Below are 57,442 nucleotides of genomic sequence, written 5' to 3' on the forward strand. Positions count from 1 at the left end.
TACGGTTTGAACTGATTCTTTAACGGCTTGATTGTCTTGTTCTAAGCCTCTTTTAGTAGCAAGGATGTTTTCGTTGATAATTTTACCCATTTTGCCTAATTCATCATTAGCTTTAATTTCAATTGTCTGAATTTCTATTTTTTCATGATTTAAAAAGCGAAAGAAATTTTCCAAAGACTTAAGTATAAGAGGAATTCTAGAGCCTATGATTTTTCTTATAAAAAAGTACACAACAGTCAAAATAGCAATTAGTGCTATTATAGCAACACTAATAATAGTATATTGTAGTTTATATAAAGGGGCTAAAACTGATTTTTTAGGAGCTGTTACAATTACACTCCAATGACTAGAATTACCTAAAGTGCTAAATGAAGAGATACTAGCATAACTAAGATCTCCTGTTGAGGCAATATAATTATCTAAGATTTCATCTTTATGGTTTTTAACCGCCTCAACAATTAATTGAGCAGATTGATCTTTGTTAATATCAAATAAAGTTTTTAAAATTCCATTTTTATTTTTATGAACAGCAATAATACCCTGATCGTTCATTAAGATTCTTAGATCCCCTTCAAAAAAGTCGAATTTTGGATCCAATATAATCTCGGAAATTTCTAGTAAATCTAGAGTATATCCTATAACTCCAATAAATTTACCCTTATTGTTAAAAATAGGCATACCGAAATTTATACCTAAAAATTCATTATTATCATAATTAAGTTTTCTAGGAGAACCTACAAAAACAGAGTCTTTATCTCCATATTTTGCATTTTGTTCGATATTTTGTATTAGATTTAATTGAGAGAAATTGTTTGGAGTTGAAATAGTAGTTATTCCACCAGATTTTTCTGCTATTTGATCAAAAAATATCATAGAAAAAGTTTTTCCATCTGGGCTAATATATTTTTTATCTACATTCTGCATATCACTTAATACAGTAGTATCTTTTAAATAGAGAAATGTATATGCTGCATAGTGACTACTATCAAAAGTATTTTTTATAAGACTTTCAATTAAATCGATATCTACATGATCATTATTTTGAAACATTTCATTTAACGATGTAGCAACTCCTTTGGTTAGTGTGACTTCTTCATTTAAGATACCTTGTATATAATTCACATATCTTTTTGAAGATAATAAAATAGTATTTCTGGCTTCTTTTTCTGAATATGAAGCAACTTGAAAAGAAACAATAGCAATTATAAGAGCTATAGCTACAATAATACTAATAGCAACTGATAATAAGAGTTTTGAACTAACGCTCGATAGTCTAAACATGAAAAACCTCACATAAATTTTTTACTAAAAATAAATTTCGTTAGCATATCAAAAAAAATAAAATTAATATAAAATTATTTTTTATAGATGTTTTAAAACTATTTAACAATATCAAATACATTTTAAGGTGTGATAAAATTCAGGATTATTAAAAGTTGGAGGAAAAGGAACGCTAGCTCTAAATTCTTTATAGGTATTACCCGGGAGTGTGTCTATGATTTCTATAGTATAAGAAACACTTGTATTTTGCATTTTAGCGTTACGGATATTTTTATCATTGAAAATTTCACCTCCTACTTGTTGTTGGTTTAATATGCTAAGTATCAAATAGCATTTTTTGATTTCAAATTTAGTAAGATTTTGAACTTTTCCATTTACTATAACGCTTTCATGTCTTAGATCTCTTGTATAGGTTAGTTTGCTAAGATCGGCTTGAGTGGTGAATTGATTGATTGTCAGAAAAATAGAATATATCAAAAGTGCGGTAAAAATAGTAGCTATGGTATAAGAAATCAAAGCCATTTCTTTCTGTTTGACTTTTAGAAAGATTAAAATACAAATCAAGGCAAAGCAAATAAGTAAAATGATAAAAACTATAATATGAAAAATTGTAAAATGCATTAAAAACACTCCGAAACTAAGCGTATGGTATAGTTATTTTCATAGTTAAAATTTTCAAAAGCAATTCTTTGAAATTGGGTTGCGTTTTTCTTTAGATCTTTAATTTCTCTACTTTTTTGTCTAAAAGGGATAAATTTCTTTTTATATTCTTCTATGATATTATCATTAGGTATTTTATCTGCAAAAATTTTAGCTGTAATTTTACATTCTTTAAAATTATTTTTTGAATTATTTGTAATGTTAAAATCAACAATTAAATCATTTGAGCTTTGTATCATTTTTTGATCTGTAATAGCGGTTTTTCGAGTTCTTACTTCATTGTCTATTAGTTTATACCCATAGATATAAACTAAAAAACAAATAATAATATCAAATGCAATAATAAAAAGTGCTGCTATAGGTCTATGGCGTAAAAATACGCAAAGAAGTAAAACACAAGTGAAGAGAAAAAAAACTAGTAAAATCAGCATATAATCTACTAAATATAAATGAGTAGTGTAAAAAAGCACAATTTCTCTTAGTTTCTCCACTTGTATATCCTTTAGTTCATGTTGGCAGCACTTTGCTTTTTAGTATCTTTAGTATCAACCCAAATGTTTGGCACTGCTCCACCTGGAGTTAAGAAAATTTTAGCATCTTGATTGACTTTTAAAGCTTCATTAAATTCTTTTTGAGTTTCAATTTGTTTTAAATTTAGCAAAGGAGTGTTTAGGCTGTTTGCGATTTCTTTATTAGAATAAGCTTGTGCATCTGCTTCTATCTTAACAGCCATAGCTTTACCTTTGGCACTGATTATAGTTGCATTTGCTTCCCCTTCAGCTAAGGCAGCTTTTTTTAAGGCTTCTTGATTAGCTCTTTCTACTTCATACTTGGTTCTTTCAGCTTCTTGTTTTGCAATTTGTACGCGTTCGATTTGTTCTTTTACTTTTGAAGGTAAAATAATTTCTCTAAGTTGTACAGCGCGAAGTTCTACAGGTTCGTTTGGTTGGGCTTCTATGGTTTTTCTTATACCTTCTTCTATTTGAGTAGCTATTGTATTACGATTAGTAGGAAGTTCTTCGGCTGTGTATTTTCCTACAACACTTCGCACTACATCACGAACAACTGGATCGATAATTTTATTTTCCCAATTTAAGCTCCAAGTAGCTATGGTTTGAGGAACTTGCAAAGGATTTAAGCGGTATTGTACTGTAACATCAATAGATACAGGCAATCCACGAGAGTCAAGTACAGAAATGCTATTTTTATTAATAACACCTGAACCTGAAGATAAATTTTCATTACTTCCCTCTATAGAAGCATAGTTGATTTGTCTTACTCTAGTATCGATTATGGTTATTTTTTGTATAAAAGGTAAGAAAAAGTGAAGTCCTGGTTCTAATGGATTTGGGTCATATTTACCTGTTGTTGATTTAATCCCCATTTCCCCAGAATTTATCACCATAAAAGGTTTTGCAACGATTAAAAATAAGATAATAATAATCACCCCATAAATAAATGGAGAGAATTTCCCAAAACCTTTAAAATTAAATTCTGGTGCTTTGAAATTGAAATTTTGACGGTTGTTGTTTCCGTTATTGTTAGAATTTCCATTTTTTTTATTGAAATAATCATTCAAATCAGCTGGCATTTATTTCCTTTTTTAAATATAAGTTAGCATAGATGCATATTTTTCATTGCGTCCATAAACTACATCAAAATAAGCATCTTGAAGTTTTTTAGTTACAGATCCTCTTAAACCATTTCCTATTATTCTTGCATCAATGTTGTTAATAGGTGTGATTTCAGCGGCTGTTCCGGTAAAAAATGCTTCATCAGCAGTATAAACTTCATCTCTTGAAATTCTTTGGCGAAGCACAGTGATACCAAGATCGTGAGCGATTTTAAGCACTGTATCTTGAGTAATGCTTTTTAAAGAAAAATCATTTGGAGGTGTGATTAAAACCCCATCTTTTACAATAAAGAAACATTCTCCTGTTCCTTCTGCGATAAAACCTTCTTCATCAAGCATTAAAGCTTCTTCATAGCCTGCTTCAATAGCTTCAAATTTTGCAATTTGAGAGTTAAGGTAATTCGCGCTTGCTTTAGCTTTTCCCATGCATGATTTAACACTATTTCTTGCAAAAGACGAAATTTTTACTTTTATGCCTTTTTCTAAACCTTCTTCTCCAAGGTAAGCACCCCATTCCCAAGCCGCAATTCCAACTCTTATAGGAGCTTTTATATGATAAAGTCCCATAACTCCATCGCCTAAGAAAATCAAAGGGCGGATATAGACATTGCTTTTAAAGTTGTTTGCTTTTAAGAGTTCAATTTGTGCATTTTCAAGCTCTTTTTGGGAAAAAGGACAATTTAAAAGAGTAATTTTTGCAGACTCTAAAAGTCTTTTGGTGTGATCTTCAAGTCTGAAAATTGCCAAGCCTTTATCTGTTTTATAGGCTCTAGTTCCTTCAAAAACAGCATTGCCATAATGCAAAGAATGGGTTAAAAAGTGCAAAGTTGCATCTTTAAAATCAACTAATTTTCCATCCATCCAAATTTTATCTGCTGAGATCATTTTTTTACCTTTTATAGTTGTTTATTTCTTAAAAAATATTATTTTAAGAATAAATCGGGATTTTATCAAAAATATACTAACAATAAGCTTTTATTAAATTAAGGTTTTTTGTTAAAAAAAATATTAGGTATTTTTTGAAATAATTATGAAAAATTATCGTTAAAAAAGGAGAAATTATGCCATTAGTAAATATTAAATTAGCAAAGCCGTCTTTAAGCAAGGAGCAAAAAGCAGAACTTATAGCTGATATTACCAAACTTTTAAGCACGAAATATAATAAAAGTAAAGAAAGAGTTGTGGTGGTTTTAGAAGATGTAGAAAATTATGACATAGGCTTTGGCGGAGAAAGCGTTGAAGCTATTAAAGCAAAGGCAAGTAAATGAGTTTAAACATAGGAGATAAAGCGCCTCAGTTTGAGCTTTTAAATCAAGATGGGGTAAAAATAGCATTAAAAGATTTTATTGGCAAAAAGGTGATTTTGTATTTTTATCCAAAAGATAATACCCCAGGTTGCACTACAGAAGCTTGTGATTTTAGTGCAAATTATGATAAATTTGGTGGTAAAAATGCGGTGATTATTGGTATCAGTCCTGATAGCGTGGCAAGTCATGAAAAATTTATCTCTAAATTTGATTTAAAACATATTTTACTTAGCGATAGTGAAAAAGAAGTTGCTAAAGCTTATGGAGCTTGGGGGCTTAAGAAAAATTACGGAAAAGAATACGAAGGTCTTATTCGTTCTACTTTTGTTATCGATGAAACAGGTAAGATTGCTCAAATTTATAGTAATGTTCGTGTAAAAGATCATGCTTTAAAAGTGCTTGAAAGTCTTTAATGCTAGTACATATTTGTTGTAGCGTAGATAGTCATTATTTTATTGAAGAGCTTAGAAAAACTTATCCTAATGAAAAAATCATAGGATATTTTTATGATCCAAATATCCATCCTTTAAGCGAATACGAACTAAGATTTTTAGATGTAAAAAGATCTTGTGATAAACTTGGTATTAAGCTTTATAAAGGTGAGTATGAGTATGAAAAATGGCTTAATGCTGTGCGTGGTTATGAAGATGAGCCTGAAAAGGGTGCAAGGTGTGAAATTTGCTTTGATGTAAGAATGGGATCTAGTGTTAAATTTGCTGCTAAAATAGGAGAAAAAAAGCTTACTACTACGCTTTTAACCAGCCCTAAAAAAGATTTAGAACAGTTAAAAAATGCTTTACAAAAAGAATGTGAGCCTTATGGAGTAGAGTTTTTAGCTCCTGATTTTCGTAAAAATGGCGGCACTCAAAGACAGTTTGCTTTAGCAAAAAAGGAAATGCTTTATCATCAAAACTATTGCGGCTGCATTTATGGGCTTAAAAAACAAAAACAAGATAAGAATTTTATTGATGAATTAATGTCTCCTGTAAATAAGCAAATTTTACCTGCAAGTATAGAAGCAAGAATAGCTCTTTATAAAAAAGTAGTTTTATGGGAAAAAAAAGGTATAAAATTTGAAATTTTAAGAGAGAAATTTTTAAATTATCGTCTTTTAAGTGCTTTGATAAAATTAGATAAAAAGCCCGTTAAATCTCATATTTTATTTTATTCGCATTTTAAAAACGCTTATACAAGATTTTCTTTGGATGAGGAAAATTTAAAACAAAATTTAAAAGAAGGCTTTTATAGAAGTACTAAAGATGAAATAGTTTTAGTGGAATTTTGGCGTTTTAATGCATTTTTTAAAAACAAATGGAAAAATTTTGAAGATTTTTTAAAAAGACCTTTAAGTGTTCAAGCAGAAATTAAATGGCGTAATAAATTGTTTGGAACTTATAATCTTAGTCCTATTATCATCCTCGAAAATATTTTACCTTCAAGATATGAAGTGATAGCAAAAAGTGAAATTTATCATGATAATCAAGAGGTGCTTGTAAAAATTTAAGAAATTTATTAAGAAAAACTTTTTTTGTTAATATAATTTTTAATGATTTTTTTATATAATAAAATTTTTAATTGTTTTCAAGGTTAATTTAATAATGATAGATGTAATGCAAATTCAAGAAATCTTACCACACCGTTATCCTTTTTTACTGGTAGATAAAATTACAGAATTAAAAGTTAAAGAAGTGGTGCTAGGATATAAAAACATCAGTATAAGTGATCATGTTTTTATGGGACATTTTCCAGGGCATCCTATTTATCCTGGAGTTTTGATTTTAGAAGGTATGGCTCAAACAGGTGGAGTTTTAGCTTTTGAAAGTATGGAAGATAAAGTGGATCCAAAAAGTAAAGTAGTTTATTTCACAGGCATAGATGGAGCAAAATTTAGAAATCCTGTGCGTCCTGGAGATAGGCTTGATTATGAAATGAGCGTGGTTAAAAATCGTGGTAATATGTGGATTTTTAAAGGGCAAGCTTTTGTAGATGGAAATTTAGTTGCAGAGGCCGAGCTTAAAGCTATGATAGTGGATAAATAATGAAAAAAATTCATCCAAGTGCGGTGATTGAAGAGGGTGCACAACTTGGTGACGATGTTGTAGTAGAAGCTTATGCTTATGTAAGCAAAGATGCTAAAATAGGTAATAATGTTGTCATCAAACAAGGTGCTCGAATTCTTTCAGATACAACTATAGGTGATCATTCTCGTGTATTTTCTTATGCTATAGTAGGCGATATTCCTCAGGACATATCTTATAAAGAAGAGCAAAAAAGCGGTGTTGTTATAGGGAAAAATGCAACTATTAGAGAATTTGCAACGATAAATTCAGGTACAGCTAAAGGAGATGGTTTTACTCGTATAGGCGATAATGCTTTTATTATGGCTTATTGTCATATTGCTCATGATTGTCTTTTAGGTAATAATATTATTTTAGCTAATAATGCAACTTTGGCAGGACATGTAGAGCTTGGAGATTTTACGGTTGTAGGCGGGCTTACACCTATTCATCAATTTGTCAAAGTAGGTGAGGGTTGTATGATAGCAGGAGCAAGTGCACTTTCTCAGGATATAGTACCGTTTTGTTTAGCAGAAGGAAATCGTGCAAGTATTAGAAGTTTAAATTTAGTAGGTACTCGTCGTCGTTTTGATAAAGATGAAGTAGATAGACTTAGTAGAGCTTTTAAAACTTTATTTAGACAAGGAGATTTAAAAGAAAATGCTAAAAATTTGCTTGAAAATCAAGAAAGTGAAAATGTTAAAAAAATGTGCCATTTTATATTAGAAACAAAGCGTGGAATTCCTGTCTATAGGGGTAAAAATAATGCCTAGAAAATGTAGTTTTTGCAATGAAGTGGAGAATCCACAAAGAAGAATTTTAGCAAATGAAAATGATGATGCTTTTATTTGTGAATATTGCGTTGAAGGTGCTTATAGTATTATTTATGGAGAAGAAAAAGAATTTAAAGAACCTAAACAAAGTCATAATACAGAATTTAAAGATATCACTCCAAAAGAATTAAAAGCTTATTTAGATCGTTATGTCATAGGACAAGATAGAGCTAAAAAAGTTTTTAGTGTTGGAGTATACAATCATTATAAAAGACTTTTTAAAGCTGAACTTCAAGATGATGATACAGAGCTTTTTAAGTCAAATATTTTACTTGTTGGGCCAACAGGAAGTGGAAAAACTTTATTGGCGCAAACTTTAGCTAAATTTTTAGATGTACCTATAGCAATTTGTGATGCAACTTCTTTAACTGAAGCAGGATATGTAGGTGAGGATGTAGAAAATATTTTAACACGTCTTTTACAAGCTGCAGATGGAGATGTGCAAAGAGCTCAAAAAGGTATAGTTTTTATTGATGAGATTGATAAAATTGCCAGAATGAGTGAAAATCGTTCTATTACTCGTGATGTAAGTGGAGAGGGTGTGCAACAAGCTTTACTTAAGATTATCGAAGGAAGTTTGGTAAATATTCCACCAAAGGGGGGGAGAAAACATCCAAATCAAGAGTTTATACAAATTGACACTTCAAATATTTTATTTGTTTGTGGTGGAGCTTTTGATGGTTTGGAAACTATCTTAAAAAGAAAACTTGGAGATAAAGTTGTAGGTTTTTTTGATGATGCAAAAGAAGAAAATAAAGCTTTACTTGAGAAAATTGAACCTGATGATTTGGTGCATTTTGGTTTGATTCCTGAGCTTATAGGTCGTTTGCATGTGATTGCATCTTTAAATGAGCTTAATGAAGAAGATATGGTAAGAATTTTAACTGAACCTAAAAATGCCATTATTAAGCAATATCAAAAGCTTTTTGCTATTGATGGGGTAAATTTAAAATTTGAAGAAGATGCTCTAAGAGCTATCGCACAGCTTGCATTGGAGAGAAAAACAGGGGCTAGGGGGCTTAGAAGTATTATAGAAGAAATGATGGTAGATTTAATGTTTGAGTTACCAGAGTATAAAAACTATGATATTGTAATAACCAAAGAAGTTATTAAAGACAATGCAAAGGCATTATTAATAAAAAGAAAAATAAGTTAAAAAGGATAGAAATGATATTAGATCAACTTATAGGATTTTTTTCTAGTGATATGGGGATTGATTTAGGAACAGCTAATACGCTAGTTTTGGTAAAAGATAAGGGTATAGTGATAAACGAGCCTTCTGTTGTGGCAGTTGAAAGAGAAAGGTATGGTTCCAAAGCAAAAATTTTAGCCGTAGGTAAAGAAGCTAAAGATATGGTGGGAAAAACCCCAGGTAACATCGAAGCTATTCGTCCTATGAAAGATGGCGTGATTGCAGATTTTGATATGACTGAAAAAATGATCCGCTATTTTATAGAAAAAACACATCGTAGAAAAAGTTTTTTACGCCCTAGAATTATTATTTCTGTTCCTTATGGTTTAACTCAAGTAGAAAGAAAAGCGGTAAGAGAAAGTGCTTTAAGTGCAGGTGCAAGAGAGGTATTTTTGATCGAAGAGCCTATGGCAGCAGCTATTGGTGCAAGTTTACCTATACAAGAACCTAAAGGAAATTTGGTAGTAGATATAGGGGGTGGAACTACTGAGATCGGAGTGATTTCTTTGGGTGGACTTGTGATTTCAAAGTCTATTCGTACAGCTGGAGATAAGCTTGATATGAGTATAGTTAATTATGTAAAAGAAAAATACAATCTTATCATAGGTGAAAGAACAGGCGAAGAGATCAAAATCACCATAGGTTCAGCAATACAACTTCCAAAAGAACTTTCTATGGTGGTAAAAGGACGCGATCAAGTAAGTGGACTTTTAAGTCGTATTGAACTTACAAGTGAAGATGTAAGAGAAGCAATGCGTGAGTATTTAAAAGAAATTGCTGATGCTTTAAAAATGGTTCTTGAAATGATGCCGCCTGATTTAGCAAGTGATATAGTAGAAAATGGTGTAGTTTTAACAGGTGGTGGAGCATTGATTCGTGGTTTTGATAAATACTTAAGTGAAATTGTACGTTTGCCAGTTTATATCGCAGATGAACCGCTTTTAGCTGTAGCAAAAGGAACGGGTAAAGCTTTAGAGGAAATTTCATTATTGCAACAATTAACCAATGAAGAATAAGATTTTTTATGTTCTTGTCTTAGCCTTTTTGGTTTTTATATCTTTTTATTATGGAGGACTTATCAAGCAAAATGTTCTCCGTGTTAATGATTTTGTTATAGGTAATTTTTATAATATTAAAGATTATTTGGGAAAAAAAATTTCAGAACACTTTAATCAAGCAAATCAAATTCAGCAACTAAAAGCTAGAAATAAAGAATTAGAAGATATTGCTGTAAAGGTAACTAGTTTTGCAAATCAATTAAATCGTATTTTAGAGGATCAAAATTCTACAAAATATTTACCTCAAGTTTCTTTAACTAGAGTTATTTCTTATGTTCAATTGAATGATTATAAAAAATTATGGTTAGATTGGAGCAAAATTCCCGTTGGTAAAAACCGTGGTTTGATATATCAAGGATATACTGCAGGTATAGCTATTAATAAAAATGGTAGAGCAATGGCTCTCTTACAAGGTGATGATCAGTGTGTTTTTTCTGTTTATATAGGAAAATCCAAAGCTCCAGGTTTAATCCAGGGTGAAGATGGCAGGATTGTGGTTAAATTTATTCCAAAATGGGCAAAAATTAATACCGGAGATGAAATTTTAACAAGTGGACTTGATAATATTTTCTTTTCAGATATACCTGTTGGTATTGTGAATAGAGTTAATGATGAAGATATGTATCAAAGTGTAGAAGTAAAGCCTTATGTTAAGATTAGTATTCCTGCTTATTTATATGTAGTAGATAATTTATAAGTCAAGGATTAGACTTTTTAAAAATTTTCTATATTTTTGCTAATTATTATAACTTTGTTTAATGCTAAAAATTTTGTTAAATTATCAAATAAATGTTTATAATTGAATGAGAATTTTATAAAAAATCTTAAATTTCTTTATGTATTATTTCCTAGATTAAAAGCAGAGTGTTTATTTTTTAAAATTATATCGATAATTTCAAAGTTTATAAAACTAATTTTTGTTATAATCAGCCCAAATTTATGCTCTTAGGAAAATTTATGCCAAAACGAACAGATATTAAAAGCATTTTACTTATAGGAAGTGGTCCTATTGTGATAGGACAAGCTTGTGAATTTGATTATTCTGGAACTCAAGCCGCAAAGACTTTAAAAGAATTAGGATATCGTGTAGTATTAATCAACTCAAATCCTGCAACCATCATGACAGATCCCGAATTTGCAGATGCGACTTATATAGAACCCATAACAAAAGAAAGTATTTTAAGTATTATTAAAAAAGAAAAAATTGATGCAATTTTGCCAACTATGGGTGGACAAGTAGCGTTAAATGTTGCTATGGAAGTTTATGAAAGCGGACTTTTAGGAGATGTGAAATTTTTAGGCGCAAATCCTGAGGCGATTAAAAAAGGCGAAGATCGTCAGGTTTTTAAAGAATGTATGAAAAAAATTGGCATGGATTTGCCAAAATCGATGTATGCGTATAATTATGACGAAGCTTTAAAAGCCGTAGATGAAATCGGCTTTCCTTTGATGATCCGTGCTTCTTATACTTTAGGGGGTGCTGGAAGTGGTGTGGTTTACAATATGGACGAATTTAAAGAACTTACCAATACTGCTTTAGCTTTATCACCTATTCATGAAATTTTGATTGAAGAAAGTTTGTTAGGTTGGAAAGAATATGAAATGGAAGTTATACGCGATAGAGCGGATAATTGTATCATAGTTTGTAGCATAGAAAATATCGATCCTATGGGAGTTCATACAGGAGATAGTATTACAATAGCTCCAGCATTAACTTTGACAGATAAAGAATATCAAGTTATGCGTAATGCTTCTTTTGCTATTTTGCGTGAAATTGGTGTAGATACAGGCGGAAGTAATGTGCAATTTGCTATCAACCCAAAAAATGGAAGAATGATAGTTATAGAAATGAATCCAAGAGTTTCAAGATCAAGTGCTTTAGCTTCTAAGGCAACGGGTTATCCTATAGCAAAGGTTGCGACACTTTTGGCAGTAGGTTTTAGCTTAGATGAGATTAAAAATGATATTACAGGAACTCCTGCATCTTTCGAGCCTGTGATTGATTATATTGTAACAAAAATTCCTTGCTTTACCTTTGAAAAATTTCCAGGAGCAAATACAACTTTAGGTACAGCTATGAAAAGTGTGGGTGAGGTAATGGCTATAGGACGCACTTTTAAAGAAAGTATACAAAAAGCACTTTGTTCGCTTGAGCGTTCTTTAAGTGGTTTTGATAGGGTAAAATTTGAAGATAGAAATGATCTTGTTTTTAAAATTCGCAATGCCAATGAAAAGCGTTTACTTTATGTTGCTCAAGCTTTTAGGGAAGGTTTTAGCGTAGAAGAACTTTATGAGCTTTGTAAAATAGATCCTTGGTTTTTAACACAGATTAAAGAAATTGTAGATTTTGAAGAACAAATTGATATGGATATTTTAAACAATAAGGCTCTTTTGAGAAAAGCAAAAACTATGGGCTTTTCAGATAAAATGATAGCCTTGCTTGTAAATTTGAAAGATAATTTAGAATTAAGCCAAAATGATATTTATTATGCAAGAATGAAGCAAAAAATCATCGCAGAATTTAGTGAAGTGGATACTTGTGCGGGTGAATTTGAAGCCTTAACTCCTTATCTTTATTCAAGTATCAATGTAAGCGAACTCACTCAAAGTAAAAACGATGCTAAGGATAAAAAAGAAAAAAAAGTGATGATTATAGGTGGGGGGCCAAACCGTATAGGACAAGGTATAGAATTTGACTATGCTTGCGTACATGCTTCTTTTGCGCTTAAAGATATGGGTATTAAAACTATTATGTATAATTGTAATCCTGAAACCGTTTCGACTGACTATGATACAAGTGATATTTTGTATTTCGAGCCTATTGATTTCGAACATTTAAGAGCGGTGATTGAGCGTGAAAAACCTGATGGAGTGATTGTGCATTTTGGTGGACAAACTCCTTTGAAATTTGCTAAGCGTTTAAGTGCTTTTGGAGCTAAGATTATAGGTACTAGCGCAAGAGTAATTGATATGGCAGAAGATAGAAAGAAATTTGCCGAATTTATTACAAAGCTAGGTATCAATCAGCCAAAAAATTCTACTGCAACAAGCGTAGAAGAAGCGGTTCTTAAGGCTAGTGATATAGGGTATCCTGTGCTTGTAAGACCAAGTTATGTTTTAGGTGGGCGTGCGATGCGCGTGGTAAATGATGAGGCTGAACTTAGACTCTATATGCAAGAAGCTGTGGATGTAAGCGATAAAAGCCCTGTTTTGATCGATCAGTTTTTAGACAATGCTACAGAAATTGATGTTGATGCGATTTGTGATGGCAAAGATGTTTATGTTGCAGGAATTATGGAGCACATAGAAGAAGCAGGAATTCATTCGGGTGACAGTGCTTGTTCTTTGCCGCCTTGCAATATCGATGAAAAAATGCAAGAATTTATTGCACAAAAAACCGCAGATATTGCTTTAAATTTGGGAGTTGTAGGACTTTTAAATATACAATTTGCTTTACATAATAATGAGCTTTATATGATAGAGGTAAATCCTAGAGCTAGTCGTACCATACCTTTTGTTAGTAAAGCTACGGGTATTCCTTTAGCAAAAGTGGCAACGCGTGTGATGTGGCAAGGAAATTTAAAAGAAGCTTTAAAATTTTATGATACTTTTAAAGTGGTTAATTTTGATACTAAAATTTTACGCCCTAAAACTCCAAAATATATGAGCGTGAAAGAAGCAGTATTTCCATTTGCAAAACTTAGTGGAAGTGATTTAGAATTAGGTCCTGAAATGCGTTCAACGGGTGAAGTTATGGGTATAAGCAAGGATTTTGCAAATTCTTATGCGAAAAGTCAAATTGCATCGTTTAATCATCTTCCAGAGCAAGGCGTGGTATTTATCTCCTTAAAAGATAAGGATAAAAAATATACCAAAAAAATCGCTGCAGAATATGTAAAGCTTGGCTTTAAGCTTATGGCAACAGGGGGAACTTGCAAGGAAATTTTAGAAAGTGGTTTTGAGTGCGAACTTGTACATAAAATTTCAGAAGGACGCCCCAATGTTGAAGATAAATTGAAAAATGGAGAAATTCACTTAGTTATCAATACAAGCGATAGTCACAGTTTTAAAGGCGATACGAAAAAAATTCGTGAAAATATTATTCGTTTTAAAATACCTTATTTTACAAATTTACGATCAGCTTTAGCAGGTGCAAAATCGATTAAAGCTATACAGAGTAAATCTTGCCTAGATGTAAAGAGTTTGCAAGAGTGGCTTAAATCTTGATTTATTTAGCTCAAACAGATACTACGGTAGGATTTTTAAGTAAAAATTTAGAAGAGATTAATGCTTTAAAAGGTAGAGATAAAAATCAGCCTTGCTTAATCACTTCTGCGAAATTTTGCGAGTTAAAAAGTTTAGCAAGAATTCCAAAATCTTTTAAAAATTTAGTACGTCGTTCTAAAAAAACAACTTTTATTTATCCCAATAATCAGGCCATTCGTATTGTGAAAGAGTGTAAACATGCGAATTTTTTAAGTAAAAATGGCTATTTTTATTCATCTTCGGCAAACAAGCATGGAAAAGAATTTGATGAAGAATGGGCTAGAAGTGTTGCCGATATAATACTTGATGAGAAATTTTTCGAAAATATCCCATCAAAAATATTAAAACTTTCAAAGAATAAAATGATAAAAATACGTTAATTAAAGAGCTTTTAAAATATCTTCAAAAGCAATACAAAATTGCTCTAGGCCATCACTTAATAAGTCATTGCAAGCTTTTTCTCGTTCATTTTGAGAAATGATTTGATTAAGTTCTGTATAAATTTCAAAATTCATTAAAGGTTTTTTAAAATGCATTTTTCTTTTAAATGCCTCTATTGCATCAAGAGGAGCAGTATTAACAGAATTCTCAAAAAGAAGTTCTTTGATATAATAGTCTTTTGGCAGATCATCTCCTTTAACTCCGGTGCTTGCAAACAAGGCGCGAATATTAGGTTCATTTTTTGAGTAGATATTGTTATAAGCTAAATTTGCATTTAAAATTCCAATACGATTTTGCTCCTTAGCCTTAGGATTTAAAAGTCTATCAAAACGACTTACAAAAATACTTATAACAGCTTGTGGTGTTCTAGTGTTTTGTTCTTTTAAGGCTATATTGTTTTTTCTAAATTCGACTAAACCTGCATTTAAAGCTTCAAAACATTTTTGACTTTGTTCAAGAGAAAAAATTAAGGTAGCATTGACGCTAATACCATTTTTCATAAGTTCATACATTACTTCATAAGAAGCTTTTGTAGCTGGTATTTTAATCATTACATTTTCTTTGCCAATAGTACTGTAAAGTCTTTTAGCTTCGCCTAAACTAAGAGTCGTGTTATCATGAAGTCTTGGATCTATTTCAATACTTATAAATCCATCATTTTTTTGATAAAAAAGAGGAGCTAATTTATCAGCTGCTTTTTGAATATCAGAAATTGCTAATTCTTCATAAATATCTTTTGTTTTTTTTTCTTTTAATTTAAGAATTTTATCTTTATAAATTGGAGAATTTAAAATAGCATTTTTAAAAATAGCAGGATTTGAAGTAGCGCCATTAATTCCATGTGATAATAAATTTAAAAATTCATTATCTAAAAAACTATTTTCTATAAAATCACACCAAAGAGAAAAATTTTTCATTATATTACCTTTATTATTTCTTTTAAGTCTTTTATATCTATGCAAATATCAGCTTGAGAACGTAAAATTTCTTTAGCACAAAATGCAATCTTTAATCCACTTTCGTTAAACATTGCCAAATCATTTGCCCCATCGCCAACACACATCACTTCATCTGTTTTCAAATTTAAAAAGCTTTTTAATCGTTGTAGCATTAAGCCTTTTGAATTTGAAAACATCATTTCCCCACCAACTAGCCCTGTTAAAATGTCATTTTTATGATGCAGATAATTTGCAAAACCGAGGTTAATTCCAAGTTTTTGCATAGCAGGATTTATGCCTTCATGAAAACCACCGCTAAAAATAACAATTTGTATATTTTTAGATTTTAAATATTGGATAAGTTCATGTGCTCCACGCATTAGTGGAAGTGTGCTACTTAATTCTAAAACTTTTTTATAAGACATACCTTTTAAAAAGCTTACTCGTTTTTGAAGACTTTCGAAAAAATCAAGTTCTCCAGTCATAGCATGGCGGGTAATTTCGCTTGTTTGATTACCCTTGCCATGCGCTGTAGCTAAAATATCAATGGTTTCACCATCCATTAAAGTAGCATCAAAGTCAAAAACACAAAGTTTAATCATTAAAATTCGCGCTTAAGCAAAGCTTCTACTTTGAGTATAGTTAAGATATTTTCATCTCTTTTTCCTATACCATAAATCATACCTTTGTCTTTAACTAAAGTTTCAGGTGGTGGATCGATTCTGTTTCTGTGAATTTTAATTGCTTCAGTTAATCTATCTATAACAAAACCAGCATTTCCTCCAACTCCAGTTCCATTTGTCTCACCTCTTAAAACAATATATCTTGTTTGAGGTGTCATTTTAGAACTTCCTAAATGAAAGCGTTGAGCTAGATCAATGAGCGGCATAACATTACCACGCATATTAAAAACCCCTAGAACATAATCAGGTACACTAGGAACTCTAGTATATTCTATAGGTTTGATGATTTCTTGTATATTAAGAATTGGAATCGCATATTCCTCATCTCCAACTACAAAGCCAACAAGTTGGATGATATCATCTTCTCTTTGATCGACATCAGGACCAGCCATCTGAGTTTGCTGTTTTTGCAAAATTTGCTCTAATTTTTCATTACTCATATTCTTATCCTAGTTTCAAATTTTTTCTAACCACATTTTCCAAGTATTCTGGAGAATAAGGTTTAGTGATATATTCAGTCATACCCACTTCAACACCTCTTAAACGGTCAGTTTTACTTGTTCTTGAAGTAACTGCTATCAATGGTAAGTTGCGATATTTAGAATACTTTCTAATTTCACCAGCTAAGGTGTATCCATCCATTCTTGGCATTTCGATATCTATAAGCATTGCATCAATATCATGTTCGCCAGATTTTATAATATTCAATGCTTCAACACCATTTGTTGCTTCGATTAAACTAACTCCTAGCGGTTCTAAAGCTTTTTGCATTAAAGTTCTATCCATTTTAGAATCATCTACAATTAAGACTTTATAATCACTTGGTTGTTCTTTAGGTTTTTTCGCACTTGATTCTAATTGCGCTTTAATATCAACTTTAATTTCTTTGGCCATATCCATCATAGCGCCTACATCAATGATTAATGTCACCCTACCATCACCACGGATTGTAGCTCCTGCTATACCTTGGATATTTTGTAAATAATCACCCATGGATTTAATAACTATTTCTTCTTGTCCTACAAGAGTATCTACTATAATACCAAGCTTGCTTTCTGCTACCCCTATAACAACGACATAAGTTTGATCACCGCTTTCAAGGACTTGTTTAACTCCAAATACATCTGAAAGTCTCACAAGAGAAAGCACTTCATCTCTTAAGCGTAATACATTTTTACCTTCGATAGTATAGATATCATCGATTGGCACTCTAACTGTTTCAAGAACGCTTGCAAGTGGAATTGCATAGAATTCCTCTTGAGTTCCTACAAGTAAAGATTGAATGATTGCCAAGGTAAGAGGAATTTTAAGTTTAAATGAACTTCCTTTACCCAACTCACTATCAATTTCAATTACCCCATTAAGTTTTTCGATGTTGGTTTTAACAACATCCATTCCTACGCCACGACCTGAAACATTTGTTACTTTAGCCGCAGTTGAAAAACCAGGCTTGAAAATCAAAGCAAAAGCTTCTTTGTCTGTCATTTGATCTGCTTCTCTTTCGGTAATCAAATTTTTCTCTATAGCTTTTGCTTTTAAGCCATTTGGATCAAGTCCTTTACCGTCATCTGTAATTTCTACAACGATGTGATTGCCCTCATTATAAGCTTTAAGTTGGACTATACCTTTTTCAGGTTTTCCATTCGCTGCACGAGTTGCTGGATCCTCAACACCATGATCACATGAATTTCTAATCATATGCATGATAGGATCGCCAATTTCCTCTACGATAGATTTATCAAGTTCAGTTTCTTCACCTGTAATTTCAAGTTCTATTTGCTTTCCTAATTCACGACTTAAATCACGAACAACTCTTGGGAATTTATTGAAAACTTTTGCTATAGGTTGCATTCTTGTTTTCATCACAGCAAGCTGAACATCAGTTGTAATAATACTTAATTGACTTACAACCTGATTAAGTTCTTCAAGGAATTTTTCTCCTTCATAACGCTCTTCAACATCATCGTAAATTTTAAGCAAACGGTTTTTGCCTAAAACAAGCTCCCCAATTAGATTCATTAAGTGATCTAATCTTTTTACCTCCACGCGTATGGTTTGATCCATACTGCTAGCATTACTACCTGAAGCAGGAACTTTTTTCTCTCCACTTTCCGTAGGTTTATTTGCTGCATTGTTAGTCGGTTTAGGTGCCGCATTTGTTGTTTGTTTCTTTTGTGCGCGACGAGCTTGATCTTCAGCTTTTCTAACTTTTAAAAGTCTTTCTATTTCAGCTTCAACTTCAGAATCACTTAATTGATTAACATCTACTTCAGGTTCTGGAGTAGCTATTTCTTGTTTTGGTGCTTCTAGTTCTGCTTGTGGAGTAGATTTTTCATTTGAATCTGTTGCCACAACAGGAGACTCTCCCTCTGAAATAGCTGTTAATCTTGCGCAAATTGGTTCTATATCCATACCAATAGCAGTATCGTTGCCATTATCACGAATGGAATTAAGTAAAGTTTTCATTCTATCAATAGACTCTAAAACCACATCCATGATATCTGGAGTTATTTTTAACTCGCCATGTCTTGCTTTGTTTAAAACATCCTCCATGTGGTGAGTTAACTTTGTTAAAACATCAAAATTTAAGAAGCTTGATGATCCTTTAACCGTATGTGCAACACGGAAAATTCTATTTAATAATTCTAAATCTTCTGGATTTGATTCAAGCTCTACTAAATCATGGTCGATTTGCTCAACAAGCTCAAAAGCTTCAACCAAAAAGTCTTCAAGTATTTCTTGCATATCTTCCATATTTTACCCCTGTTCTTGAGATTGATGTTTTTTAATAACCTTTGCAATTTCATTGAAGAAATCGCTAGCGTTAAATTTGACAAGATAGCCTTCTCCACCAGCTTCTTGAACACCTTTCTCATTCATAAATTCATTTGATAAAGATGAGTTAAAGACTATAGGAATATCTTTAAATCTTGGATCTTCTTTAATGCGTGCAGCAAAGTGGAAACCATCCATTTGTGGCATTTCGACATCGCTTACTATAATTTTTAAAGTATCGTTTAAACTTTCACCATAAATTTGGCTTAATTCTTCTAATTTGTTTATGCCCTCTACGCCGTCCTTAGCTTCAACAACTTGAAAGCCCATCTGTTGCATCATTTCTTTGACGCGTTTTCTAGCAGTCATGCTGTCATCAAGTATAAGTGCTGTTCCAGTAAATTTTTCTATTTTTCCAAAATCTATATCTGTTTTTGGAGCGTAAATTCCTAAATCTTCAACAACACTTTCAAGATCTAAAATTAGCAACACTTCATCATTTTCAATGCGTGTTACACCTGTAATTTTACCTTTATCTAAAGCACCTGATCCTGTAGAAAAAGTTGCTGGTTCTATATCTTTCCAGTTTATTCTACGAATTCTTTTTGCTTCGTGAACTATAAAACCAATAAGAATATTGCTAAATTCAGTAATAATAACTCTAGGTTTTAGCATAGTGCTTTCTGGCTCAGTGATTTGCATCCATTTGGCAAGATTGACTACAGGTATAACCACTCCACGAAGATCAAAGATACCTTCGATGTAATCAGGTACACCTGGAAGTTCTGTAAGGCTTGGGATTTTTATAATCTCCCTTACCTTAGAAACATTTACACCATAAATTCCTTCATAGACTTTATCGTGCCCTTGCTTAAAGATACGGAAATCGACAAGCTCCATTTCATTTGAACCCGTTTTCACGATATTTTCATCAAACATTTTGACCCCTCAATTTCTGTTCTCGAAATTTGATTTCTTGCTGATATTCTACTACAAAAAAACTTCTCTTATATGCAAAACTAGCTAAGTTAAGATATTTAATGTTTTCTTTGTTGATTTGATGATTTTGATGATAGTGTCCTTCACATACCCAAAATCCTAAATTTTCATATTTTTCATATCTTTTTTTCGCTAAATTTTCAAAATCTTTTATTTGATAAAAAAGGTTTTTTTTGTTTTGATTTTGAAGAATTTTATTTGAAATAAAATTACGAGTAATAATATTTAAAAAATTCAAAAATACAAGCAAATAATGATTTCTTAATGTTTTCAGAGTAAATTGTAAAAGAGGTGGTAAAAAAATATCTCCGTGAGCTAATTTTATAAAAGCATTATTTAAAACAAGATTATTACCTTTACTTGTATGCAAATTAAGCTTTATGGGCTGCTCTTGTAAGTTAAAAATTTTTACCCTTTTAAAAAAACAAGAAAGATTAAAATCATGATTGCCTTCTAAGTAGATAATTTCAATTTTTAAGGCCAATTCTTCTAAAAGTTCTATGTAAGGTTTAGCAAATTCATGTGTAGCAGAGATTTCGCCTATAAGCAAATCGAAAATATCACCCATAAGTATGAGTTGAGGGGTGGAAATTTTACCTTTTTTTAAGGCTTGTAAAAATTCCCAAAATCCCTTTCTTTGTTCATTTTCATGAGCATCTGCGATTAAAATCGCTCCATTTTGTAGTAAAATTTTTTATCCTTAAAATTTCAAAGGCTCATAATTTATAGAAAGGATTTCAAATTCACTTTCACCTTTTGGCAAACGCACTTTAAAATCATCTCCTTCTTTTTTTCCAAGCATAGCTTTTGCTATTGGAGATGCGATGGAAATATAACCCTTATCTAAATTTCCTTCGCAAATTCCTACTAGAGTATATTTGCTTTCTTTTTCTGTATCCAAATCCATGATCACAACACTTGAACCAAATTTCACACTATCGTGCTCATAGCTTGAAGGATCGATCACTTGAGCTCTTGCTAGCAAGTCACTAAGCTCTGCAATACGACTTTCTATCAAAGCTTGCTTTTCTCTTGCAGCATGGTATTCAGCATTTTCTTTCAAATCCCCATGACTTCTTGCTGTATCGATTTCTATTACAACGGCAGGGCGTTGATTGTCTTTTAAATCTTTTAATTCTGCGGCTAACTTATCATAGCCAAATTGACTCATTGGTTCTTTTTGCATGATTTATCCTTTTATATTTCGTTTAGGATTTTTGCTAAATTTTTAGCACTTCCAAATTGTAAATATTCTTTTAAAAAATCAACTTTAGCAAAAAATGCCTTATAATCATATTTATTGTAAGCTTCATATAAATTTAAAACATTGACTTTATCTTGTAAAAATTCAGGATTTAAAGCTTCTTTTCCAGCGAAATCACAAAAAATATTTGCAAGTCCTATATGTTTTAATTTTACAAAAAGTTTTGCGATAAAAATATCGATAGCCTTTGCCTTATAAGCAAGAACAAAAGGAGTTCCCACTAAAGCTGCTTCTAAAGTAGCTGTTCCACTACAAATAAAGGCAAAATCAGCTTTTTTAAGCACTTTTGGAGTGTTACTTTCTATCTTAAATTCGCTAATATCACCATAAATTTCTAATTTTTCAAGATTAAACGAGGGAACGCAAAGAATTTTTTCACCCTTAAATTTTTGAGAAAGTTCTTTAAAAATAGGCATTAAACGCTTAATTTCACTACGCCTTGAACCTGGTAAAAAGGCTATAGTTTTTTCATCATCTTTTTTTGAAAATGTATGATTAATGTCTTCTTGATTTTTAAATTCTTTTATTTCATCTAAAAGCGGATGGCCTATATAGGTGCTTTTGTTAAAAAACTGATTATCAAAGGGCAAAATAGAAGCTAAAATATCAAAATGACTTTCTATGATAGGTATGCGACCTTTTTTCCACGCCCAAACTTGAGGCAAGATATAATAAATGCGTGGAATTTTACTGCCTGCTTTTTTTAAAGCCTTAGCAAAAGGTATGTTAAAAGCGGGCGAATCTATACATAAAATCCCATTTATTTTTTGAGTAAAACTTAAATTTACAAGTTTTTTTATAGCTTCTTTTGCTTTAAAAATCAAAGGTAAAACTTCTATAAAACCCATAGCACTAAACTCATGTGAGCTATAAAGTGGTTTAGAATTTAAATCAAATTCTTTACATAAACTCTCATCATAAATTCCTACTAAATCAAATTCTTTATATTCATTTTTATAAGCTTTTAAAATTTCTTTTAAATGCAAATTTGCTGAAGGCTCTAAAGCACAAACTAAAAAGGTTTTCATTTTTACTCTTTCTTATTTCTTAAGGAAATATCACAACCGATTTTTTAATATTTTAATAGTTTTAATTTCATATTATCTTAACTTCATTATTTGATAAATTTATACTTGCTTAGTTTATATAATTAAAAAGGCAAGGCAAAATCATCGTTTTTTGATATAAAAGGAATTTGAGATATTTTTTCTTCAAGATTATCTAAAACAAGTTTTTGCATTTTGCCATTTAACGCTTTAAACCACTTATAAAATTTATCCAACTCTTCACATTTGATAGAACTAGGATATTGCTGTGTATGAAAATTATTTTTAATGATTATGTTTATAAGTTTAGAATTGTTTTCAATATACTCATTAAAAGAATTTCTTTGAATAACCTTATCAATTTCTCCTAGAATTTCATTTATATTAGCATTTAATACAGGCTCTCCTATAAAACAATCAATATAACCAATAATATAATTTGAAAAAATATTATAAATCGCTTTATCTTCTTGGCTAATTTTTAAATTAACAAAATTTTCTTTGTTTAACTCTCTCTTTATATCTGCAAAACTTTGGTAACGAAATTTTTTTTCTTTTTTAATCATTTTATTTAAAATATTAAAATATTCAAAATTATGTTTATTTTCTGCTAAGTTATTAATAAGTCTATAAACCAAATCACCTAAATAATAAATATCAGTTTGAATTGTATATTCCTTTTGAAAATACTCTTCTGGTAAAGTATCAACATCATTTCTATTTATAATTGAATTTAGGGTATCTTCGTTTTTACTTATATCAAAAACCTTTCCCAAACCAAAATCAATAACTTTAACTACCCCGTCAGCATCTATAAGAATATTCTTTTCTCTTATATCCCTATGTATAATGCCTTTTTCTTCTATATAGGCAAAGACCTCAATTAGTTGTATAAAAATAGAATTTAAATTCTCCAAGTTATTTTCATCATCAAAATACTCTTTAATATTTTTCCCTTGTATATACTCCATTATAATATAAGCTGTATAAATATTTTCATAAGGATAATAATTAAAAATTCTAACAATATTTTTATGATTTAACTTGTATAAAATTTTTATCTCATCTAAAAAATTTTTATAAAATCTTTTCTTATTATTTTCATCTAGTATATCATCTGGATCATATTTTTTTACAACAAAAAGCTCATCAATAAAAACATCTCTAATCAATAAAACCTTACCAAATGATCCTTCATCTAAGAAAGTAATTTTTTCATAATCTTTTTGCTTAATAAATTTAATAATTTCTTGGCCCATCTTAATACACCATTTTCAAGCGTTCTTTTAAAAAGCTTTCAAGATTTAAATAATCTTCTAAATTTATATCATCATATCCATTAATATACACATTTTCATTTTGTGTTTTTCTTAAAAAATCTAAAACTTCATCATCGCAATTTACTATATAAAAACAATCTTCGCACTCATAAAGTTTATCTTTTAAAATCATTTTTAAGTCTTTGTCTAAAGTCTTACCATTTAGCAAGGCTAAATTTAAAGCTTTCTCATAAGGGCTTAAATTTTCATGATATTTTAAATTTAAAGTGTTTAATTCATCTTTTGTTAGTTCTGGTTTTTCTACAAGAGAAAATACTTTAAAGCCTAAATCTAAATTTTTATCCCTATTTTCTTTTAAAATTTTCTCACCCGCTCTTTTAACTCTTTCAATGGTTATATCGCTAATAACTGGGTTTTCGCTTCCTAGTTCATTTTTACAAAAATCATAAGCCACTTTGCTTTTATTCTCATCGATTTTTTCATCAAGTTGCACTAGAATAAATTTACGATTTCCATTATCTTCTGCGTTGAGTTCCATTACCGCTTGTGCTGTCGTGCCACTACCTGCAAAGAAGTCTAGGATAATATCATTTTGATTTGTATTTGCAAAAAATATTTCCTTTATTAATGTGGTTGGTTTTGGATTTTCAAAAACCAATTTGCCATTAAATATGCTTTCTATTTCTTCATTTCCATCTGAAGTCCAATGCCCACTAAATATGGAATACATTTTTGATAAATTATCATCTTGATAAGAGCAAATGAGATGAAATTTTGTATCTTTATATTGTTGTAAAAAATACTCGCCGCTGTCAATTTTTGATTTTATATCATTATATTTTTTCTCACTAATCATATTTTCTTTTAAAAAAATATCTAATTCTTCAAACATTAAATTTCTGTGATCGACAGTGTCTTTTGGATATAAATTTAAAATTTTTTTAATGGATTCATTATTGGTATATTTACCGTGGACTTTTCTTATCAAATCATTGTTAATTTCTGGTTTTTCTTTAAATTTAAAAAGTCCATTTAAATTTGTTTTATCTTTTGTATATATAAGCATATACTCATGTCCTTCGTAAAAATATTTTGCCTGTCCTCCACCTGATTTTTTTTGCCAAATAAAACATGAAATAAAATTCTCTTTCCCAAAAATCTCATCACAAAGAATCTTTAAATTTGCTTGTTCATTATCATCAATGCTTATAAATATCACTCCATCTTCTCTTAGTAAATCTCTAGCAAGTTTAAGGCGTGGTAGCATAAAGCCAAGCCATGTACTATGACTTCTGTCGCCTTTAGCATTGATAAAGAAATTTAAAATTTCACTTCCGATTTCTTCACCTTCTTCTGTGATTTCTAAAAGTCCAACTTCTATTAAAAGTTTTTTATGCTCTTTTACAAAATCATCATTATAAATAAATTTATCATTTTTAGTATTGTAAGGCGGATCGATATAAATCATTTTTATTTTTTCATAGTAAGCGGATTTTAAAAGTTTTAAGGCATGAAGATTATCCCCTTTTATGATAGCATTTTTAGTAGTTTCAAAGTTTTTGCTTAAACTCTTATGAAATTTTAATTCTTTAGTATTTGGAGTATCGTAAAGAGCATTTGCTAAAGCTTTGCCTGTGAAACTTAACTCATAACCTCTAATTTCTTTATTATTTAAGCCTAAAAGCATAGCAATAGCCTTTAAATCGACTTGTCCATCTTTTATGGTTTGTGGGAAATTTAGCTTTAAATACTCTAAAAGTTCATTTTTATTTTCTTTTGTATTGATTAAATTTTCTTTTTTGATTTTATTTATATCAAGCATTATTTTCCTTTAAAACTTCATTGATACAATGAATTAATTTTTGTTTATTTATCCTTGTGTTAAAAATAATTTTTATATTTTCATTTTTTAAATTCTCATCTAATTTTTGAAAAAACACTCTAGCATAATCTATCTTTTTTCTTTCATTTAATGCGATATCACTTTCTTTATCATAGCCTTTACTTTCGCATACAAAAAAGATTTTTTTACCCTTTTGATCTTCTAAAAAATAAGCAAAATCAGGTTCATAGTTTTTATAAGGTGTAGGGATGCTAAGTTTTGGTAATTTGGCAAAAACTTTTATCGTTTTAGTTTCGATAATTTCATGATTTTCTTTGATGATTTCTTTTTCTATATTTGAATCATAAATCACACTTTCATAAAGATAATTTTTAGCCGGTTCTTCATCATCTTTGTAACGCCCTAATTTTTGCATAGCGATACTTTCTTTAAATTCACCATTTTCTATCAAATTTTCATAAGAATTTGAAAAAGTATGAAGAGAAAATTTATAATTTATAGAGTGTAATAAACTATGATGAATTTTATCTTTGATGATGTTTTTTAGGCTATTAAAAGCTTTTTTTGGAGAGTTTTCAAATTTAGTTTTATCAAGTTTTTCATAAATTTTTAGCAAAAATACTAAAGGAAATTTTTCATCTTTACTGAAATTTAAAAGCAAATTTTGTATTTCTTGGTAAAGGCTTTTTTTATAATCAATTTCTTCCAAGGTTTTAATTTCTTCAGTGATGATAGAATTTTGCTTAGCGTCAAAAAGTTTTCTTTCATAATACACGCGTTCTTTTTCTATATTTAAAGCATTAAAAGCTAGTATAACTTCATCTATAATATTTTGTTCGTTTATGTTTTGATAAATTATTTGTGCTTTTTTATTAATTTTTTCCCAAAGCTCTTTAAAATCTTTGGCTAAATGCGTTCTTATTTTGACCTTATTATCTTGATTTTTAGCATTGATGATTTGCTCATGAGTGTTGTTTGAATTTTCTTTAAATATATTTAAGAATTTATCAAATTTATCGCCTAAAAGTTCTTTAAACTCTTCATTATCCTTTATACTTTCATATATAGGAGATAAGATTTTATAATTACTTTGTTCTTTATTGTAAGAAATTAATTTTGATTTTTTTAAAAGATAAATTAAATCATTAGCTAAATCTACATTTAATAAATTCTCAAGAAAGTTTTTTTCTAGTGTTTGGCTATCAAATCTAAAGCTAGAATCTAAAACTTCTTTTTGTAAATTTTCTATATAATGAACTTCTCTTGCACTCACTAAAATATCAAGATAATTAATATCATAAAATTGATTGTCATCAAAATCTAAATAATTATGCGTAATTCTCTTGCCTTTATTATTAACACAAAGTCTTAAACCACGCCCCACTTGTTGATGAATGCTAATTTGAGAAGAAGAATTTGAAAGTTTGGTTAAAGTAAAAATATTTGGATTATCCCAGCCTTCTTGCAAAGCCCAAACGCTGAAAATAAAACGCAAAGAAGTATCAAAAGAAAGTAATTTTTCTTTTTCTTCTAAAATAAGCTTTACTCCATTAGCTTCTTTTTCATCAGGACTTCCTTTATCACCACTAAAATAGCCTTGATGAACTCTTAAATTTCCCGCTTCATCAAAGTCTTTTTCTAAATATTCTTTGTATCGAACATCTAAATTTAGCTTTAAAATTTCCTTGCGTTTTTCTTTGTAAAGTTCTTCAAAAGTATTTTTAATAAAAGGACTTTCGCCCCTAAAATCTGTGATGTTCGGGATAAAAAACAAACTTAAAGCTTTGATACCTTTTTTAAAAAGTTTTTCTTCCTTTTCAAAATGCAAGTCAATCGCTTTTTTTAAAAGTTCTTTAATTTCATCATTGTTTAAAACATAACTTTCTTTTTTCTCGATAATAGTTTCATCATTAAAATAAGCTTTATTATCCTTTACTTGCGTTAAAATGGCATTATTTAAAAGAGAAAAACTATCTTGTAACTTTATTGTTTCTTCTCTTTCTATGCCATTTAAAGTATAGGTAAAAATTGCTTTTTTATTTTTATACTCTTTAAGAAAAATATTGTTTGTATTTACTCCTAAAGTATGTACTTTGACTTGTTTTACAAGATATTCTTTAAAAGCAGATATGGAGTCAAGACAATAAATCATATTACTAAGCTCATAATCTTTTTCTTTTGGAAAAGTTGCTCCAAAGCGAAAATAAAGTGAATTTATTTTTGAAAAATATTCATTAAAAGCCTTTCCTTTAAGCAAATGGGGCTCATCAATAATACTAATAGGTTTTAAATCTATGATATTTTCAAAAACGCTTTTGAATTCAGATAAACTTTTAAATAAACTTTCATTTTGTTGATTAAGCAAATTGGTTTTTTTATCAATAGCACTATTGGTTAAAACCAATACCGAAAGCTCATCTTTATTGTTAATGTAGTGATTAATAATAGCACTCTGACTCTTACCATCTGAGTAGTAATAGACTTTTAAATATTTTTGATATTCTGAATAAAAATAAATTTTTGTGAGTTCTATATTTTGTTTTACGCTTTCTAAAATTGCTTTTCTTGGAACAAAAATAATGAATTTATTTTGCTTAAATTGCCTATGAAGTTCAAATATCAAATTTAAATAAGTAAAAGTCTTACCTGTGCCCGTTTCCATTAAAATATCTAAATTTAATTTATCACTTATATTTTGCACTGGTAAAAAGGTGTTGTTATAAAATTCTTTCAAACATTCTTTTAAATTATCCTGTCTTTTAAAATCAAAATCTTTTAAAAGCGTGATAATATTATCTATGCACTTAACTTGATACTCTTGTTTTTCAAAAATCATTCACATTTTCCGATAAAATATTTTAAATATTTTATCTTATTTTGGCTTAATTAAAAGAAGTTATGCAAGAATACACGCTAAAAAGCGTGTATGAAGGTTTATTCTCTCCAGCCGTATTTTTTAAAAATTTCTTTAGCTTCCTTAGAACTTAAATAAGCAATAAAATCTTGTGTTTCTTTGCTCGCACCTTCTTTAGCTACCACATTAAAAGTTCTATAAACAACCAAATCTTTTTCTATAGCTACGGCAGTTCCTATGTCAGGATTGCTTTTTGACCAGTCAATCCAAGTGATCCAAGCATCGGCTTGATCTTGTGCGAAAAGCTTTCTTGCACTTCCACTATTTGGAACAAAGGCCACGATATTGTTTCTAAAATTTTGTATGGTTTTTATATCTTGAGTTCTACCTATCATATCTTCCCAAACTCCAGTTCCAGAAGTATTGCTCTTTCCAGCACCTTCAGGCACAACGATTCTTACTTTTTTATTAGCCAAATCTTTTAAACCTTTGATTTTTAAAGGATTATCTTTTTGAGTAAGTATGATGGCTTCTCTAAAATATAAAGGCTTGATTTTACTCACATTAAAATCTTTTCCAAAATCACTCGCTATAGCTAAAGCCGATTGATCTGAAGCGCCAAATAAAATATCTGCATCTTTTTTAGCCTTTTCAAACCAAGTCGCTTGAGGGCCAAAATTTACATTTACTTTAACGCCTGTTTTTTCGCTATATTTGTTTGCTATATCTTTTAAGGCCGTGTGTGGGCCACCTGGTCCGTAAAGGTCTACATCTGCATTTGCCATACTAAAAGCTAAGGCACATGCACCAAATAAAGTAATAATTTTTTTCATAGTATTTCCTTTTATGATAAATTTTTATTGATTGAAGGTAAGATTTTAGAAATTATATGTTAATAAATAGTTATAATGTAACAAAAATATTATTAAAATCTAACTTTTGCTTGGTATTTTTGCAAGCAAAAGTTAAAATTGTTATTGATGCTTCTTTTTAGCGCTAAAATAACATAAAGTAGAACAAAGTATACAAAGAATACAAGCACTAAGGAGCATGATAAGACCAGCATTCCAACTACCATAGTAATCCACAGCCCAACCTATGCTTTTGTTCCAAGTGAAGCGCCAACTACATAACTCATAAAGCCACGAAGTCCTACACAAGATCCTACTGCAAAAGCAGGAACGACTTCCATAGTTTGCACACTTGCTAAAAATTGTGGTATATAGACTAAACACCCCGCCATAGCTGCAAAGAAAATAACCATATAAAGATTATTTGAAGTAAAATATTCAATAATCATAAAGAAAATAATCACCATGGCGCCTATAGCAGGAGGCATTCTATAGCCTTTAAAAATTTTATCTGAAATATATCCTGCAAGTAAAGTAGAAGGTATAGCAGCCCATTCAAAAAGCCAAAAGGCAATACCCATTTGTTCTTTATTAAAGCCTTTTGTTTCTAGCAAGTAAATAGGAAGCCAAGAAATAAGCCCAAAACGCACCATATAAACAAAAGTATCCATCCAAGCCACATACTAAGCATTTTTGTTTTTAAGTACATAATGATAAAAAATTTCAAAACTGTTTAAATTTGGAGTTTCTATAGCTTTGATTTCTTCTGTTTTAATCCCTCGCATTTCATTGATTTCAGTAATATCAACCAAACCTTCATTTTTAGGACTTCCTTTAACTGCATAAAGCACATAAAGACTAATGATAACTGCACAAGCAGCAGGAACATAAACATGATTCATGTGCCAATATGTTTCGTTAAAATTTGCCATACTCACACCCAATAATGCTGCCAAAGCAAAACCTGAAAGCGAAACTATAGGAGCAACTATCCCGCCTCCTATATTATGTGAGATATTCCAAACGGCCGTGTAAATTCCCCGCTCTTTTTTAGGATACCAGTTTGCAAGAGTGATAAAAGAAGGACCTACCCCCATACCTTGAAAAACCCCAAGCGCGATAACAAAACCTACATAAGCGTAAAAGAATTTGAAAAACCAAGTAAAACATTTACAAGAGCACATAAAATAAGACCTAAAGCCATGTATTTTTTAGGATCAGCTTTATCGCTTATAACGCTCATTGCACCCTTGCTAATCCCGTAAGCTATAAGCATTGAGCCTGTGATTGTTCCGATGTCTGATTTACTGAGATTAAGTTGATTTTGTATAAATGGAGTTGAAAGAGTGATATTATTTCGCACAAGATAATATCCCATATATCCTATAAAAACCCCACTTAAACTCCAAGTTCTCATTTTGTAATATCTAGGTAAAATTTCCTAAAGAGGAAATTTAATAGCTTTTGCCTTAGGTTTGAAAAAATCAAACATATTTAAACCATCCTTACTAACTTTATATTTTTATAGTTTAAATAATGTTAATCGATATAAAATAAAAAAATAATTAAAAATAATACGAAATTTATATAATTTAAAAATTAAAATTTTATACTATGAAGCTTTAAAAAAATATGTTAAAATCCAGATTTTTATCTTTTGCAAGGAAGACAATGAAAGAAATTCTTATCACTAATGATGATGGTTATGAAAGCGAAGGACTTAAAAAACTCATTAAGATGTTAACAAAAGAATTTAAAGCCAAGATCACCATAGTAGCTCCTGCTAGTGAAAAATCAGCTTGTTCGCACTCTATAACCCTAACCAAACCTTTGCGTTTTGTTAAAGTGGGAAAAAGATTTTACAAACTTGATGATGGCACTCCAGCAGATTGTGTTTATCTTGCTTTGCATGCTTTATACAAAAAGCGTTTGCCTGATCTTGTAATAAGTGGGATTAATAAAGGTGCTAATGTAGGCGAGGATATTACCTACTCAGGAACTTGCGCAGGAGCTATGGAGGCGGTTTTACAAGGAATTCCTGCTATCGCTCTTTCTCAATTTTATAAGAAAAGTGAAAAAGAGCTTGATTTTAAAAATGCTTTAAAAGTTACTAAAAAAATCGTTCAAAATATCTTTGATAAAGGCTTTCCTTTAGGAAAAAAAGAATTTTTAAATATCAATTTTCCTGCAAAATCAAAAATCAAAGGCATTAAAATTTGTAAAGCAGGCAAAAGGGTTTATAATTTTGAAGCCCATTCAAATGTCAATCCGAGAGGAGTAGAGTACTATTGGCTTGCAGCGGCGAATTTAGACTTTGAAGATGAGAAAAATAGCGATATTGCCTTACTTAAAAAAGGCTACGCTACAATAACACCTATAATGCTGGATCTTACAGCTTATGAAAGAATGAAAAAAGTTAAAAAATGGTTAAAGGCAAATGATGAATGATAGATTTACACGTATAAAATGGCTAGTTGGAGAAGAAAAATTTCAAAAAATTTCACAAACAAAAGTTTTGGTTTGCGGACTTGGTGGAGTGGGTGGAATTTGCGTTGATGCGCTTTATCGTAGCGGTTTTCAAAATCTTACTTTAATCGATGCGGATAAATTTGAAATCACCAATCAAAACCGCCAAATTCATAGTGAAAATTTAGGCGAAGAAAAAGCTAAGGTTTTTGCTAGAATTTACAATGTTAAGGGTATAGTAAGTAAAATAGACAATGAATTTTTAGCAAATTTTGATTTAAGTGAATTTGATTTAATCATCGATGCAATTGATGATATCCCTGCAAAAGTAGCACTTGCCAATTTGATCGATTTTAAGCGTCAAATTTTTATCTCTTCTACAGGTGGGGCTAGAAAGCTTGATCCTACGCGTATAAAAACTACAAGTATATTTAAAACCCACGGAGATGCTTTAGCAAAAAAATTTCGTTACGAGCTTAGAAAATCAGGTTTTAAAGGAAATTTTGATGTGGTTTTTTCAGATGAGGAAGCGCATTGTAAAGATCTTGGATCTTTCATGGGTGTGACTGCATCTTTTGGTTTAGCTTTAGCAAGTTTAGCATTAAGAAAAGTTCTTGCTAGATAAGATTGAAATTTAAATATTTATCTTAGATAAATTCATTTATCTAAGATAGAAAAAATTACAAAAATAGTTAGATATTAGAAAATAGCTCCGTGTTTTTCATAATTTGTTATTTTTGTAGCAGTGTTATTTTCATCTACAAAGACAACTTTTGGTTTAAATGTTTTTGCTTCTTCTTCGTTAAAATCAGCATAAGACATAATGATCACTTTATCTCCTACTTCAGCAAGACGAGCCGCAGCGCCATTTAAGCATACAACCCCTTCTTCTTGTGTAGCGATGGTGTAGGTTTCAAATCTAGCGCCATTATTGACATTGACTACTTGGACTTTTTCGTATTCTAAAATTCCACTCGCTTGCAATAATTTTTCATCTATACTTATACTTCCTACATAATCAAGCCTAGCTTCTGTTACGTTTGCACGGTGTATTTTTGATTTGAGTAAAGTAATGTTCATTTTAATCCTTGTACTAAAAAATTATCAATGAGTCTTGTTTTTCCAACAAAAGCAGCCACTGCTCCTAAAACATTATCGGCGATATTTTTAATATTTTCCATAGTGTTAAAATCAACTAATTCTATATAATCGATTTTGATTAATTTTTCTTTTTCTAAAATATCTTTCATAGCTTGGATAATTTTGGAAGTATCTTTTTCTCCTTCTTGGACTAATTTTTCAGCTAAAAAAATGCTTTGAGATATAGCTAGTGACGCTTTTCTTTCTTCTTCGCTAAGATATACATTTCTAGAGCTTTTAGCTAAGCCATCTTCTTCTCTAATGATAGGACAAATTTGAATTTTTAAATCAAAATTTAAATCATCAACCATATGTCTAACGACTACGCATTGCTGCGCGTCTTTTTGCCCCATATAGACTATATCAGGGTTTAGGATATTAAAAAATTTAGCCAAAACTGTGCAAACGCCTCTAAAATGCCCCAGTCTTTTAGCTCCACAAAGCTTATCCGTGATCGTGTTCATATCCACATAGGTGCTAAAATTCTTAAGATACATTTGAGCTGCATCGGGGATAAAAACCATATCAACGCCATTATCTTGACACATTTTAATGTCGCGTTCTAAATCTCTTGGATAACTAGAAAAATCTTCATTAGGGCCAAATTGCATAGGATTTACAAAGATACTTACTATGACTTTATCTTGTGTTTTGGCATTTTTGACTAAACTTAAATGCCCATCGTGTAAAAAGCCCATGGTTGGAACATAGCCTATGCTAAGGTTATGTGATTTCCAATTTTTTACAATTTGTTTTGCTTCTTTGATAGAAGTAATGACTTCCATATTTGTATCCTTAGTATAATTTATCTAATAATTCATCATCTAAATAATCAAAGCTGTGCTCTTCGGAAGGAAAAATACCGCTTTTAACTTCATCTCTATATTTTTCAACTCCTACTTGAGGGTCAATTTTATCAAAATGCTTTACAAATTTTGCTTTAAAATCTTTATTTAAACCTAAAAGATCATGATAAACTAAAACTTGTCCATCGCAGTATTTACCTGAACCTATGCCGATTGTTGGAATTTCTAAAATAGAGCTTATTTTTTGTGCTAATTTTACAGGTACGCATTCTAAAACCAACATACAAGCACCCGCATCTTGCACAGCTTTTGCATCATCTATGATTTTTTGAGCCGATTGTAAATCTTTACCTTGAACTCTATATCCACCTAGCATATTTACAGCTTGTGGGGTTAGTCCTAGGTGAGCAACGACGGGTATTCCTGATTGGGAAATTAATTTAATCTTGCTTGCGATTTCTATACCCCCTTCCACTTTTACCCCATTTGCATGGCTTTCTTTGATAAATCTTGAGGCATTTAAGATAGCGTCACGATCCGAGCTTTGATAAGACATGAAAGGCATATCCGCAAGTACGAAAGACTTTTTAGCTCCGCGAGAAACAGCTTTGGTAAAGATCAACATTTCATCCATGGTCACACTTAAAGTATCTTGCATGCCAAGCACTGTCATAGCTAATGAATCTCCAACCAATATGATATCTATATCGCAATTATCTAGAATTTTTGCACTATGGTAGTCATAGGCACTTACCATGGTTATTTTTTCATTTTTACCTTTTTTTTCCAAAAAACTAAGAATACTTTTTCTCATTTAAAATACCTCGTTTAGCTATAAAATAGTAAGCAAAAAACTAGCATATAAATTTTCATAAATAGTAAATAAACGATAAAACAAAATATATTTAATTAATGGATTGTTTTAATGGTTACAATTTTGGAAAATTTCTATAGAAAAATTAAATTTTTACTTTTGTTTATCAAGTTTTCCTACGATGATAGGGTTAAAGGCTTTTATGGATAGTAAAAGCGTATCGCCGATTTTTACATTTTTATAAGTTCTTAAAAATTCTTCTTCGCTAAGTGTGATTTTAACGATATCTTGATTTAAAAGTAGGGTAAAAATCATCAAAATATCACTTTTTTTAATCTCAAGCAAAGTTGCACTTAAACGCAGTTTCGCACTTAAATTTGATGAGGTAAAAAATTCATTTGTTCTTGCATCTTTGATGATTTTTCCATCACTAAGCTCTAAAATTCTATGACTTAATTTGTAAATTTCAGCCAAATCGTGACTTACCAATAAAGTAGTGATTTTAAAATGTTGTAAAATTTTCACAAGCTCATCTTGCAAAAAAGATCGCATTTTAAAGTCTAATGCACTCAAAGGCTCATCTAAAAGTAAAATTTGCGGTTCTCTCGCTAAAGCCCTTGCTAAAGCCACTCTTTGTGCTTGTCCACCGCTTAAATTTTTGGGATAAATTTTGGCTAAATTTTCTAAATTCATTAAGCTTAAAAGCTCTTCTACTTTTTGTTTTGAAGTCGCAGCGTAAGAAATGTTTTCTTTTACGCTCATATTTGGAAAAAGAGCATAATCTTGAAAAACAAAGCCGATTTTTCTTTTTTGTATGGCTAAATTGATATTTTTTTGGGTATCAAGCCAAAGCTCATCTCCTACTTCTATGCGCCCAAATTCAGGTTTTATAAGTCCTGCAATGATTTTAAGTAGAGTCGTTTTTCCCACACCGCTTTCTCCAAAAATAGCAGTGATTTCATTTGCTTTTAGGCAAGTGTTTAATTCTAGTTGCTTCTTGCCTTTTGCTGTGTTAATGGGAAGTTTTATATCGATTTTTATCATAAAATTGGCCTATAGAGCGATTTTTTTGTTCACAAAATAAAGACTTAAGAGTATGGCAAAAGAAATCGCAAATAAAGTAAAAGCGTATTGATGTGCTAAGGTATAGTTTAAAACTTCAAGCTCATCATAAATAGCAATACTTGCGACCAAAGTTTCACCTTTTTTGTGTCCACCTATCATCATCACCACTCCAAATTCACCAATGGTGTGTGCAAAACTCATCGCGCAAGCACTAAAAATCCCTACTTTAGAATTGGGTAAAATCACTCTAAAAAGTGTATAAATTTTACCCTTTCCTAGAGCATAAGAAGCATCAAGTAGGTTTTGATTGATTGATGAAAAAGCACTTTGTAAAGGATTTACCATAAAGGGCAGAGAAAAAATCAAAGAAGCAAATACTAAACCTTCAAAGCTAAAAACCAAAGAAAGGTTAAAATATTCTTTTAAAAATTGTCCTAAAAAGCTGTTTTGTGAAAAGCTTATGAGTAAATAAAATCCCAAAACACTTGGAGGCAAAACCAAGGGCAAAGCTACAAAGGTTTGCACCAAGCTTTTAAAAGGAAATTTCACAAAGCTTAAAAGATAGGCTAAAAATACTCCGATGAAAAAGAGTATAAAGGTAGTGATAAATGCAAGTTTAAAGGTAAGATAAAGGGTTTGTAAAAAATCATTATCCATAAATAGCCTTTAAAATGATATCGTTTTCCTTGACAAAGCAAAGCCATTCTTGTCCTTCTTCGAGCTTAAGCTCTAAGGCTTTTTCTTTAGCGATAATGCTAGAAATTTCATCACCCTCAAAATCAAAAAAGATATGATATAGAATTTTGCCCTTTTTAATACTTTTAATCCTTGCTAGAAATGAATTTTCCACACTTAAAATAGAATGAGGCAAGGCAAAGCCAAGTTCGTGTTCTTTAAAAAGCACTTGAATTTTTGTACCTATTTTAAGATCTTGCAAAGAATGAAGATCAAGCATTAAAACTTTAAAAATATGCTCTTTAATACTGATCTTAACGATGACAATCTCACCCTCATTTAAAAGCTCTATAATCTTGCCATTTAAGATATTCAAGGTGTGTCAAATCCGTATTTTTTAAAGATTTCTTTTGCTTTTTGTGAGCTGATAAAATCGCTAAATTCAAAGGCTAATTTTTTATCTTTAGCGTATCTTGTGATGACATAGCTTTGTTTTAAAGGGGTGAAGTATTTTTGATCGATTAAAATAGCTTTGCCCTTAGGATGATTGATAGAAGATACTAAAGAATAAGCCACAATACCCAAATCCGCATTATTGCTATCGACATGTAAAACGGGCACGGAGATATTTTCACCTAAAACAATTTTATCTTCAAAGAGTTTGTCTAATTTTAAATTTTCAAGTACTTCTTTAGCAACTACTCCATAAGGAGCAACTTTTGGATTTGCAAGGCTTAGGTGATGAATTTTATTTGCTTTATCTTTTAGCTTTTCTATCCCACCTTCAAGTAAGCTTTCATCTAAGCTATATAAGGCTAAGATACCTAAAACATAAACTTTTGGTTTATCTAAAGCGTTTTGATCCTCATAAATTGCTTGCGCGTATTTTGTATCGGCTGAAAAAAATAGATCAAATTCTCTCCCTTGTTTCAAAAGTTGATAATACTTTCCCGAAGCACCAAAAACAAGATCTATATTGTCATTAGGGTGTGATTTTAAAAATTCATTTTTGACTTCTTCCATAGCTTTTGAAGCTGAAGAAGCTACGAAAACACTTAAATTTTGTGCATTTAAATTTAAGGATAAAAACAACACTATAAAAATTAACACAAGCTTTTTCACTGCACTTTCCTTTGTAGATAATCTTGATTTTTTGTATTATAACATAAGAAATTTTATTTTGTATCTTTTTTGCATAAAATAAAAATAGGATGATAAGTGAGTTTATTTTGGAATTTTTCTTCAAATTCTTTTAAGAATTGCTTGTTTAAGCGATAAAATCCCAAAGAATTTACCCCGCTTAATTTCAAATGCTTAAAAACCTCTAAAGCGTTTTGAAATTCCAAATTTACAATTTCTTCAGTGATTTTAATATCAGAAAAATAGGGTTTAAAAATTTGTTCAAGTTCTTTTGTGCTAAAATATTTTAAACCCAAGCCTGTGCTTTGTTTGATCTCTTTTAAATTCATTTTTCCAAAAGTAGAAAGAAGTAAAATTCCTTTTTCATTTAACATATTTGCTAGTGTGGGCAAAACCTGCTTTAAATCAAGCCATTGCAAACTCGCATTAGAAGTGATAAGATCAAATTTTTGCTTGCTTAAAATCTGTGTAGCTAGGGTATTCATATCAAAAATTTCCACATTAAGATTGTCAGGATAATCCAAAATATCATTTTTTAGATATTCATCAAAAGTGATAATTTTTGAAAGTTTGTCGCTAAATTCGCCCCTACCACAACCAAATTCAAACACTTTTTTAAAATGCGAAATTTCTAAATTTTTTAAAATTTCACAAAGTTTTAAACCCATTAAATCTTGCACTTTTGCGTGTTTTTGATAATCTTTTGCTTTTAAAAAATTCAAATTTCATCCCAAGTTTTAAAATGAAAAAAAGCAAAATGTGGCTCATTTAGGAAAATAAGCTTTGAAAAAGTGTTTTTTAAAGCATTTTGAGGAAAAATTTCATCATTATTGCTTGAGTAAATTTTGTCCCAAATAAAGTTTTCATTACACTCTTTTGAGGCAAATTCGAAAAGTTTTTCAAGCTCGGTTTTTAAATCTTTTTCATCTTTAAAAATAAAGTTTTTTGCTTCATTTTTGCGCTCTTTAAATAAAGATTTTTTAAAAGCCGTGAGATCAAATTTTTTAATTTGCTTAGCAAAAATTGCAGGATGAATTCCTTTTAATTTATCTATGCCAAAAGGAGTGCCATTGATAGCTATTTTTTGCGAAAACTCTATATCTTTTAAAACTCTACTTGCTACGCAAACTCCCATAGAAAAAGCTATGAGAGTGATTTTAGAAAAAGACTTTAAATCAAATTTAAAGTCTAAATTTTCATAATCATAAACCAAAACTACATTTTTATCGCTTTTTAAATGTGCAAAATGGCTAGGATGTGAAGCTAAACCGCCAAATACTAAGATAAGTTCTTGTGAGTTTTCATTTTGAATTAAATTGCTTATTTTCATAAAAGTTCTATCACTTTCTTTAAATCTTCTTTACTAAGTCCTGCATGCAAAGAAAAACGAATTCTAGCTGTATTTTTAGGCACCGTAGGTTCTTTTATAGCGGGTGCAAAAATGCCATTTGTTTCAAGTTTTTTTGCTAATTCTATAGTCTTTTGATTTTCTCCCAAAACCAAGGAGATGATGTAAGCATCGCCTAAAATTTGATGATTTTTTTCTATGAGTTGATTTTTAAAAAAGTTGCCTATGATTTGTAATTTTTCTCTTTTTTCTTTTAGCTCGCTCATTTTTTCAAAAATAAATTTTGTCCAAGCTATATTGATAGGAGGCAGCGCTGTAGAATAAATAAAAGCTCTAGCTTTGTTGATAAAAAAGCTTTTATAAAGATTATTACAAATCATGCAAGCACCCATAGAAGCAAGAGCCTTGCCAAAGGTAAAAACTATAAAATCAACCTTTTCTTCCAAATTTAAAGCTTTAACAAGTCCCAAGCCCTCCTCATCAAAGCAACCCACGCTGTGCGCTTCATCGATATAAAGTTTGATTTTAGGGTATTTTTCTTTAAAGGCGATGAGTGTATTAAAATCAGAAAAATCACCATCCATGCTAAATAATGCTTCGCTTAAAATGATGATATTTTCATAATGATCATAATGTTTTTGAATTAAATTTTCTAAATGATTCATATCGTTATGATGAAAGCGAAAAAATTTTGCTCCGCCAAGTTTTAGTCCATCAATCATACTTGCATGGATGAATTTATCTACTAAAAAAAGTGTATTTGGAATGCTCACAAGTGCAGCTATACAAGAGATATTAAGATGATAACCGCTGTTAAAATGTAAGATTTCTTTTTCTTTAAATTTGGATTTTAAAAAGCTTTCTAATTCCTCATAAATTGTAAAATTTCCACTCAAGCTCCTTGAACTTGAGCTTGAAAAAAATAAGTCTTGTTCTTTGACATTATCTAAAAATTCATCTTTTAAAGATTTGCAAGAGCTTAAATTTAAATAATCATTCCCCGCTAAATTTAAAAGCTTTTTACCCTCTTTAAAAACAAAATTTCCTTCATGTTTGAGGCTTGTAAGTTTTCTAAGATTGTGATTTTTTTCAAGGGCTTCTAAGATATTTTCAAGGCTCATTTTTTTCCTAAAATTCAGAAATTTAAAGTATTATTTTGCCAAAATATATTTAAAAAAGAAGTTATAATGCAAAATGAAATTTTAAAAAAACTCGATTTAGAGCATATTTGGCACCCTTGTACGCAAATGAAAGATCATGAAAATTTGCCACTCATTCCTATAAAAAGAGCTAAAGGAGTGTGGCTTTATGATTTTGATGATAAGGCTTATATGGACTGTGTGAGCTCGTGGTGGGTAAATCTTTTTGGGCATTGTAATGAAAAAATCGCAAATGCCATTAAAAAACAAGTTGATGAGCTAGAGCATGTGATTTTAGCAGGTTTTACACATGAGCCCATCATCAAGCTTTCTGCAAGACTTTGCGAAAAAGTAGGCAGGAATTTTAACAAATGTTTTTACGCAGATAATGGTTCAAGCGCTATTGAAGTCACACTTAAGATGAGCTTTCATTATCATTTAAATAAGGGAGTGAAAAAAAGTAAATTTTTATCTTTAAGTAATTCTTATCATGGTGAAACCTTAGGAGCCTTAAGTGTAGGAGATGTAGCACTTTATAAAGATACTTATAAGCCTTTACTTTTAGAGTGTTTAAGCACGCCTGTGCCACAAGGCAAAGACTACACTCAAGAGCTTGAAATTTTAAAAGATATTTTAGAAAAAAATGCAAGTGAAATTTGCGCTTTTATACTTGAACCTTTGGTGCAATGTGCGGGAAATATGCATATGTATGAAGCAGGGTTCATTGATGAGGCCATAAAGCTTTGCCATAAATTTGGAGTGCAAGTGATTTTTGATGAAATTGCAGTGGGCTTTGGACGCACAGGAACTTTGTTTGCCTTACATCAATGCAAACAAAGCCCCGATTTTATCTGCCTTTCAAAAGGGATAACGGGTGGATTTATGCCACTTTCTGTAGTGCTTACAAGAGATGAAATTTATAATGCTTTTTATGATACTTATGAAAGCCAAAAGGCTTTTTTACATTCTCATAGCTATACGGGAAATACCTTAGCTTGCGCGGCAGCAAATGCGGTTTTAGATATCTTTGAGGATGAAAATATTTTAGTAAAAAATCAAATTTTAAGCGAGTTTATCAAAAAAGAATTTTCAAGACTTGAAAAATTTGACTTTTTGGGTAATTTTAGAACTTGCGGGATGATCAGTGCTTTTGATATTTTAAGCACCAAGTATAAACGCGTAGGACTTTTTGTATTTCAAAAAGCCTTAGAAAAAGGTTTGCTTTTAAGACCTTTAGCAAATACGATTTATTTTATGCCTCCTTACATCATCACAAAAGAACAAATCGTTTATGTACTAGAGAGTTTAGAGCAGATTTTTAAGGAATTTTAAGTTGTAAAATTTCTTGCATTTGCTCTTTAAAATCTTTATTTAAAATGCTATTTTCATCAAAAAAATCAAGATTGATTATAGGAATTTTTGCATAATTTTTTATAAAATCATCTTGTAAGATATCTTTTTTACCCATCATTACAAGGGCTAAAAGATTGATATTTCTTTGCTTTAAAGCTTCAATGCTAAGCAAGATATGATTAATGCTTCCAAGATAGTATTTTGCTACCAAAATCGTAGGGTGTTTGAAAATATTCACAAAATCAATCATAGTGTAATTTTCATCCATAGGAGAAAAAAGCCCACCCGCAAGCTCAATAAGTAGGTTTTTGCTTTTTGGTAAAATGATATCTAAGGCTTTATAATCAAGCTTTTCTTTGATTTTTCCAAGATGAGGAGAAGCTGGAGTTTGCAAAAAAATACCTTCTTTAAAAATCTTTGTTTTTGGGCTAAATTTTGCAATAAACTCGCTATCTGTTGGAGTTCCTGCTTGAATGAGTTTAAAATAATCATAGTTAAAATTCGCACAAAAAGCTGCGCTAAAATGTGTTTTTCCTACATCAGTATGTATTCCACTTACATAAATTTGCACAAAAAATCCTCAAGAAAGAAATTTTAAACCCGCTGTACAAGTAATAATCACAGCGATTAAAAAAAGTTTCAAAAAACTTTTACTTTCTTTATAAAAAAGCACTCCTATCATTACCCCACCAGCGGTTCCAGCTCCTGTCCATATAGCATAAGCAACGCTCATAGCGATATTTTGCATACTTAAGCTTAAAAAAGTAAAAGAAAATCCAAAACACACTATCAAAGCTAAAAGGTAAAGCTTGTTTTTAGTGCTTATAAGTTCTTTCATGATCACCACGCCAAAAATTTCACAGGCAGTAGCTAAAAACAAATAAAACCATTCCATAGTTTAAGCTTCCTTGCTTACCCATTTAAGGGCTATAATACTTAAAAGTAAAATTGCTATAAGCACAAGTTTAATTATAGAAACAGCTTCGTTAAAAATAAACATTTCATTTAAAACCACCCCAATAGTGCCAATGCCTACAAAAACACTATAAGTAATACTTACTTCAAGTCTTTCACAAGCTTTTAAAAAGCAAGTAAAAGAAATACAAACCCCAATGGCTGTTAAAATATACTGCCAAATTTCTGTAGAATATTTAAGTCCACTTACCCAAAAGCATTCTATAATTCCACCTAAGATTATTAAAAACCAAGCTATATTAATATTGAATTTTTCATTCACATGAAGCCTTAAATTAACATAATATTTGTAAAACAAATTATATCTTAAAGAAATTAAAAGAAGCTATAAATTTACTTTTCCATAAGCCAAAATTAGATATAATCAAAGCTCATTTTTTAAGAAAGGACAAAAGATGTTAGAAGGCATCGTTAGAGAGAGTATCGGTAGAAAAGCTGCTAAAGCTTTAAAAAGAGATGGTTATCTAATCGCAAACATCTATGGAAAAGGATTAGAAAACATCAATGCCGCTTTTAAAGTAAATGAGTTTATTAAGGAAGTTCGTAAAAAAACTACTTTAATTTTTGATGTAAAAGTAGGTTCTCAAACTTTAAGCGTTGTAGTTGTGGATTATCAAAAAGATCCTGTAACTGCAGAACTTAAACATGTGGATTTAAAAGTTGCACAAAAAGGTGTGATTTCTAAATACATGGTTCCAGTTAAAATCACAGGAACAGCTATAGGTCTTAAAAATAAAGGTGTTTTAATCCAATCAAAAAGAAGATTAAAAGTAAAATGTGCAGCTGAAAATTTACCAAATTTTTTCGAACTTGATGTAAGTAAACTTGATGTGGGTGATGCTTTACTTGTTCGTGATATTGTAGTTCCTGCGGGAGTAACTATGATTGATGCTGATAGAGTAGCGGTTGTAGGTGTAGAAAAAGCTAGATGATTTTAGTCGTAGGGCTTGGCAATATAGGCGTAGAGTATGAAAATACCCGTCATAATGTCGGTTTTATGCTAATTGACTTGCTTTTAAAAGAAAGCAATTTTACAAATCTTACAAACTCTAAATTTAAAGGAGAACTTTTTAAAATAGGTTCTTCTTTACTTCTTCTTAAACCTAGTACTTATATGAATAATTCAGGACTTAGTGTAAAAGCAGTGAATGATTTTTATAAATGCGAAAGAATGATAGTTATCCATGATGATATAGATATAAATTTAGGAGCCTTGCGTTTTAAAAAAGGCGGTTCAAGTGGTGGACATAATGGGCTTAAAAGCATAGATACTTTATGTGGAAATGATTATGAAAGAGTGCGTATAGGAGTGGGAAAGGGTGAAAATGTGATTTCCCATGTTTTAGGTAAATTTAAACCCGAAGAAGAAATAACCTTAAGCAAAGTTTTAGAGCATACAAAAAAAGCTTTGCTTGAGCTTATTGAAAATGATGATTTGTCTGCTATATCATCTAAATACAGCCTAAAGGCTTAAGATGTGGATATTTTTTCGTTTTATTTCAGGGATTTATTTAAAAAATTTTTTTATTATATTTTTTTCTTTGCTTGGTTTTTATTGCGGTATTGATTTACTCTTAAATTTTAAAGATCTACCAAAAGCCGCAAATCTTGATTTGCTTTATGTTATGTTTTTATCTTTCTCGGCAGTGCCTTATGTATTACCCATTTCTTTGATTTTTGCTTTGGTAGTTTCTTTGATTTCTATGATCAGAGCAAATGAATTTGTAAGTCTTTATGCATTAGGACTGAGCAGAAATTATGTTATTTTATTTCCTTTTTTATGGGCTTTATTTTTTTGTTGTATTTATATAGGATTGAATTTTACTTCTTTTGCTTATGCAAATGATTATAAGAGAAATATTTTAAAAAATGGTACTATTATGAATCAAAGTGGAGAAGTGTTTTTGAAATTTAACAATAATTTTGTTTATATTTCAAAGATAAACAATGGACAAAATAGTGCTCAAAATATAAAAATTTTTAATATCAATGATTTAAATTTAAGCTCTTTTGTAAGTGCTAAAAACGCCTATTTTGAAGGTGAAAGTTGGATTTTGCGAGATGGTAATATTACATTATTACCTAAAAATTATGAACTTGCTAATGATGGTTTAAAGATACAAGATTTCTCCGAGCTTAAATCACTTGAGGGTTTTAAACCAAAGATTATAGAAGGGGTTGCTAGTAATAGTGATTATTCAATATCTGACGCACTTGAAAGTTTTGAGCTTTTTAAGGCGCAAAATGTCAATACAGATGCTCTTAAAATCAATCTTTATAAATTTGTTTTTACTCCTTTTTTTGCACCATTTTTAATACTTATTATGTATTATTTTTTTCCTGTAATAGCAAGATTTTTTAATCTTGCTATTGTAACTTTTGTAGCTTTTGTAGTGACTTTGATGATTTGGGGAGTCTTGTTTTTGCTTACTAGATTAAGCGAAAATAGTGTGATTGCAAGTGAAATTGGCATTGTAGTGCCTATTATAATTTTGGGTTGTTTAAGTGCTTATATGTATTATAAGCATCGATAAATTAAGCTTTGTGTAGTAAAATTATAAAAATTAAAGGTTAAATATGGATTATAAACAATTAAAACAAGAATTTAATACCCCTTTTTATATTTACAATTTTGATTTCATAAAAGAGCGTTTTTTAAATCTCAAAGAGGCTTTTAAGGCTAGAAAATCTCAAATTTTTTACGCTGTAAAAGCCAATTCAAATTTAAGTTTGTTGCAAATGCTTGCAAATTTAGATAGTGGATTTGATTGTGTGAGTATAGGCGAGGTAAAGCGTGCCTTAAAAGCAGGAGCAAAAGCTTATAAGATTATTTTTAGTGGAGTAGGAAAAACCAAAGAAGAGTTAAGACAAGCTTTAGAATATGATATTTTATATATTAACCTTGAAAGCGAAGCTGAAATGATGCTTTTAGAAAGTGTGGCTAAAGAACTTAATCTAAAGGCAAGAATCAGTATTCGTGTTAATCCAAATGTTGATGCAAAAACTCATCCTTATATTTCTACAGGATTAAATGAAAATAAATTTGGTGTCGAAATTGATATAGCAAGAAAAATGTATCTTTATGCAAAAAATTCATCTTTTTTAGAGCCTGTTGGAGTGCATTTTCATATAGGTTCGCAACTTTTAGATATTTCTCCCATTCATGAAGCAGCAGGCATCGTTGCAAAACTTGTAAGAGAGTTAAAAGCCTTGCAAATCGATCTTAAATTTTTTGATATAGGCGGTGGTTTGGGTGTGGCTTATGAAAAAGATGAGTGTGAATCTGATCTTTATGATTATGCACAAGGTATATTAGCACAACTTCATGGGCTTGATTTAACTATAGGAATGGAGCCTGGAAGGTATCTAGTTGCTAAAAGTGGAGAATTTGTTTGTTCAGTGCTTTATGAAAAACAAAATAAAACCAAGCGTTTTGTTGTAGTAGATGGAGCGATGAATGATCTTATACGCCCAAGTTTATACGAGGCTTATCATGAAATAATCTTACCTTATAATCAAGGCGAAGAGAGTTTATGTGATGTTGTAGGTGGAATTTGTGAGAGTGGGGACTTTTTTGCTAAAGCAAGGTCTTTGCCTAGCACTCAAAGTGATGATATAATGGTTATTAAAAATACTGGAGCTTATGGTTTTAGCATGAGTAGTAATTACAATACTCGTAATAAAGTTTGCGAATTAGCCCTTGAAGAAGGACAGGTAAGATTGATCCGTCAAAGAGAAAATTTTGAAGATCAAATCGCTTTAGAAGAGAAATTTTTAAAGGCTTAAAATGTTTTTTTTAGATGTTCAAGGGACTTTAATTTCTGATCATGATAAATCTTTAATCCATGGTGCTAAAGAACTGATCGATTTTTTAAATGCAAAAAATCTTCCTTATCTTATCATCACTAACAATACAAAAAAACTTGATTTTTTAGAAAAATTACAGCAAAAAGGATTGGCTATAAAAGAAAATGCTTATATTGATCCTTTCAGCGTTTTAAAACACCTTTTAAGACCTTGTAAAGTTGCGGCTTTTGGTGCAGATGAGTTTGTAAAAAGTCTTGAAAATCTTGGTTTTGAGCTCGATTTTGTAAATCCTAGTACTGTGCTTGTGGCTAGTTATGATGATTTTAAATTTAAAGATTTTGCCACTATGATAGAATTGGCTAGAAGAGAAGTTAGATTTATAGCTATGCACGAAACTAGTATTTATAAAAAAGATGGTAGGCCTTATCCTGGTGTAGGTAGCATTATGGCTATGCTTAAAAATGCTATTGATTTTGAATACGAGGTTGTGGGTAAGCCTAGCATTGCTTTTTATAAAGAAGCTTTAAATTTAATAAGAAGACAAAATTCAAAAATCGATTTTGAAGATATTAAAATCATTAGTGATGATTTTAGGGGTGACTTGCTTAAGGCAAAAGAACTTGGCATGAAAACCTTGCTAGTTTTAAGCGGCAAGATAAGCGACACAAAAGGGCTTGATACGGATTTGCTTGATGGAGTTTATCCTAGTGTTTTTGAGTTTTTAAAGGATCTAAAATGCCAAATTTAGAAGAATTTAGAAATAAAATCGATGCGGTTGATGATAAAATTTTAGATCTTTTAAATGAAAGAATGACTTATGTTAAAAGTATAGGTGAGCTTAAGCAAAGTAGTGGGGGAAGTATTTATCGTCCTGAGCGTGAAAGAGCCATTATCAATCGTTTAAAAAATGCAAATTTAGGACTTTTAGATCAAAATGCCATAGAGGCAATTTATCAAGAAATTTTTGCAGTTTCAAGAAATTTAGAAATGCCTCAAACTATAGCTTATTTAGGGCCTGAAGGAACTTATACACATCAAGCAGCAAGAAGTCGTTTTGGTGCGATGAGTCGTTATATAGCCTTGGCCAATATCGAAGATGTTTTTAAAGAGTTAAGCAACAAAGAAGCAAAATACGGTGTTGTACCTATAGAAAATAATACCGAAGGTGCAGTGGGCATTACTTTAGATTGTCTAGGTAAGTATAATGAGCTTAAAATTTTTGGCGAAATTTATATGGATATTCATCATTCTTTTGTAGGAATTAATGAAAATTTAAAAGAAATCAAACGCATTTATTCGCATCCGCAAGGTTATAATCAATGTCGTAAATTTTTAGAAAGTCATGAACTTAGTGCTATAGAATTTGTTCCTTCAAAATCTACAGCTAATGCAGCTTACCTAGCTTCGCAAGATAAATATGCGGCAGCAATTTGTTCTAGAATAGCGGCTAAGCTTTATAATGTGCCTGTACTTTTTGATAAAATAGAAGATAATGCAGCCAATAAAACAAGATTTTTAATTTTAAGCGATATTAAAAATCCTAAAATGCCAAATTGTAAAACTTCTATTTTAGCACACACAGCACATAAACCTGGGGGACTTAGCTTTTTATTAGAGCAGTTTAAAAAAGAAAATATCAATCTTACTAAGCTTGAATCTCGCCCTGTAAAATCAAAAGAATTTTTACACAGTTTTTATATAGATTTTGAAGGGCATATTGATGATGAAAATGTAAAAAAAGCCTTAAAAGATATACAAGAGATTGTTTGGCTTGGATCTTATTTATCAGGAGAAAAAGATGAAATTTAATGAATTTTTAAATAATTTAAGCAATTATGAACCCGGCAAAGATATAGAAGTTATTGCTAAAGAATATGGCGTTAAAGAAGTGATAAAATTAGCAAGCAATGAAAATCCTTTTGGCGCGCCACCAAAAGCTATAGAATGTTTAAGACAAAATGCAAACAAAGCCCATCTTTACCCTGATGATAGTATGATAGAACTTAAAACCACATTGGCTCAAAAATACAAAGTTCAAAATGAAAATATTATCATCGGTGCAGGCAGTGATCAAGTGATTGAATTTGCTATACATGCTAAGTTAAATTCTAAAAATGCTTTTTTGCAAGCTGGAGTTACCTTTGCTATGTATGAAATTTATGCCAAACAATGTGGTGCAAAGTGTTATAAAACTCAAAGTATTACTCATAATTTAGATGAGTTTAAAAAACTTTATGAAACGCACAAAGATGAAATTAAACTTATTTTTTTATGCTTACCAAACAATCCTTTAGGCGAGTGTTTGGATGCAAGTGAGGCGACCGAGTTTATTAAAGGTGTAAATGAGGATTGTTTAGTTGTGATTGATGCAGCTTATAATGAATTTGCAAGTTTTAAAGATAGCAAAAAACATTTAAAACCTTGCGAATTGATTAAAGAATTTGACAATGTACTTTATTTAGGAACTTTTTCTAAGCTTTATGGATTAGGAGGTTTACGCATTGGTTATGGTATAGCTAATGCTAATATTATTAGTGCATTTTACAAGCTTCGTGCGCCTTTTAATGTGAGTAATCTTGCTTTAAAAGCAGCAGTTGCAGCAATAAATGATGATGAATTTGCTAAAAAAACTTTAGAGAATAATTTTTCTCAAATGGAGCTTTATAAAGAATTTGCTAAAAAACATAATATCAAAATTATCGATAGTTATACAAATTTCATCACTTATTTTTTTGATGAAAAAAATAGTACAGATTTGTCTGAAAAATTGCTTAAAAAGGGTATAATAATAAGAAATTTAAAAAGCTATGGTTTAAATGCTATACGCATTACTATAGGAACATCTTATGAAAATGAAAAATTTTTTACAGAATTTGATAAGATTTTAAGATAGATAAATCAAATAAAAATATGTAAAATTCGCTAAACTAAGGGATGAGAATTAATGGATTTTAAAAATATGCTTCATCAAATTGGGCAACTTTATCAAAATTTAACTCGTAAGCAGCGTATAGTGATTGCTGCATCTATTATAGTTGTGGTTGGGTTTTTGGTTTTTTTAGCTTTATTTCGTGGAAGTGGTAGTAATGCAAATAATGGATATGCAGTTTTAGTTGAAAATGTAAGCCCAAGTTCTTCTGCTGCAATTGTAGCTAAACTTGAACAAAATAATATTCCCTATAAATTAGAAAGTGAAAATAAAATTTTAGTTCCACAAGATCAGGTTTATCGTCAAAGAATGTTTATTGCAAGCGAAGGTCTTATAAAAGATAGTCGCGTGGGTTTTGAAGCTTTTGATACTCAAGCTTTTGGAGCTACAAATGAAGAGCAAAAGGTAAAATACCAAAGAGCCATAGAAGGCGAACTTGCAAGAACTATTGAGACTTTAGAACCTATTCGTAGCGCTGTTGTACACATAGCATTTCCTAAAGATAGTGTTTTTACCGAAAGGCAAATTCCGCCTACAGCTTCAGTTGTTGTTAATGTTCGCGAAGGCTTAAAGCTTACTAGAAAACAAATTGATGGTATAAAAAATATTGTTTCAGCGGCAGTTCCAAAACTTACTAAAGAAAATGTTAAGATTAGTGATCAAAGTGGTGTGCCTTTAGATGAGCAAGAAGCATATGAAGATGACTTGGTTCGTGCGCAAATTAAATTTAAAAGTGATCAAGAAAAAGCTTTAGAAGATAAGATTATAGAAAATTTAGCTCCTTTTGCAGGTGGCATGGATAAAGTAAAAGTGAGTGTAAATATAGATTTTGATTTTTCCAAGCAAGAATCTCAAAGTGAAATTTATGATCCAAATCCTATAGTGCGTAGTGAGCAAACTTTAAACGAGGAAAGAACAGGTAGAAAAGATCCAGAAATTCAGGGTGTTCCAGGTGCTGTTTCTAATATAGGTCCTGTTGAAGGACTTGACAATAAGGGTCAAATTGACACTTATAAAAAAAATCAAGTTACTACAAATAATGAACTTTCTAAAACTATCACAAATACCAAAAAACAATTTGCAACAGTTTTACGCACTTCAGCAGCTGTTACTATAGATGGAAAATATCAAGATGTGGTTGATGAAAATGGGGATGTAAAAAGCGAATATGTCCCATTGACTAAAGAAGAGCTTGCAAGTGTTGAGAGTATAGTTAAAAATACTATTAATTTTAGCGCTACTAGAGGTGATAGCGTTGTGGTGCAAAATTTACCATTTCATCGTGAGTCGATTAGAGTTGAGAGTAAAGTTAAAACTTTTTACAATCGTTTTGTTGAGCCATTTATTCCGCCGGTTAAATACTTTATTGCAGCGATTTTACTTTTTATTTTTTACAAAAAAGTTATTGCTCCATTTACTCAAAAAATGCTTGAAGATGTCGCAGCACAAGAGGAAATGCAGCAAGGTCCAAATGCTGTTTTAGATGATGCTGAAGATGCTTTAGAGAAATTTAATGCAGCAAGGAAAAAAGTTGAAGAACAACTTGGTTTTGGGGATAACTTCAATGAAGATTCTATCCAGTATGAGGTTTTGCTTGAAAAATTGCGTGGTTTGGTAAGTGATAAAGGTGAGGAAATTGCAGCACTTTTGCAAAACTTAATTCAAAATGATAGCGAATTTGGCGAAAAGGATATGTGATGATAAAGCTAAGTGAAGAACAAAAAATGGTCTATGATGATTTATCGATGCCTGAGAAGGTAGCGATATTTCTTATACAACTTGGCGAAGATGCAACCACTTCTGTGTTTTCACATATGGAAATTGATGTAATCACAGAAATTTCACGTTATATTGCTATGGCTAAAAATGTTGATAGATCTGTAGCTACTGCAGTTTTAGAAGAATTTTACACTCTGCTTCAATCAAATCAATATATTAAAAGTGGTGGTTTGGAATATGCTAAAGAAATACTTTTTCGTACTTTTGGACCAGAGATTGCAAATAAAATTCTTGAAAAACTCACTAAAAGTATGGAGAATAATCAAAATTTTGCTTATTTGGCGCAAATTAAACCACAGCAACTTGCAGACTTTATTACCAAAGAGCACCCACAAACCATCGCTCTTATTTTGGCACACATGGATTCTATTCATGCGGCAGAAACTTTAGAGTATTTTAGCGATGAATTAAGGGCTGAGGTGGTTATAAGAATGGCAAATCTTGGCGATATTTCTCCAAGTATTATTAAAAGAGTTTCTGCAGTGCTAGAAAGCAAGCTTGAAAGTCTTACCTCTTATAAGGTTGAAGTGGGCGGCCCAAGAGCAGTAGCAGAAGTGCTTAATCGTTTGGGTCAAAAAGCAAGCAAATCAACCATTACTTATATTGAACAAAGTGATGAACGCTTAGCAGAGACTATTAAAGAGCTTATGTTTACTTTCGATGATATACAAAAACTTAGCACTCAGGCTATAAGAGAAATTTTAAAAGTAGCCGATAAGCGTGATTTAATGATAGGTTTAAAAGGTGCAAGTGAAGAGTTAAAGCAAAAATTCTTAGCCAATATGTCTACGCGTGCAAGCGAAGCTTTTCTTGAAGAAATGGGTTTTTTGGGTGCTGTGCGTGTTAAAGATGTTGAAGATGCACAAAGAAAGGTTGTTGAAGTGGTGCAAAAACTTGCAGAACAAGGTCTTGTTCAAACAGGCGATGCGGATGAAATGATAGAGTAGGTGAGAGATGGTTAATCGTAGCAATGTAATTTCTGGTGGGGCTTCTGATCAGCATGTTGTTGAAGGATATCGTTTTAAAGTTATTTCAGAATTTGATAATCATACAGGTGAAAAAAAACATACTCAAACTCCAGATGAAGAAAATACTAATATATCTTTAAATGACGAAAAACCAGTCGAAGAAAATCAAGTCATTGCCTCTACACAAGCTGTTATGGAAACTCAAATTCCAACATTTCAACCAAGTTTTATTGAAGATTTACTTAAAAAAACAGATGAAATGTCAAGCAATATTATTAAACTTCAAATGCAAATAGAAAGCCAAGAGAATGAATTTAATAACCGCTTAAATTCAGAACTTGAAAATGCTAAAGAAAAATTTATCAAAGAGGGTTATGAGAAAGCAAAAGAAGAATTTCAAAAGGAATTGAGTGATTTTAAAGATAAGTATTTAAAAAGTATAGCCAAACTTGATAATGCTTGCGAAAATCTTGAAAATTTCATAGAAAAAAATGAGAAAGAATTAGCAGATACTGCTATAGATATCGCTAAAGAAGTAATCTTAAAAGAACTTGAACTAAATTCAAGTAAGATAGCTTATGCTTTGGCTAAAGATTTAATCGGCGAGCTTAAGGGTGCTAGTGCAATTGAGCTTAAGGTTAATGCAGAGGATTATGAGTATTTAAAAGAGCAATTTGATCAGAATGCTCATATTAAAATAAGTCTTGATGATGCAATTAGCAAAGGAAGTGTTGTTATTATAAGTGACGCAGGCAATATAGAATCCAATCTTAACTCTCGTCTAACTAAAATTAAAAAAATGGTGAATAATGAGTAAAAAATTTGCCCATACTCAAGAAGAGTTAGAAAAGCTAAGTTTAAAAGAATTAGAAAATTTAGCAGCATCTATGCGTGAAAAAATCATACAAGTTGTGAGTAGAAATGGTGGGCATTTAAGTTCAAATTTGGGTGCTGTAGAACTTAGTATAGCAATGCATTTGGTTTTTGATGCAAAAAAAAATCCTTTTATTTTTGATGTGTCGCATCAGTCTTATACACACAAGCTTTTAAGTGGAAAAGAAGAAATATTTGATACTTTAAGACAAATCAATGGTTTAAGTGGTTATACAAAACCTAGCGAGGGAGATTATTTTGTAGCAGGGCATTCTAGCACCTCTATTTCTTTGGCAGTAGGTGCTTGTAAGGCCATTGCTTTAAAGGGTGAAAAACGTATTCCTGTTGCTTTAATTGGAGATGGTGCTTTAAGTGCGGGTATGGCCTATGAGGCTTTAAATGAATTGGGTGATTCTAAATTTCCTTGCGTAATACTTTTAAATGATAATGAAATGAGTATTTCAAAACCAATTGGAGCAATTTCGAAGTATCTTTCTCAGGCTATGGCAACGCAGTTTTATCAAAGTTTTAAAAAGCGTATTGCTAAAATGTTGGATATATTGCCTGATAGTGCTACTTATATGGCTAAGCGTTTTGAAGAGAGTTTTAAACTTATTACTCCTGGGCTTTTGTTTGAAGAATTAGGGCTTGAATATATAGGGCCTATTGATGGACATAATTTAGGTGAAATTATTTCTGCATTAAAACAAGCAAAAGCTATGCAAAAGCCTTGTGTGATACATGCTCAAACTATAAAGGGTAAAGGCTATGCTTTAGCTGAAGGAAAACATGCTAAATGGCACGGGGTGGGAGCTTTTGATATAGATAGTGGAGAGAGTGTTAAAAAAAGTGATACTAAAAAATCTGCTACTGAAATTTTTTCTAAGAATTTGCTTGATTTAGCCTCAAAATATGAAAATATTGTTGGGGTTACGGCGGCTATGCCAAGTGGAACAGGTCTTGATAAGCTTATAGAAAAATATCCAAATCGTTTTTGGGATGTGGCTATTGCAGAACAGCATGCAGTAACTTCTATGGCCGCTATGGCAAAAGAAGGATTTAAACCTTTTATTGCAATATATAGCACTTTTTTGCAGCGTGCTTATGATCAAGTGATCCATGATTGTGCGATTATGAATTTAAATGTGGTTTTTGCTATGGATAGGGCAGGGATAGTAGGCGAAGATGGGGAGACGCATCAAGGTGTTTTTGATCTTAGTTTTTTAGCTCCTTTGCCAAATTTCACTCTTTTAGCCCCAAGAGATGAACAAATGATGCAAAATATAATGGAGTATGCTTATTTACATCAAGGACCTATTGCTTTTCGTTATCCTAGAGGGAGTTTTATTTTGGATAAAGAATTTAATTCTTGTGAGATAAAACTTGGCAAGGCACAATGGCTTGTAAAAAATAGTAGTGAAATTGCTTTTTTAGGTTATGGACAAGGTGTAGCAAAAGCGTGGCAAGTCTTAAGAGCCTTGCAAGAAATGAATAATAATGCTAATTTGATCGATTTAATTTTTGCTAAACCTTTAGATGAAGAGCTTTTGTGTGAGCTTGCTGAAAAAAGTAAAATTTGGTTTATTTTTAGTGAAAATGTTAAAATTGGTGGTATAGAAAGTTTAATTAATAATTTTTTACAAAAATATGATTTGCATGTAAAAGTCGTTAGCTTTGAATATGAAGACAAATTTATTGAACATGGAAAAACAAGTGAGGTGGAAAAAAATCTAGAAAAAGATGTCAATAGTTTGTTGATGAAAGTTTTAAAATTTTATCATTAAATAATAAAAAATATTATTTAATATAAACTTCTTTTAATAAAAATTTTATTATTATTTTTACTTAAAAAAGCAAGGAATAAATAAAATGGAATTACTACAAATGCTTAAAAAACATGAGTTAAAAGCTACTCCGCAAAGACTATGTGTTTTAAAAATTTTAAAAAGACATGAGCATCCTAATATTGATGAATTATATACAGAAATTAAAAAAGAATACCCTTCAATCTCTTTAGCGACGGTTTATAAAAATCTTAATACTTTACAAGAACAAGGTTTAGTTGTTGAAATCAATGTTTTAAATCAAAAAACTTGTTACGATATCTATGAAGAAGAACATATTCATGTTGTTTGTACCAAATGTGGTGGTATAGAGGATTTAAGTTTTAAAGATGCTAAGCTTTATGAATATCAAGAGCATTTAGAAAAAAAGATAGGCAATCTCGTCAATCATCTGTCTGTTTGTGCTTATGTTGATAGTTGCAAAAAGTGTCATTAAGCAAAATAAGGTTAAAATAACCCATATATTTTAAGGGTTATTTTAATGGTTTATGAAATTCAAAAAAACTTTTTACTATCTGATTGCACTCTTTTAGAGAATTTAGAAAAAGATAATATACCTTTTCGAAATTCTAAATTTGAAACTTTTTATACTCAAATAACTTCAAATCATAGTGTTAAATTTCAAAGTTTTTGCAATGAATTTTATAAAATTACAAAATTTAATAATTCAATTTTAGAACAGAATCAAGAAGAGAAAATTTCTAAAAAAAGATTTGAAAAAGCTCGAAAAAAGATTATAGGAAAGAGCATTAAAAAAGAGCGCTTCGAATTTAAATTTTGCTCTTTAAAAAGTTATATTGATATTTATGAAGAGCCTAAAATTTGTATTTTAAAAATATTTTTTCCAACTTTGGATAGTTCCAATGAATTTAAAATTCCTAAAGATTTTAAAATTCAAAAAGAATTACATCATGATTTAAATTCTAAACATATCGTTTTATATGGTTTTGAATATCAAAATTTTGATATAGAGAAATATTTTAAAATTATAGAAAAAAATCAGAATTTTAGCTTGGATTTTCCAAATTATATTAATGCTTATGATGGATTTAGAATTTTTTTATTTTATTTATTTAAAAAATTAAAATTTTATTGGACTTTATCTTTAGAGAGAAAAGATAAGCAAAGTTTATGTGAATTTTTATTTTATTCAAGAAGCTTGTATATAGTTTTATCAAGTATGAATACTATTTTAGATAAAAATTTGAGTAATATTTTGGCTTTAAAGTTTAAAGATATAACGAAAAAAACTCAAGATATTTTAGCAAGTGAAAATTCAAATCAAGATTTATTACTATTTTTAAGCGATGAAAAAATCCAAGATTTGTTTAATGATTTTGATTTTTTCATAAAGGAAAATTCTTTTTATGAAGGTGATTGCAAAGATAGGTTTTTTAAACAACTTGTTGCGTTAGAACTTAGAAAAAAAATTATTTTATTTAGAAAAAATATACTAAAAAATTTTGATTTAGAGCTTTTTGAAAATAGTTTTTTTGAATTAGCAATATTTTTAGAATATTTTTATCGTTTTTTAGAGATAAAAAATTTAAACAAACTTTATGAAAAATATTGCAAAGATAGGGATAAAAATATTTTTTCCAAAATAATCAATAATAAAAATAAATTTTGTAAATTGCTTAAAAAATCAAGTAAAAATTTGAAAATTTACAAAGGATAAAAATGCAAAAACAAGAAAAAATTATAGAAATGTTTAATCAAATTGCACCTACTTATGATAAGGCGAATAGAATTTTAAGCTTTGGAGCTGATGTAGCGTGGCGCAAAAAAGCTTGTCAAAGAGTGATGAGTTTGTATTTAAAAAAAGATTTAAAAATCGCTGATATTGCTTGTGGCACAGGGGATATGATAGAGATTTGGCAAGAGAGTGCTTTAAAAATGGAAAAAAATATTTTAAATATTAAAGGCATTGATCCAAGTAGTGGTATGCTAAATGTTGCAAAAGAAAAATTTCCAAATGTCGAATTTATAGAAGCAGGGGCGCAAAATTTACCTTTAGAAAGTCAAAGTTTAGATATTTTAAGTATTAGTTATGGCATTCGCAATGTTGTAGAAAGACAAAAAGCCTTAAGCGAATTTGCTAGAGTACTTCAAAAAGATGGTATTTTGGTAGTTTTGGAATTTACAAAAAGAGAAAAGGGTGGATTTATAGCAGCTTGTAGAGATTTTTATCTTAAAAATATTTTACCAAGTATAGGTGGGATAATCAGTAAAAATAAAAGTGCTTATGAGTATTTGCCAAACTCTATTGAAGGATTTTTAAGTAAGGAAGAGTTCATCTTAGAACTTAAAAATGCTGGTTTTGAAATACTTGATTATAAAAGTTTTAGCTTTGGCGTGAGTTCAATGTTTATAGCAAAAAAACTATGACACCAACAGAATTAAATCTTAAAGCAAAGGCTTTATTAGAAACACATTTTGATGATATAGTTTTAAGTGGAGAAATTTCAAAAATTACTTTGCATGGTTCAGGACATTGGTATTTTGATTTAAAAGATGAAAGATCAAGCATTGCTTGTGCTATGTTTAAAGGAGCTAATTTAAAAGTCGGATTTAAACCAGCTGTGGGGAATTTTTTAGAGCTTTGTGGAAGTGTAAGTTTATATCCTGAAAGTGGTCGTTATCAATTTATCGCTACTAGTATGAAAAAAGCAGGTTTTGGGGATTTGGAAGCACAGTTTTTGGCTTTAAAAGAGCGTTTGCAAAAAGAAGGACTTTTTGATCCACGCTTTAAAAAATCTTTGCCAAAATTTCCTAAAAAAGTAGGCATTATCACTTCAAAAACTTCTGCTGCTTTGCAAGATATGTTAAAACTTATTCACCAAAAAGAATATTTTTTGGCAAAAATTTATATTTTTGATGCTTTAACTCAAGGAAATAATGCTCCTTTTTCTCTTATACAAGCTTTAAAAAAAGCCGATGATATGGATTTAGATGTTCTTATTATAGCACGTGGTGGAGGAAGCAGAGAAGATCTTTTTTGTTTTAATGATGAAAATTTAGCAAGAGAGATTTTTAAAGCAAAAACTCCTATTATTTCAG

The 57,442-nt window shown here is 30.4% G+C and carries 60 protein-coding genes and 1 pseudogene (1 of these 61 running past the window's edge); 28 read left to right on the top strand and 33 right to left on the bottom strand.

Translation table 11 applies throughout. From position 1 onward, the window contains the following. The 5 genes and pseudogenes from AJ889_RS09810 to ilvE all read right to left on the bottom strand — a co-directional run. Positions 1–1,281 (bottom strand): annotated as a pseudogene (locus AJ889_RS09810) (cache domain-containing protein); the annotation flags it as partial. 111 nt (positions 1,282–1,392) lie between these two features. After that, positions 1,393–1,902: a DUF2393 family protein gene (locus tag AJ889_RS07780; RefSeq protein WP_002867731.1), complete on the bottom strand. Its 510-nt coding sequence runs from the start codon at positions 1,900–1,902 to the stop codon at positions 1,393–1,395. After that, positions 1,902–2,432, bottom strand: a complete 531-nt coding sequence (locus AJ889_RS07785; RefSeq protein ID WP_002868730.1) for a DUF2393 domain-containing protein — start codon at positions 2,430–2,432, stop codon at positions 1,902–1,904. Before AJ889_RS07785 ends, AJ889_RS07780 begins: the two co-directional genes overlap by 1 nt. An 11-nt stretch (positions 2,433–2,443) precedes the next feature. After that, positions 2,444–3,532 carry a prohibitin family protein gene (locus AJ889_RS07790; protein WP_002924112.1) on the bottom strand — a complete coding sequence of 363 codons (1,089 nt, stop codon included), beginning with the start codon at positions 3,530–3,532 and terminating at the stop codon, positions 2,444–2,446. Between the two features lie 12 nt (positions 3,533–3,544). Further along, entirely contained in the window at positions 3,545–4,459 is a 915-nt protein-coding gene (gene ilvE, locus AJ889_RS07795) for a branched-chain-amino-acid transaminase (RefSeq protein WP_070293357.1), read from the bottom strand. A 176-nt stretch (positions 4,460–4,635) separates the two neighbouring features. Here ilvE and AJ889_RS07800 point away from each other — a divergent pair, with 176 nt between their 5' ends. The 10 genes from AJ889_RS07800 (at position 4,636) to AJ889_RS07845 (ending at position 14,667) form a co-directional block, all read left to right on the top strand. Next, entirely contained in the window at positions 4,636–4,842 is a 207-nt protein-coding gene (locus tag AJ889_RS07800; RefSeq protein WP_002860331.1) for a 4-oxalocrotonate tautomerase family protein, read from the top strand. Next, the gene (bcp, locus tag AJ889_RS07805) at positions 4,839–5,294 is read left to right on the top strand and encodes a thioredoxin-dependent thiol peroxidase (RefSeq protein WP_002851665.1); all 456 of its coding nucleotides are present in this window, start codon (positions 4,839–4,841) and stop codon (positions 5,292–5,294) included. The genes AJ889_RS07800 and bcp overlap by 4 nt, the downstream gene beginning before the upstream one ends. After that, positions 5,294–6,385, top strand: a complete 1,092-nt coding sequence (locus AJ889_RS07810; protein WP_032584783.1) for an epoxyqueuosine reductase QueH — start codon at positions 5,294–5,296, stop codon at positions 6,383–6,385. The genes bcp and AJ889_RS07810 overlap by 1 nt, the downstream gene beginning before the upstream one ends. A 94-nt stretch (positions 6,386–6,479) precedes the next feature. Next, entirely contained in the window at positions 6,480–6,920 is a 441-nt protein-coding gene (gene fabZ / locus AJ889_RS07815; protein ID WP_002857452.1) for a 3-hydroxyacyl-ACP dehydratase FabZ, read from the top strand. Continuing rightward, entirely contained in the window at positions 6,920–7,711 is a 792-nt protein-coding gene (gene lpxA, locus AJ889_RS07820) for an acyl-ACP--UDP-N-acetylglucosamine O-acyltransferase (RefSeq protein ID WP_002859836.1), read from the top strand. Before fabZ ends, lpxA begins: the two co-directional genes overlap by 1 nt. Next, positions 7,704–8,927 (top strand): ATP-dependent Clp protease ATP-binding subunit ClpX, encoded by a 1,224-nt coding sequence (clpX, locus tag AJ889_RS07825; RefSeq protein WP_070293359.1) that lies wholly within the window; start codon positions 7,704–7,706, stop codon positions 8,925–8,927. The genes lpxA and clpX overlap by 8 nt, the downstream gene beginning before the upstream one ends. Before the next feature lie 11 nt (positions 8,928–8,938). Continuing rightward, positions 8,939–9,979, top strand: coding sequence for a rod shape-determining protein (locus AJ889_RS07830; RefSeq protein ID WP_002857495.1), 1,041 nt, complete (start codon positions 8,939–8,941; stop codon positions 9,977–9,979). Then, positions 9,969–10,718, top strand: a complete 750-nt coding sequence (gene mreC / locus AJ889_RS07835) for a rod shape-determining protein MreC (protein WP_002859838.1) — start codon at positions 9,969–9,971, stop codon at positions 10,716–10,718. Before AJ889_RS07830 ends, mreC begins: the two co-directional genes overlap by 11 nt. A 260-nt stretch (positions 10,719–10,978) precedes the next feature. Continuing rightward, a complete protein-coding gene (carB, locus tag AJ889_RS07840) occupies positions 10,979–14,248 on the top strand; it encodes a carbamoyl-phosphate synthase large subunit (RefSeq protein ID WP_052775809.1) in 3,270 nt (1,089 codons plus the stop codon). Continuing rightward, positions 14,245–14,667 (top strand): hypothetical protein, encoded by a 423-nt coding sequence (locus AJ889_RS07845; protein WP_002851686.1) that lies wholly within the window; start codon positions 14,245–14,247, stop codon positions 14,665–14,667. Before carB ends, AJ889_RS07845 begins: the two co-directional genes overlap by 4 nt. On the opposite strand, the gene AJ889_RS07850 is transcribed toward AJ889_RS07845, so the two are convergent. The 15 genes from AJ889_RS07850 to AJ889_RS09815 all read right to left on the bottom strand — a co-directional run bounded on the left by AJ889_RS07850 (position 14,668) and on the right by AJ889_RS09815 (position 30,678). Beyond that, complete coding sequence (locus tag AJ889_RS07850) at positions 14,668–15,645, bottom strand: transaldolase (RefSeq protein WP_032584777.1); 978 nt, start codon at positions 15,643–15,645, stop codon at positions 14,668–14,670. It lies immediately after the preceding gene. Further along, positions 15,645–16,268, bottom strand: a complete 624-nt coding sequence (gene serB / locus AJ889_RS07855) for a phosphoserine phosphatase SerB (RefSeq protein WP_002851598.1) — start codon at positions 16,266–16,268, stop codon at positions 15,645–15,647. Before serB ends, AJ889_RS07850 begins: the two co-directional genes overlap by 1 nt. Then, positions 16,268–16,789 (bottom strand): chemotaxis protein CheW, encoded by a 522-nt coding sequence (locus AJ889_RS07860; RefSeq protein WP_002826355.1) that lies wholly within the window; start codon positions 16,787–16,789, stop codon positions 16,268–16,270. Before AJ889_RS07860 ends, serB begins: the two co-directional genes overlap by 1 nt. A gap of 4 nt (positions 16,790–16,793) precedes the next feature. Continuing rightward, positions 16,794–19,103 (bottom strand): chemotaxis protein CheW, encoded by a 2,310-nt coding sequence (locus AJ889_RS07865; protein WP_002908715.1) that lies wholly within the window; start codon positions 19,101–19,103, stop codon positions 16,794–16,796. A gap of 3 nt (positions 19,104–19,106) precedes the next feature. Further along, positions 19,107–20,063, bottom strand: coding sequence for a chemotaxis protein (locus AJ889_RS07870; RefSeq protein ID WP_002851778.1), 957 nt, complete (start codon positions 20,061–20,063; stop codon positions 19,107–19,109). Beyond that, positions 20,056–20,814 carry a UDP-2,3-diacylglucosamine diphosphatase gene (locus tag AJ889_RS07875; protein WP_323469532.1) on the bottom strand — a complete coding sequence of 253 codons (759 nt, stop codon included), beginning with the start codon at positions 20,812–20,814 and terminating at the stop codon, positions 20,056–20,058. The genes AJ889_RS07870 and AJ889_RS07875 overlap by 8 nt, the downstream gene beginning before the upstream one ends. Positions 20,815–20,823: 9 nt before the next feature. Continuing rightward, positions 20,824–21,309: a transcription elongation factor GreA gene (greA, locus tag AJ889_RS07880; RefSeq protein WP_002858660.1), complete on the bottom strand. Its 486-nt coding sequence runs from the start codon at positions 21,307–21,309 to the stop codon at positions 20,824–20,826. Between the two features lie 11 nt (positions 21,310–21,320). Next, positions 21,321–22,415 (bottom strand): lipid-A-disaccharide synthase, encoded by a 1,095-nt coding sequence (gene lpxB / locus AJ889_RS07885; RefSeq protein ID WP_002859842.1) that lies wholly within the window; start codon positions 22,413–22,415, stop codon positions 21,321–21,323. A 122-nt stretch (positions 22,416–22,537) separates the two neighbouring features. Next, entirely contained in the window at positions 22,538–23,692 is a 1,155-nt protein-coding gene (locus AJ889_RS07890; protein ID WP_002859843.1) for a serine/threonine-protein kinase, read from the bottom strand. A 1-nt stretch (position 23,693) separates the two neighbouring features. Continuing rightward, complete coding sequence (locus tag AJ889_RS07895) at positions 23,694–25,535, bottom strand: site-specific DNA-methyltransferase (protein WP_002879712.1); 1,842 nt, start codon at positions 25,533–25,535, stop codon at positions 23,694–23,696. Further along, positions 25,528–28,392: a DEAD/DEAH box helicase family protein gene (locus AJ889_RS07900; RefSeq protein ID WP_002879714.1), complete on the bottom strand. Its 2,865-nt coding sequence runs from the start codon at positions 28,390–28,392 to the stop codon at positions 25,528–25,530. Before AJ889_RS07900 ends, AJ889_RS07895 begins: the two co-directional genes overlap by 8 nt. Positions 28,393–28,490: 98 nt before the next feature. Next, entirely contained in the window at positions 28,491–29,243 is a 753-nt protein-coding gene (gene peb3, locus AJ889_RS07905) for an AcfC family glycoprotein adhesin PEB3 (RefSeq protein WP_070293361.1), read from the bottom strand. A 263-nt stretch (positions 29,244–29,506) separates the two neighbouring features. Continuing rightward, the gene (locus tag AJ889_RS09935) at positions 29,507–29,932 is read right to left on the bottom strand and encodes an MFS transporter (RefSeq protein ID WP_240373247.1); all 426 of its coding nucleotides are present in this window, start codon (positions 29,930–29,932) and stop codon (positions 29,507–29,509) included. 12 nt (positions 29,933–29,944) lie between these two features. Then, positions 29,945–30,445 carry an MFS transporter gene (locus AJ889_RS09940; RefSeq protein WP_020836970.1) on the bottom strand — a complete coding sequence of 167 codons (501 nt, stop codon included), beginning with the start codon at positions 30,443–30,445 and terminating at the stop codon, positions 29,945–29,947. Then, on the bottom strand, positions 30,391–30,678 hold the full coding sequence (locus tag AJ889_RS09815; RefSeq protein WP_020836971.1) for an MFS transporter: 288 nt from the start codon (positions 30,676–30,678) through the stop codon (positions 30,391–30,393). The genes AJ889_RS09940 and AJ889_RS09815 overlap by 55 nt, the downstream gene beginning before the upstream one ends. A gap of 254 nt (positions 30,679–30,932) precedes the next feature. On the opposite strand from AJ889_RS09815, the gene surE reads away from it, so the two are divergent. After that, entirely contained in the window at positions 30,933–31,709 is a 777-nt protein-coding gene (gene surE / locus AJ889_RS07915; RefSeq protein ID WP_025006555.1) for a 5'/3'-nucleotidase SurE, read from the top strand. Beyond that, complete coding sequence (locus AJ889_RS07920) at positions 31,699–32,352, top strand: ThiF family adenylyltransferase (RefSeq protein ID WP_011812701.1); 654 nt, start codon at positions 31,699–31,701, stop codon at positions 32,350–32,352. Before surE ends, AJ889_RS07920 begins: the two co-directional genes overlap by 11 nt. A gap of 74 nt (positions 32,353–32,426) precedes the next feature. Here AJ889_RS07920 and panD read toward each other — a convergent pair whose 3' ends face one another. The 10 genes from panD to AJ889_RS07970 form a co-directional block, all read right to left on the bottom strand. Beyond that, the gene (panD, locus tag AJ889_RS07925) at positions 32,427–32,807 is read right to left on the bottom strand and encodes an aspartate 1-decarboxylase (RefSeq protein WP_002854245.1); all 381 of its coding nucleotides are present in this window, start codon (positions 32,805–32,807) and stop codon (positions 32,427–32,429) included. Continuing rightward, complete coding sequence (gene panC, locus AJ889_RS07930; RefSeq protein WP_002867741.1) at positions 32,804–33,652, bottom strand: pantoate--beta-alanine ligase; 849 nt, start codon at positions 33,650–33,652, stop codon at positions 32,804–32,806. The genes panD and panC overlap by 4 nt, the downstream gene beginning before the upstream one ends. Before the next feature lie 10 nt (positions 33,653–33,662). Beyond that, positions 33,663–34,487, bottom strand: coding sequence for a 3-methyl-2-oxobutanoate hydroxymethyltransferase (gene panB, locus AJ889_RS07935; protein WP_002854572.1), 825 nt, complete (start codon positions 34,485–34,487; stop codon positions 33,663–33,665). 153 nt (positions 34,488–34,640) lie between these two features. Next, on the bottom strand, positions 34,641–35,531 hold the full coding sequence (locus AJ889_RS07940; protein ID WP_032584771.1) for a sulfate/molybdate ABC transporter ATP-binding protein: 891 nt from the start codon (positions 35,529–35,531) through the stop codon (positions 34,641–34,643). 9 nt (positions 35,532–35,540) lie between these two features. Beyond that, complete coding sequence (gene modB, locus AJ889_RS07945) at positions 35,541–36,209, bottom strand: molybdate ABC transporter permease subunit (RefSeq protein ID WP_002854336.1); 669 nt, start codon at positions 36,207–36,209, stop codon at positions 35,541–35,543. Continuing rightward, complete coding sequence (locus AJ889_RS07950) at positions 36,202–36,603, bottom strand: molybdopterin-binding protein (RefSeq protein WP_002787993.1); 402 nt, start codon at positions 36,601–36,603, stop codon at positions 36,202–36,204. Before AJ889_RS07950 ends, modB begins: the two co-directional genes overlap by 8 nt. After that, complete coding sequence (modA, locus tag AJ889_RS07955) at positions 36,600–37,349, bottom strand: molybdate ABC transporter substrate-binding protein (protein WP_002934910.1); 750 nt, start codon at positions 37,347–37,349, stop codon at positions 36,600–36,602. Before modA ends, AJ889_RS07950 begins: the two co-directional genes overlap by 4 nt. Positions 37,350–37,402: 53 nt before the next feature. Continuing rightward, positions 37,403–38,089 (bottom strand): malonyl-ACP O-methyltransferase BioC, encoded by a 687-nt coding sequence (gene bioC / locus AJ889_RS07960; protein ID WP_002854349.1) that lies wholly within the window; start codon positions 38,087–38,089, stop codon positions 37,403–37,405. Then, positions 38,086–38,697, bottom strand: a complete 612-nt coding sequence (locus tag AJ889_RS07965) for a pimeloyl-ACP methyl esterase BioG family protein (RefSeq protein WP_002934912.1) — start codon at positions 38,695–38,697, stop codon at positions 38,086–38,088. The genes bioC and AJ889_RS07965 overlap by 4 nt, the downstream gene beginning before the upstream one ends. Continuing rightward, complete coding sequence (locus AJ889_RS07970; protein WP_002854666.1) at positions 38,694–39,836, bottom strand: pyridoxal phosphate-dependent aminotransferase family protein; 1,143 nt, start codon at positions 39,834–39,836, stop codon at positions 38,694–38,696. The genes AJ889_RS07965 and AJ889_RS07970 overlap by 4 nt, the downstream gene beginning before the upstream one ends. A gap of 66 nt (positions 39,837–39,902) precedes the next feature. Between AJ889_RS07970 and AJ889_RS07975 the strand changes: the two genes are divergently transcribed. Continuing rightward, positions 39,903–41,186, top strand: a complete 1,284-nt coding sequence (locus AJ889_RS07975) for an adenosylmethionine--8-amino-7-oxononanoate transaminase (RefSeq protein ID WP_032584768.1) — start codon at positions 39,903–39,905, stop codon at positions 41,184–41,186. Here the strand turns inward: AJ889_RS07975 and AJ889_RS07980 are convergent. Genes AJ889_RS07980 through AJ889_RS07990 form a run of 3 tightly spaced genes read right to left on the bottom strand, consistent with a single transcriptional unit; the run spans position 41,173 to position 42,444 of the window. Next, positions 41,173–41,778 carry a dethiobiotin synthase gene (locus AJ889_RS07980; RefSeq protein WP_002816248.1) on the bottom strand — a complete coding sequence of 202 codons (606 nt, stop codon included), beginning with the start codon at positions 41,776–41,778 and terminating at the stop codon, positions 41,173–41,175. The two genes, AJ889_RS07975 and AJ889_RS07980, sit on opposite strands and share 14 nt — an antisense overlap. Positions 41,779–41,787: 9 nt before the next feature. Then, positions 41,788–42,102 carry a multidrug efflux SMR transporter gene (locus tag AJ889_RS07985; RefSeq protein ID WP_002859852.1) on the bottom strand — a complete coding sequence of 105 codons (315 nt, stop codon included), beginning with the start codon at positions 42,100–42,102 and terminating at the stop codon, positions 41,788–41,790. 3 nt (positions 42,103–42,105) lie between these two features. Next, a complete protein-coding gene (locus AJ889_RS07990; protein WP_002783219.1) occupies positions 42,106–42,444 on the bottom strand; it encodes a multidrug efflux SMR transporter in 339 nt (112 codons plus the stop codon). A gap of 133 nt (positions 42,445–42,577) precedes the next feature. Here AJ889_RS07990 and AJ889_RS07995 point away from each other — a divergent pair, with 133 nt between their 5' ends. From AJ889_RS07995 to xseA, 15 genes are all read left to right on the top strand, one after another. After that, a complete protein-coding gene (locus AJ889_RS07995) occupies positions 42,578–43,114 on the top strand; it encodes a 50S ribosomal protein L25/general stress protein Ctc (protein ID WP_002791314.1) in 537 nt (178 codons plus the stop codon). Continuing rightward, positions 43,111–43,656: an aminoacyl-tRNA hydrolase gene (pth, locus tag AJ889_RS08000; RefSeq protein WP_002854409.1), complete on the top strand. Its 546-nt coding sequence runs from the start codon at positions 43,111–43,113 to the stop codon at positions 43,654–43,656. The genes AJ889_RS07995 and pth overlap by 4 nt, the downstream gene beginning before the upstream one ends. A gap of 1 nt (position 43,657) precedes the next feature. Further along, the gene (locus AJ889_RS08005; RefSeq protein ID WP_032584765.1) at positions 43,658–44,716 is read left to right on the top strand and encodes an LptF/LptG family permease; all 1,059 of its coding nucleotides are present in this window, start codon (positions 43,658–43,660) and stop codon (positions 44,714–44,716) included. 43 nt (positions 44,717–44,759) lie between these two features. Beyond that, positions 44,760–45,968: a diaminopimelate decarboxylase gene (gene lysA, locus AJ889_RS08010; protein WP_002860313.1), complete on the top strand. Its 1,209-nt coding sequence runs from the start codon at positions 44,760–44,762 to the stop codon at positions 45,966–45,968. 1 nt (position 45,969) lies between these two features. Continuing rightward, positions 45,970–46,737 carry an HAD-IIA family hydrolase gene (locus AJ889_RS08015; protein WP_002934916.1) on the top strand — a complete coding sequence of 256 codons (768 nt, stop codon included), beginning with the start codon at positions 45,970–45,972 and terminating at the stop codon, positions 46,735–46,737. Next, the gene (gene pheA, locus AJ889_RS08020) at positions 46,725–47,798 is read left to right on the top strand and encodes a prephenate dehydratase (RefSeq protein ID WP_002858741.1); all 1,074 of its coding nucleotides are present in this window, start codon (positions 46,725–46,727) and stop codon (positions 47,796–47,798) included. Before AJ889_RS08015 ends, pheA begins: the two co-directional genes overlap by 13 nt. Continuing rightward, the gene (hisC, locus tag AJ889_RS08025) at positions 47,788–48,882 is read left to right on the top strand and encodes a histidinol-phosphate transaminase (RefSeq protein ID WP_032584762.1); all 1,095 of its coding nucleotides are present in this window, start codon (positions 47,788–47,790) and stop codon (positions 48,880–48,882) included. The genes pheA and hisC overlap by 11 nt, the downstream gene beginning before the upstream one ends. Positions 48,883–48,933: 51 nt before the next feature. Next, positions 48,934–50,616, top strand: a complete 1,683-nt coding sequence (gene fliF / locus AJ889_RS08030; RefSeq protein WP_002859425.1) for a flagellar basal-body MS-ring/collar protein FliF — start codon at positions 48,934–48,936, stop codon at positions 50,614–50,616. Then, entirely contained in the window at positions 50,616–51,644 is a 1,029-nt protein-coding gene (fliG, locus tag AJ889_RS08035; RefSeq protein ID WP_002854670.1) for a flagellar motor switch protein FliG, read from the top strand. The genes fliF and fliG overlap by 1 nt, the downstream gene beginning before the upstream one ends. Before the next feature lie 7 nt (positions 51,645–51,651). Continuing rightward, on the top strand, positions 51,652–52,482 hold the full coding sequence (gene fliH / locus AJ889_RS08040) for a flagellar assembly protein FliH (RefSeq protein WP_032584760.1): 831 nt from the start codon (positions 51,652–51,654) through the stop codon (positions 52,480–52,482). Continuing rightward, a complete protein-coding gene (gene dxs / locus AJ889_RS08045; protein WP_032584757.1) occupies positions 52,475–54,322 on the top strand; it encodes a 1-deoxy-D-xylulose-5-phosphate synthase in 1,848 nt (615 codons plus the stop codon). Before fliH ends, dxs begins: the two co-directional genes overlap by 8 nt. Before the next feature lie 85 nt (positions 54,323–54,407). Further along, positions 54,408–54,818: a peroxide-responsive transcriptional repressor PerR gene (gene perR / locus AJ889_RS08050; RefSeq protein WP_002876900.1), complete on the top strand. Its 411-nt coding sequence runs from the start codon at positions 54,408–54,410 to the stop codon at positions 54,816–54,818. 45 nt (positions 54,819–54,863) lie between these two features. Further along, positions 54,864–56,060, top strand: coding sequence for a hypothetical protein (locus AJ889_RS08055; RefSeq protein ID WP_002934920.1), 1,197 nt, complete (start codon positions 54,864–54,866; stop codon positions 56,058–56,060). A 2-nt stretch (positions 56,061–56,062) separates the two neighbouring features. Beyond that, positions 56,063–56,770 carry a bifunctional demethylmenaquinone methyltransferase/2-methoxy-6-polyprenyl-1,4-benzoquinol methylase UbiE gene (gene ubiE, locus AJ889_RS08060; RefSeq protein WP_002859428.1) on the top strand — a complete coding sequence of 236 codons (708 nt, stop codon included), beginning with the start codon at positions 56,063–56,065 and terminating at the stop codon, positions 56,768–56,770. After that, positions 56,767–57,442: the 5' portion of an exodeoxyribonuclease VII large subunit gene (gene xseA / locus AJ889_RS08065; protein ID WP_002859429.1), read on the top strand. It continues 488 nt past the right edge of the window; only the first 676 of its 1,164 coding nucleotides appear in the window; its start codon is at positions 56,767–56,769; the stop codon falls past the right edge of the window. Before ubiE ends, xseA begins: the two co-directional genes overlap by 4 nt.

Source organism: Campylobacter sp. BCW_6468 (assembly GCF_001762865.1).
In the GTDB taxonomy this organism is placed as follows: Bacteria; Campylobacterota; Campylobacteria; order Campylobacterales; family Campylobacteraceae; genus Campylobacter_D; species Campylobacter_D jejuni.

What these genes read in the sequence shown, in the direction of transcription:
- AJ889_RS07780 (WP_002867731.1), bottom strand. Translation starts at nt 1,902, where the DNA reads ATGCATTTTACAATTTTTCATATTATAGTTTTTATCATTTTACTTATT.
- AJ889_RS07790 (WP_002924112.1), bottom strand. Translation starts at nt 3,532, where the DNA reads ATGCCAGCTGATTTGAATGATTATTTCAATAAAAAAAATGGAAATTCT.
- ilvE (WP_070293357.1), bottom strand. Translation starts at nt 4,459, where the DNA reads ATGATCTCAGCAGATAAAATTTGGATGGATGGAAAATTAGTTGATTTT.
- AJ889_RS07800 (WP_002860331.1), top strand. Translation starts at nt 4,636, where the DNA reads ATGCCATTAGTAAATATTAAATTAGCAAAGCCGTCTTTAAGCAAGGAG.
- bcp (WP_002851665.1), top strand. Translation starts at nt 4,839, where the DNA reads ATGAGTTTAAACATAGGAGATAAAGCGCCTCAGTTTGAGCTTTTAAAT.
- AJ889_RS07810 (WP_032584783.1), top strand. Translation starts at nt 5,294, where the DNA reads ATGCTAGTACATATTTGTTGTAGCGTAGATAGTCATTATTTTATTGAA.
- fabZ (WP_002857452.1), top strand. Translation starts at nt 6,480, where the DNA reads ATGATAGATGTAATGCAAATTCAAGAAATCTTACCACACCGTTATCCT.
- lpxA (WP_002859836.1), top strand. Translation starts at nt 6,920, where the DNA reads ATGAAAAAAATTCATCCAAGTGCGGTGATTGAAGAGGGTGCACAACTT.
- clpX (WP_070293359.1), top strand. Translation starts at nt 7,704, where the DNA reads ATGCCTAGAAAATGTAGTTTTTGCAATGAAGTGGAGAATCCACAAAGA.
- AJ889_RS07830 (WP_002857495.1), top strand. Translation starts at nt 8,939, where the DNA reads ATGATATTAGATCAACTTATAGGATTTTTTTCTAGTGATATGGGGATT.
- mreC (WP_002859838.1), top strand. Translation starts at nt 9,969, where the DNA reads ATGAAGAATAAGATTTTTTATGTTCTTGTCTTAGCCTTTTTGGTTTTT.
- carB (WP_052775809.1), top strand. Translation starts at nt 10,979, where the DNA reads ATGCCAAAACGAACAGATATTAAAAGCATTTTACTTATAGGAAGTGGT.
- AJ889_RS07850 (WP_032584777.1), bottom strand. Translation starts at nt 15,645, where the DNA reads ATGAAAAATTTTTCTCTTTGGTGTGATTTTATAGAAAATAGTTTTTTA.
- serB (WP_002851598.1), bottom strand. Translation starts at nt 16,268, where the DNA reads ATGATTAAACTTTGTGTTTTTGACTTTGATGCTACTTTAATGGATGGT.
- AJ889_RS07860 (WP_002826355.1), bottom strand. Translation starts at nt 16,789, where the DNA reads ATGAGTAATGAAAAATTAGAGCAAATTTTGCAAAAACAGCAAACTCAG.
- AJ889_RS07865 (WP_002908715.1), bottom strand. Translation starts at nt 19,103, where the DNA reads ATGGAAGATATGCAAGAAATACTTGAAGACTTTTTGGTTGAAGCTTTT.
- AJ889_RS07870 (WP_002851778.1), bottom strand. Translation starts at nt 20,063, where the DNA reads ATGTTTGATGAAAATATCGTGAAAACGGGTTCAAATGAAATGGAGCTT.
- greA (WP_002858660.1), bottom strand. Translation starts at nt 21,309, where the DNA reads ATGCAAAAAGAACCAATGAGTCAATTTGGCTATGATAAGTTAGCCGCA.
- lpxB (WP_002859842.1), bottom strand. Translation starts at nt 22,415, where the DNA reads ATGAAAACCTTTTTAGTTTGTGCTTTAGAGCCTTCAGCAAATTTGCAT.
- AJ889_RS07890 (WP_002859843.1), bottom strand. Translation starts at nt 23,692, where the DNA reads ATGGGCCAAGAAATTATTAAATTTATTAAGCAAAAAGATTATGAAAAA.
- AJ889_RS07895 (WP_002879712.1), bottom strand. Translation starts at nt 25,535, where the DNA reads ATGCTTGATATAAATAAAATCAAAAAAGAAAATTTAATCAATACAAAA.
- AJ889_RS07900 (WP_002879714.1), bottom strand. Translation starts at nt 28,392, where the DNA reads ATGATTTTTGAAAAACAAGAGTATCAAGTTAAGTGCATAGATAATATT.
- peb3 (WP_070293361.1), bottom strand. Translation starts at nt 29,243, where the DNA reads ATGAAAAAAATTATTACTTTATTTGGTGCATGTGCCTTAGCTTTTAGT.
- AJ889_RS09935 (WP_240373247.1), bottom strand. Translation starts at nt 29,932, where the DNA reads ATGGATACTTTTGTTTATATGGTGCGTTTTGGGCTTATTTCTTGGCTT.
- AJ889_RS09940 (WP_020836970.1), bottom strand. Translation starts at nt 30,445, where the DNA reads ATGTGCTCTTGTAAATGTTTTACTTGGTTTTTCAAATTCTTTTACGCT.
- AJ889_RS09815 (WP_020836971.1), bottom strand. Translation starts at nt 30,678, where the DNA reads ATGAGAACTTGGAGTTTAAGTGGGGTTTTTATAGGATATATGGGATAT.
- surE (WP_025006555.1), top strand. Translation starts at nt 30,933, where the DNA reads ATGAAAGAAATTCTTATCACTAATGATGATGGTTATGAAAGCGAAGGA.
- AJ889_RS07920 (WP_011812701.1), top strand. Translation starts at nt 31,699, where the DNA reads ATGATGAATGATAGATTTACACGTATAAAATGGCTAGTTGGAGAAGAA.
- panD (WP_002854245.1), bottom strand. Translation starts at nt 32,807, where the DNA reads ATGAACATTACTTTACTCAAATCAAAAATACACCGTGCAAACGTAACA.
- panC (WP_002867741.1), bottom strand. Translation starts at nt 33,652, where the DNA reads ATGGAAGTCATTACTTCTATCAAAGAAGCAAAACAAATTGTAAAAAAT.
- panB (WP_002854572.1), bottom strand. Translation starts at nt 34,487, where the DNA reads ATGAGAAAAAGTATTCTTAGTTTTTTGGAAAAAAAAGGTAAAAATGAA.
- AJ889_RS07940 (WP_032584771.1), bottom strand. Translation starts at nt 35,531, where the DNA reads ATGATAAAAATCGATATAAAACTTCCCATTAACACAGCAAAAGGCAAG.
- modB (WP_002854336.1), bottom strand. Translation starts at nt 36,209, where the DNA reads ATGGATAATGATTTTTTACAAACCCTTTATCTTACCTTTAAACTTGCA.
- AJ889_RS07965 (WP_002934912.1), bottom strand. Translation starts at nt 38,697, where the DNA reads ATGAAAATAAGCAATTTAATTCAAAATGAAAACTCACAAGAACTTATC.
- AJ889_RS07970 (WP_002854666.1), bottom strand. Translation starts at nt 39,836, where the DNA reads ATGAGCCTTGAAAATATCTTAGAAGCCCTTGAAAAAAATCACAATCTT.
- AJ889_RS07975 (WP_032584768.1), top strand. Translation starts at nt 39,903, where the DNA reads ATGCAAAATGAAATTTTAAAAAAACTCGATTTAGAGCATATTTGGCAC.
- AJ889_RS07985 (WP_002859852.1), bottom strand. Translation starts at nt 42,102, where the DNA reads ATGGAATGGTTTTATTTGTTTTTAGCTACTGCCTGTGAAATTTTTGGC.
- AJ889_RS07995 (WP_002791314.1), top strand. Translation starts at nt 42,578, where the DNA reads ATGTTAGAAGGCATCGTTAGAGAGAGTATCGGTAGAAAAGCTGCTAAA.
- pth (WP_002854409.1), top strand. Translation starts at nt 43,111, where the DNA reads ATGATTTTAGTCGTAGGGCTTGGCAATATAGGCGTAGAGTATGAAAAT.
- AJ889_RS08005 (WP_032584765.1), top strand. Translation starts at nt 43,658, where the DNA reads ATGTGGATATTTTTTCGTTTTATTTCAGGGATTTATTTAAAAAATTTT.
- lysA (WP_002860313.1), top strand. Translation starts at nt 44,760, where the DNA reads ATGGATTATAAACAATTAAAACAAGAATTTAATACCCCTTTTTATATT.
- AJ889_RS08015 (WP_002934916.1), top strand. Translation starts at nt 45,970, where the DNA reads ATGTTTTTTTTAGATGTTCAAGGGACTTTAATTTCTGATCATGATAAA.
- pheA (WP_002858741.1), top strand. Translation starts at nt 46,725, where the DNA reads ATGCCAAATTTAGAAGAATTTAGAAATAAAATCGATGCGGTTGATGAT.
- hisC (WP_032584762.1), top strand. Translation starts at nt 47,788, where the DNA reads ATGAAATTTAATGAATTTTTAAATAATTTAAGCAATTATGAACCCGGC.
- fliF (WP_002859425.1), top strand. Translation starts at nt 48,934, where the DNA reads ATGGATTTTAAAAATATGCTTCATCAAATTGGGCAACTTTATCAAAAT.
- fliG (WP_002854670.1), top strand. Translation starts at nt 50,616, where the DNA reads ATGATAAAGCTAAGTGAAGAACAAAAAATGGTCTATGATGATTTATCG.
- fliH (WP_032584760.1), top strand. Translation starts at nt 51,652, where the DNA reads ATGGTTAATCGTAGCAATGTAATTTCTGGTGGGGCTTCTGATCAGCAT.
- dxs (WP_032584757.1), top strand. Translation starts at nt 52,475, where the DNA reads ATGAGTAAAAAATTTGCCCATACTCAAGAAGAGTTAGAAAAGCTAAGT.
- perR (WP_002876900.1), top strand. Translation starts at nt 54,408, where the DNA reads ATGGAATTACTACAAATGCTTAAAAAACATGAGTTAAAAGCTACTCCG.
- AJ889_RS08055 (WP_002934920.1), top strand. Translation starts at nt 54,864, where the DNA reads ATGGTTTATGAAATTCAAAAAAACTTTTTACTATCTGATTGCACTCTT.
- ubiE (WP_002859428.1), top strand. Translation starts at nt 56,063, where the DNA reads ATGCAAAAACAAGAAAAAATTATAGAAATGTTTAATCAAATTGCACCT.